Source organism: Terrabacter sp. Root85, from assembly GCF_001429185.1.
In the GTDB taxonomy this organism is placed as follows: Bacteria; Actinomycetota; Actinomycetes; order Actinomycetales; family Dermatophilaceae; genus Terrabacter.
Map to the genome: position 1 here is coordinate 56,448 of NZ_LMIW01000008.1, position 57,671 is coordinate 114,118.

Consider the following 57,671-nt stretch of genomic DNA (forward strand, 5'->3'; position numbering starts at 1 on the left):
CGCCGACCGCTGCTTCGTCGTCGACGCCGACGGCGAGCCCGTCTCGCCCAGCGCCGTCACCGGGCTCGTCGCGGTCCGCGAGATCCTCCGCGCCCGCGAGGGCGGCGACACCGAGGTGTCCATCGTGCACAACGTCATCTCGAGCGCCGCGGTGCGCGAGATCGTGCTCGAGCACGAGGCGACGCCGGTGCGCACCCGCGTCGGCCACTCGTTCATCAAGGCCGAGATGGCCCGCGCCGGAGCCGTCTTCGGCGGCGAGCACTCGGCTCACTACTACTTCCGCGACTTCTGGTACGCCGACACCGGCATGCTCGCCGCCATGCACGTGCTCGCCGCCCTCGGCGAGCAGGACGGCCCGCTGTCCGACCTCTGTGACGAGTACGAGCGCTACGTCGCATCCGGCGAGATCAACTCGACGGTGACCGACCAGGCCGCCGTCGTCGAGCAGGTGCGGGCCTGGGCCCAGGTGCGCGGCGCCGGCACCGACGAGCTCGACGGGCTCACCGTCACGAGCCCCGAGGGCGACGCCCCGATGTGGTGGTTCAACGTGCGCGCCTCCAACACCGAGCCCCTCCTGCGGCTCAACGTCGAGGCCGCCGACCGTGAGACGATGCAGGACGTGCGCGACGAGCTGCTCGCCCTCATCCGGTCGGGTGCCACCGTGAGCGACGAGACCGGGTCCACCCCCGCCCAGGACGCAGGAGACGCTTCGTGAGCCAGAGCCAGCAGACGATCGAGCCGTGGCTGCGCGGCATCCTCCGGTGCCCGCAGTGCAAGGGCGAGCTCATCGACGCCGTGCACACCGCGGGTGAGCACGCCGGCACGAGTGAGACAGCCGCGACCGGCGAGACCGCCGAGACCGCCGAGCTGCGCTGCGACACGTGCCACCTCGCCTACCCCGTCGAGGGCGGCGTCCCCGTCCTGCTCGTCGACCTCGCCCGCCGCACCGACGGCTGAGACCCGTGGGCGCCGTGTTCGACGAAGCCCGCCTCGACGACGAGGGCGCCCTGGCCGCTCTCGACTCCAGCGACACGTTGCGCGCCCTGGCGGGCGCGGGTGCCCAGGTGCGGCGCACGGTCGCGGCCTCGACCGAGGCCGGCCTCGACCGGCTCCGTGACGTCGAACCCCGTGGGGTCGTCGTCGCGGCCGCCGGCGGGTCCGTCGCCGTGGCCGACCTCTTCGAGGCCGTGTCCCGCGGCGCGTCGGCCCTGCCGGTCCAGAGCTGCTGTTCGGGATCGCTGCCCGGCTGGGTGGGGGCCCTCGACGTCGTCATCGCCGTGTCCCAGTCCGGTCGGGCGGCCGGCACGCTCGCCCTCGCCGCCGAGGCGGCGCGGCGTGGCGCCTTCCTCGTCACGGTCGGGGCGGCCGACTCGCCGCTGGCCGAGGTCTGTGCCCGGGCCCACGGCGTGCACGTCCCGATCGCGGTCAGCGGGGCATCCTCCCGCACGTCGGTGTGGGCCCAGGCCACTCCTGCGCTGCTGGCCGCCGACGCCATGGGCATCGCGTCCGTCAGCCACGAGACGCTCGCCGAGCTCGCCGACGTGCTCGACCGCACGGCCACCGACGCGCGCCCGTCGTCCGAGTCCTTCGTCAACCCCGCCAAGGTGCTGGCGACCGAGCTTGCCGAGTCGACGCCCATCGTCCTCGGCGAGGGCCGCTTCGGGGACGTCACGGCCCGCCGGGCGGCCGCGATGTTCGGTCGCACGGGCCGCGTGCCCGTCGCGCACGGCGCCCTGCCCGACGCCGCGAGCCAGATCGTCGCGTGCTTCGACGGACCCCTCGCGCCGGGCCAGTCCGGTGGCGGCGGGAGCGACGACATCTTCGCCGACCCGTTCCTCGACGGCCCGACGCGGCCACCGCTGCGGCTCATCATGCTGCGGGACACCTCGCCGGGTGAGCCGCACAGCCTTGCCGAGACCGTCGTGTCCGTGGCCGAGGACGCGGGCGTGCGCGTCTCGCTCGTCGACGCCCCGGCGGCCGACCCCCTGCTGCGCCTCGCGCACCACGTCGCCCTGACCGACTTCGCCGCGACCTACCTCGCCCTCGGCTTCGGCTTCGACCCCGCCACCTCGCCCCACGTGCGCCTGCTGCGGGGCGCCCGCGACACCTGACCCGCCCGGCACGCCGAGGGCGTATGCCGTGTGCCGACCGCGTGCGGAACGGATGCCGTCCGGGGTCGGTCGGGTCTCCCACGTAGGCTGCCACGGTGACGGAGCACTACGACCTGGCCATCATCGGCAGCGGTTCGGGCAACTCGCTCGTGACCCCCGACTTCGACGACAAGCGCGTCGCGATCATCGAGGGTGGGACGTTCGGCGGCACCTGCCTCAACGTCGGCTGCATCCCGACGAAGATGTTCGTCTACGCCGCGGACCTCGCGCGCGACGTGCGCGAGGCCGGCCGCTACGGCGTCGACGCCACGCTGGAAGGTGTGCGCTGGGCCGACGTCCGCGACCGCGTCTTCGGGCGCATCGACCCCATCTCGGACGGTGGCCGGCGCTATCGCGTCGAGGGACCCAACACGACGGCCTACCTCGGGCACGCGCGCTTCACCGGTGACCGGACGCTCACGGTCGACCTCGGCGACGGCCGCGAGGAGACGGTGACGGCCGACCAGGTCGTCGTGGCCGCCGGCGCCCACCCGGTCGTGCCCGACGTCGTCACCGAGTCGGGCGTGCCGTTCCACACCTCCGACACGATCATGCGCATCGACGCGCTGCCCGAGCGGCTCGCGATCATCGGCGGCGGTTTCATCGCGGCCGAGATGGCCCACGTCTTCGCCTCGTTCGGCGTGAAGGTGACGGTCGTCGTCCGGTCGTCGCTGCTGCTGCGCCACCTCGACACCGACATCGCACGGCGTTTCACCGACCTGGCCCGCGAGCAGTGGGACGTGCGCACCGAGACGGCGGTCACGGCCGTCGAGACCGGCGTCGGGGGGGCGGGCGTACGCCTGCGCCTCGACGACGACACGGCCGTCGACGCCGACCTGCTGCTCGTCGCCACCGGTCGCCGGCCCAACAGCGCCGACCTCGGCGTCGAAGCCGGGGGCCTGCGGCTGCTCGACGACGCGCGCATCGAGGTCGACGCCTACGGCCGCACGAGCGCCGCGGGTGTCTGGGCCCTCGGCGACATCAGCGCGCCGCACCAGCTCAAGCACCTGGCGAACGCCGAGGCCCGGACCATCGCGCACAACCTCGTGCACCCCGACGACCTGCGCGTCCTGCCGCACGAGAACGTGCCGTCCGGCGTCTTCAGCCACCCGCAGATCGCCACGGTCGGCCTGACCGAGCAGGAGTGCGTCGAGCAGGGCCGCGCGCACACGGCGTACGTCCAGGCCTACGGCGACACGGCATACGGCTGGGCCATGGAGGACACGACGGGCATCTGCAAGCTCGTGGCGGACCCCACGACGGGTCTCCTCCTCGGAGCCCACCTCATGGGTCCGCAGGCGACCTCCCTCATCCAGCCGCTGGTGCAGGGGATGGCGTTCGGCACGACCGTCCACGACCTCGCCCGCGGGCAGTACTGGATCCACCCGGCTCTCGCGGAGGTCGTCGAGAACGCGCTGCTCGGGCTGAAGCTCGACGACCCGGCCTGAGCGCGTTCCCAGCGGGCTCCCAGACCACCCTAGGATGACGCCATGGCAGGCGGACTCGTAGCGCTCCTCGACGACATCGCGGCACTCGTGAAGCTCGCGGCGGCATCCGTCGACGACGTGGGCGCTGCAGCCGCGAAGGCCAGCGTCAAGGCCACCGGCGTCGTCGTCGACGACACGGCCGTGACCCCGCGCTACGTGCAGGGTCTGGCACCCGAGCGCGAGCTGCCGATCATCAAGCGGATCGCCCTCGGCTCGCTGCGCAACAAGCTGCTCATCATCCTCCCGGTCATCATGGTGCTCAGCCAGTTCGTGCCGTGGCTGCTGACGCCGATCCTCATGGTCGGCGGCGCCTACCTCGCCTACGAGGGCGCCGAGAAGGTCTGGGAGATCGTCTCGGGCCACGAGGAAGAGGAGGCCGAGGTCGGCGAGGTCGACGAGAAGGCCGTCGTCTCCGGCGCGATCCGCACCGACTTCATCCTGTCGGCCGAGATCATGGTCATCGCCCTCAACGAGGTCGACACCGAGCCCTTCGTCTCGCGCCTCATCATCCTCGTCATCGTGGCGCTGCTCATCACGGCGCTCGTCTACGGCGTCGTCGGCCTCATCGTCAAGATGGACGACGTCGGCCTGCACCTCGCCGGGCGCGAGTCAGGGGCCTCGCAGCGCATCGGCCGGGGCCTCGTCAAGGGGATGCCGAAGCTGCTCTCGGTGCTGTCGACCGTCGGCATCGCGGCGATGCTCTGGGTCGGTGGGCACATCCTGCTCGTCGGCGTCGACGAGCTCGGCTGGCACGCGCCCTACGACCTCGTCCACCACCTCGAGGAGGGCGTGGCCGGGGTGGCCGGCATCGGTGGCTTCCTCGCCTGGGTCGTCAACACGCTCGCGTCGGCCCTCATCGGTCTCGTCGTCGGCGCCGTCGTCATCGCCGTCCTGCACGTCATCCCGCGCCGCACGAAGCACGACGAGGCCGCAAGCACGCACTGACCCGCACCGCTGGAGCCGGCCGCTCGGCGTATGCCGTGTGCTGGCCTCTCCCGAGTCGCTGGGGAGGCCGCGGGGTGGGACCCGTCGCCACGCCCGTCATACGTCCGTCCGGGCGGAGGAGGTGTGGCGGTTTCGGGTCTGGCGACAGCACCAACTCCGCCGGGGCGGGGGTAGGTGCCGCCGAGACAACATATGCGCTCAGACCGCGGGGAGCTGTGGGGCGTGGCAGCGCAGGCCTCGACAGGGGATTCGAGGCCGACGAGGCTCGCGGCTAGACTGGGCGACTGCCGGCGTGGGTGATGACCCGCCAGATGAGCCCAGAGGGGCGCGCCGGGTCTGCAGACCGACGATCAAAGGAAACGATCACTCATGTCCTTCGACTACAAGGTTGCCGACCTGAGCCTCGCCGAGGCCGGCCGACACCAGCTCCGACTCGCCGAGCACGAGATGCCCGGCCTCATGGCGATCCGCGAGGAGTACGCCGAGGCCCAGCCGCTCAAGGGCGCCCGCATCGCCGGCTCCCTTCACATGACGGTGCAAACGGCCGTGCTCATCGAGACGCTCACCGCGCTCGGTGCCGAGGTCCGCTGGGCCTCCTGCAACATCTACTCGACGCAGGACGAGGCCGCCGCGGCCGTCGTCGTCGGCCCCCAGGGCAGCGCCGACGACCTCCAGGGCGTCCCCGTCTTCGCCTGGAAGGGCGAGACGCTCCCCGAGTACTGGTGGTGCACCGACCAGATCCTCACCTGGCCCGGCGGTGAGGGCCCGAACATGATCCTCGACGACGGCGGCGACGCGACGATGCTCGTGCACAAGGGCCGCGAGTGGGAGCAGGCCGGCCAGGTGCCGCCGACCACCGAGGAGGACTCCGAGGAGTTCGGCGTCTTCAAGGAGCTCGTGCGCCAGACGCTGACCACCGACCCGCAGAAGTGGACGACGGTCGCGGCCGGCATCAAGGGTGTCACCGAGGAGACCACGACCGGTGTCCACCGCCTCTACCAGCTGGCCGAGGCCGGCGAGCTGCTCTTCCCGGCCATCAACGTCAACGACGCGGTGACGAAGAGCAAGTTCGACAACACCTACGGCTGCCGCCACTCGCTCATCGACGGCCTCAACCGCGCCACCGACGTCCTCATCGGTGGCAAGGTCGCCGTCGTCGCCGGCTTCGGCGACGTGGGCAAGGGCTGCGCCGAGTCCCTCCGTGGCCAGGGCGCTCGCGTCATCGTCACCGAGATCGACCCGATCTGCGCCCTGCAGGCCGCCATGGAGGGCTTCCAGGTCGCTCGCCTCGAGGACGTCGTCGAGTCCGCCGACATCTTCATCACGACGACCGGCTGCTACGACGTCGTCACGGCCGAGCACATGACGAAGATGAAGAACAAGGCGATCGTGGCCAACATCGGCCACTTCGACAACGAGATCGACATGGCCGGCCTCGCCCGCGTCCCCGGCATCCAGAAGACCGAGATCAAGCCGCAGGTCCACGAGTGGACGTTCACCTCGGGCAGCTCGATCATCGTGCTCTCCGAGGGTCGCCTGATGAACCTCGGCAACGCCACCGGCCACCCGAGCTTCGTCATGAGCAACTCGTTCTCCAACCAGACGATCGCCCAGATCGAGCTCTTCACGAAGACCGGCGACTACGCCAAGCAGGTCTACACCCTGCCGAAGCACCTCGACGAGAAGGTCGCGCGCCTGCACCTCGACGCCCTCGGCGTCCGGCTCACCGAGCTGACCAAGGGCCAGGCCGAGTACCTCGGCGTCGACGTCGCCGGGCCGTACAAGCCGGAGCACTACCGCTACTGAGCCCACCCCGGTGCCGCCCCGCACCGGAGCGGCACCCCACGGCGTACGGATGCCGCCCACCTCACGAGGTGGGCGGCATCCGTGTGTTCGGGGTGGGAAGTGCTGCCGTCAGCGCGGGGCGCGGAGCAGGACGTACTCCGAGCCGCGCTGCACGACCGTCCACTGCGCCTGCTCCGTCAGCGCCTCGATGACCGGCTGCCCCTTGGTGAGCAGGGCGTACGTGCAGCCGGTCCGGCGCACGTAGGCCTGCCAGGCCGGGGCTGCGCGCTCGAAGTCGAGGTGCTCCTTGACGTGTCCGGTCGCGTAGACCTCGACGCGCCCGTCGATGGTGGGACGCACGTTCGGGTGGCGCCAGATGAGCCAGCCCCCGACGCCGTAGTCGTTGCACACGACGGTGCCCTGCGGCAGGGCCGACAACGGCGTGTCGAGGTCGTTGGCCCCCCACGTCGGGACGGCCGCTCGGGTCGGCAGGATCAGGGCTGCGACGAGCAGCCCGAGCGCCGCGAGGCCGACGGTCAGGCCGACCTCGCGCCGAGTCACGGGTTCGCGGTCCGGCGGGAGCAGGCCCTGGATCGTCGCCGCGGCGACCGGGGCGATGACGGCGGCTCCGACGGCGACGGTCCGGCTGTAGAGCAGGGCCAGCCCGATGGCGAGCCCGACGAGGAGGATGTCGGTCCAGCGGGCGCGGTGCCGGGCGCGAGCCCAGACGAGGACGACGGCGCCTGCGAGGGCGAGGAAGGCGAGGAAGCCCGGCTGCCGGAGCGACGGCGGCATCCACTCCTCGATGTACTGGGTCGTCTCGTTGACGGCGAAGGGCGACAGGAGCAGCTCGGGTCCGGTCGGCGTCACGGCGGCGGCCGCGAGGGAGGCCAGTGGCACGAGCGCGAGGCGCAGCCACTGCCGGCGGGTCACCGCACGGTCGAGCGCGATCCCGAGCAGCGCGACGACCCCGATGACGACACCGAAGAACCACATGCCGTGCGTGCAGGCCCAGACCCACGTGACGGGCACGAGCCACCACCGCGGGCGAGCGTCCGCGGCCGAGCGCAGCCAGGCCGCCGTGAAGGCCACGGCGAAGGCGAACGAGAGCAGGTGCGGCCGCAGCGACAGGCTCTGGCTCATCGCCACGAGGGCGACGGACGTGACGGCGGCCGAGGCGAGGAGCGAGGCCCGCGGCCGGGTCGCGCGCCACAGGGTGAGTCCGATGGCGGCCCCGCCGAGGGGGAGCAGCCAGGCCACACCGGGCAGCCCGAGGAACTGCTGGACGACGCTCATGAGCAGCTCGGGCAGCCACTCGTGCAGCCGCCACGGCTGCGTCGACATCGTGCTCCACGGGTCGGGCCCGTTGAAGGTCCACGTCTCGCGGAGCCGGTCGCCGGCGGCGAGGTGCCAGAAGGTGTCCGGGTCACCGACCGGACGGGCGATCTGGACGACGGCGACGAGGATGACGAGGCCGGGCAGCGCCTGGCGCACGCCGAGCGGCAGCGGGCCGCGTCGGCCGTGCGGGGTCGGCTCCGGCCCTCCGACGACCGGGCCGTCGACGGGGCCGGTGTCCGGGTCGTTCTCCAGTCCGGTGTCCGGGGCCAGCTCGGCGGCCGGGGCGGTTCCCCGCGTGTCGCTCGTCACCGGGCGATCATCCCCGCTCACCGGACGGGACGGGGGCTTTTGGGCGGATTGGCACGCGGCGCGGCTGGTTGCGCGAACCGCTCCTGCCGTGCTCCTCGACGCTCCCGGGCGGCCCTCCCGTGGGAGGATCGGGGGACTCACCGACCACCCGTCTGGCAGGGACCCTCCATGAAGAAGCTCCTGACCGGTGCACTCGCACTGGCCCTCTCCGTCTCGCTCGCCGCCTGCTCGAAGTCCGTCGACCCGGCAGCGACACCGACCACTCCGGCCCTCTCGACCTCGAGCGCGACCACGCCGTCCGACACGATGTCGTCGGGCACGACCGACGACACCGGCGCCACCGACACGGGCACGACGAACGCGACGGCCGGTCCCGTCGACCAGGCGACGCCCGAGGCTGCGATGACCTCGTGGCTCGACGCCATGGTCGCCGGTGACGGCAACACGGTGTGCACGCTCATGGCCACGGGAGGCAAGGCCATCTCGAGCATCCCCGGGGCCGCTGCGGCCTGCGGCAAGACCATCACGCCGATGCTCGACCAGATCAAGGAGCTCGGGGCGGCCTTCCAGGGCCTGAAGATCAGCGGCGCCACCGTCAACGGCAACAACGCCACCTTCGAGAGCGTCACGACCGAGCCGGCGCTCGCCGCCGACGTCGTCTCGAGCTTCAAGGCCGTCAAGATCGGCGGCAAGTGGTACGTCACGCAGAGCTGACGGCCTGACGCCGCACCGCTCCACGGGGGGTCCCGACACCGTCGGGGCCCTTCGCCGCGTCGCGAGCCGTATGCCGTGGCCCGCTCCCGTCACGTGCTCGCGGAGGGTTTGCGAACGGCATACGGCGCCCGGTCACGACTCGCTTGGGTCAGCAGGTCGTCAGGCGTGTGTGATGATTTGGTCAGGACGTACGGGGCGCGTGGTCCGCGGTCCCGGGAAGGAGTGTGTCGTGAAGGGTCGGGTACTGGTCGTCGACGACGACCTCGCACTCGCCGAGATGCTCGGGATCGTGCTGCGCAACGAGGGGCTCGAGGTCACGCACGTGGCCGACGGCTCCGAGGCGGTCGGTGCCTTCCGTGAGTCGCGGCCCGACCTCGTGCTGCTCGACGTCATGCTCCCGGGGCTCGACGGCATGGAGGTCTGCCGTCGCATCCGTGCCGAGAGCGGGGTGCCCATCGTCATGCTCACCGCGCGCACCGACACCGTCGACGTCGTCGTGGGGCTCGAGTCCGGCGCCGACGACTACGTCGTCAAGCCCTTCAAGCCGCAGGAGCGCATCGCCCGCGTCCGAGCCCGGCTGCGCCGCGGCGACGAGCCCGCGCCCGAGAAGCTGTCGATCGGCGACCTCGAGATCGACGTGGCGGGCCACTCCGTCAAGCGCGACGGCGAGTCACTGTCCCTGACGCCGCTCGAGTTCGACCTGCTCGTCGCGCTGGCGCGCAAGCCCTGGCAGGTCTTCACCCGCGAGGTGCTCCTCGAGCAGGTGTGGGGCTACCGCCACGCGGGTGACACCCGCCTCGTCAACGTCCACGTCCAGCGACTGCGCTCCAAGATCGAGCACGACCCCGAGCGGCCCGAGATCGTCGTGACCGTCCGTGGCGTCGGTTACAAGGCCGGCCCGTCCTGACATGACGGAGCGCGCGGCCCGGAGCGGACCCGCGGGGCTGGCCTCGCGGGCCGGTGCGGCGTTGCGCCGGGCCTGGCGCCGGCTGCTCCACCTGTGGCGGGCCTCCCTCGGCTTCCGCGTCGTCGTCGTGACGATGCTCCTCGGCATCCTCGTGCTCACCGCGGTGGGCACCTACCTCTACGGCTCGATCGCCCAGGGGCTCGTCGACAGCCGCCAGCGCATCGCGTCGGAGGACAGCCTGCGCGACGCGACCGACGCCCAGGGACAGTTCGACTCGACCGACCAGACGGACACGCAGGAGAAGCTGACCCAGTTCGCGACGACGCTCATCAACACCTACCGGCGCGACGCGGGCAACGAGACGCGCTACGTCGTGCTGACGCGGTTCGACGACAACACGTCGCCGTTCATCGTCAGGACGGTCGAGAGCGGCAGCGTCGGCGTCCGGTTCATCCCCGACGAGCTGCGCCAGCAGGTCGCGGCCCAGCCCGACCGCCAGCACCTCCAGGTCGCGACGATCGAGGAGGGCAACGGCAGCATCTCCGCCGTCATCGTCGGCCAGAAGGTCGTGCTCCCCGTGGCGGGCAACTACGGCCTCTACTTCATCTACCCGATGGACCGTGAGCGCGAGATCATCAGCTTCATCGGGCAGACCTTCCTCTTCGGCGGTGCCGCCCTCATCCTGCTCATCGGTGCCATCGCCTTCGTCGTGACCCGGCTCGTCGCCGACCCGGTGCGTCGCGCCGCCTCCGTCGCCGAGCGCTTCGCCGAGGGCAACCTCAACGAGCGCATGCAGGCGAAGGGCGAGGACGACCTCGCACGCCTCGGCACGTCCTTCAACGGGATGGCCGCCTCGATCCAGCAGCAGATCGCCCAGCTCGAGAACCTCTCGCGCGTGCAGCAGCGGTTCGTCTCGGACGTCTCGCACGAGCTGCGCACGCCGCTCACGACGATCCGCATGGCCGGCGACCTCATCCACGACTCCCGGCACGACTTCGAGCCGACGGTCGCCCGCTCGGCCGAGCTGCTCCGCGGCGAGCTCGACCGCTTTGAGTCGCTGCTCAGCGACCTGCTCGAGATCTCGCGGTTCGACGCCGGTGCGGCCGTGCTCGAGGTCGAGGCGAGCGACCTGCGTGCCTGCGTCGAGCGGGCCGTCGACGCGCACCGCACCCTCGCCGCCCGCAAGGGCACCCAGCTCGTCGTCAACGCACCCTCGAGCGCCGTCGTCGCCGACATGGACTCGCGCCGGATCGAGCGCATCCTGCGCAACCTCGTGTCCAACGCCGTCGAGCACGGCGAGGGCAAGCCCGTCGAGGTGACGATCGGGTCCAACGACTCCGCCGTCGCCGTGACGGTGCGCGACCACGGCGTCGGGCTCCGGCCGGGCGAGGCGGCGCTCGTCTTCACCCGTTTCTGGCGTGCCGACCCGGCCCGGGCCCGCACGACGGGTGGCACCGGCCTGGGCCTCGCCATCGCGCTCGAGGACGCCCGGCTGCACGCCGGCCGCCTCGAGGCCTGGGGAGCACGGGGAGAGGGGTCGTGCTTCCGCCTCACCCTGCCGCGCCAGGCCGATGCGACGATCACGAGCTCGCCCCTGCCGCTCAGCCCGCTCGCGGCGGAGGCCGCCCGCGCCCGCGCTGCCGGAGGGGACGACTCGACCGGCCCTGCGGGCGGCGACGGGTCCTCGGACGCCGGCCGCCCGGCCGACGACGACACGCTGCGCCTGCGACGCATCGTCGTGGAGCGCGCCCCGTGAGAGCCCGCGGTCTCGCGGCGCTGCTGCTCGCCGCCTCCACCGCCCTCGCGGCGTGCGGTGGCCTGCCCGGCACCGGCCCGGTCGTCGAAGGGCGCGCGCTGGGGGAGGTGCTCAACGAGCCGGTCCGCGTCGTGGCCGTCGGCCCGTTCGACGGGGCGAGCCAGGAGGCTGTCGTCCGGGGGTTCCTCCGGGCGGGCGAGGACACCGACGAGACCCATGCCACCGGGCAGTTGTTCCTCACGCCGCAGTCGGTCGACCTCTGGCGATGGTCGAGCGAGGACGTCGTCGTCTACGACGGTGACCTCACGCTGCGCCGGCTCACCGACGACACCGTCGAGGTGAGCGCCGACGCCCTGGCCAGGCTGACCCCGGACGGCCGCTACGTCGAGCAGCCGCCGGGCACCCGGGAGAAGGTCACCCTCGGCCTGACGAAGGTGGGCGGCGAGTGGCGCGTGGAGCTGCCCAAGACCGGCTTCGGGCTGTGGCTCGACAACGACCAGTTCAACCGCGTCTACGTCAACCGGGTCGTCCACTACGTGACGCGCACCGGGCGCGACCTCGTGCCGGACTCGCGGTGGTTCCCGATCGGGTCCCGTCTGGCCACGACCCTGGCGCGGGCCCAGCTGAGCGCCGTGCCCGGCCACCTCGCCGGCGCCGTCGCCACGGGCGTGCCCACGGGCACCCGGCTGGCCGTCAACGCCGTCCCGGTGACGAACGGCAGGGCCCAGGTCAACCTCAGCAGCGAGGCGCTGTCGGCCGACCCGGCCGGTCGCGCCGCGATGTGGGCCCAGCTGACCAAGACGTTGAGCCAGATCTCGTCGGTGAGCTCGGTGTCCCTCGCCGTCGACAGCACCCAGCTCGAGCTGCCCGGCGGCGTGACCACGGTGTCGTCCGCGGCCGAGCTGGGCTACGACGTCGTCCCCAAGACCTTCCTCGACACGGCGCAGCTGCGCACGGGCGATGCCATGAGGCGCTTCGACCCGCGCTACGTCCCCGACACCCAGGACGCGAAGCGGCCCGACCTCAAGCCCAAGGACGGCGACATCGCGCGCATCCGCGACACGTGGCGCAGCCTCGCGCTCGCCGTCGACAGCAAGCAGGTGGCGGCGGTGTCGGCCAACGGGCGTGACCTGTCCATCTGGCGTGCGACCGAGCAGCCGAGGACGGTCGCCTCCTTCGCTACATCGCTCATCCGCCCGGTCTACGACGCCGACGGCTACCTGTGGATCGCCGGCAGCGACGAGCACGGCGACGACCGCGTCTACGTGCTCGACTCCGTCTCGAGCGACCCCGACTCCGCCCCGAAGCCGATCAGCACGCCGTGGCTGGGGGACCGCCGGGTCAAGGCCATCGCCGTGGCCGCGGACGCCACCCGCGTGCTCATCGTCACGACCGACCGGTCGGGAGGCGACGAGCAGCTCGGTCTCAGCGGCATCGTCCGCGCGACGAACGGCGAGCCGCAGGCGCTCGCGCAACCGCTGCGCCAGGCCCAGTCGCTGACCCGCATCCAGGACGTCACCTGGCTCGACCCGGTCGGGTACGCCGTCCTGGGCCAGGAGCGCCAGGGTGACCCGATGCGGGCGTGGCTGGCGACGATCGGTGCGGGCGTCGACGGCACACGGACCGGCGCAGCGCGGCTCGGCGCGGTCCCCGGAGCCGTGACCATCACGACCGTCGGCGGCCCGCGCGGCATCATCATCGTCACGAGCGACAACCGGGTGCTCGCCAGGGCAGGCTCGAACTGGCCCCTCATCGAGCGCGGCAGCGACGTCCTCGTCCCCGGCGGCTGAACGCCGCCGGTCCGGCCGTCCACACCCCCGCACGCCCGACGGCCGTCGTCCCCAGTGACGGCCTCAGGTCTCGACCCTCAGGCCGCCGTGAGGTGGGCTGGAGGCGTGCGAGGGCGTCGCGGGTCAGGGCTGGCAGGCCCGCCGCGGCGCGAGAGGCGCGTGGGGCGCGGGGTCGGGGACCTCGGGCGGGCAATCGGCGCCGCCCTCTCGGTCGGCGCGGCCCGGGTGCGCGACAGCGACCTCGTCGACCTCGTCCTCCCGCGCGAGTGCGGCGGATGCCTCCGTCCGGGTGCCGTCTGGTGTGCTCGGTGCACACGTGCCCTCGAGGGCCTGGCCTTCGGGGCACCCGCCTCGCGTGACCCCGGCGGTCACTCGACGCATACGCCCGCGGTGCAGGGCCACGCCCGCGTGCACGGCGGCGGACCCTGGGTCGTGCCGCATCCCGTCCCGGAGGGCATGCCGCCCGTGCACGCCTGGGGCGTCTACGCCGACCCGCTCCGCGCGGCCGTGTCCGCGTGGAAGGACGCCGGCCGGCGCGACCTCGAGGCCGTCCTCGTGCCCCTCCTCGCCGTGTCGCTCGACGCGGCGCTGGCCGGCGTCGGCTGGGACGCAGGGGGCGTGCTCGTCGTCCCGGCCCCCTCGTCGCGACGCGCCGTCCGCGAGCGCGGCGACACGCCGATGACAGGCCTGTGCGAGGCAGCGGTCGCACAGCTCGTCGGGCGACCCGGGCCGGCGCTCCGGGTCGCCCCGGCCCTGCGTCACGTGCGGCGCGTGGAGGACCAGTCGGGACTGGGGACGGTCGAGCGCCGCGGCAACCTCGCCGGGGCCCTGTCAGTGATCCCCCTGTGGCACAACGTGATCCGGGGCCGACGATGCCTGCTCGTCGACGACGTCGTGACCACGGGGGCCACCTTCGCCGAGGCCGCCCGGGCGCTGCGGGCTGCCGGTGCCGGGTCCGTCGTGGGCGCCTCGCTGGCCGCCACCCAGCGGACCCGCGGGTGACCCGTGGCCTCCGGGGAGGCCCTGGCGGGCACCGTGCGTGTGATGTTGCCGGGGGATGTCCGGCACGCCTTCCAGTGGGCGCGCGGCCCCAGTAGTGTCGAGTCATGGACCCCCGTCCCACGGGGAACGGCCTGCCGGCCGCCCTCGGGGACGTGATCGACAGGAAGGGGTGGTGCCGCGTCGACCGCGGGCCCGTCCTAGGTGACCAGAGGCCCGGAAACACTCTCACTGCCCGCACGAAGAAGACGTGCGCGATCAAGGAGGAACCGTGGAGATCGTCGTCACTGGACGCCACGTCCAGATCCCCGACCGATTCCGTGAGCAGCTCGACGAGCGACTGGCCAAGGTGCCCGCGCTCGCCCCCAAGGTGCACCGCATCGACGTCGTCGTCACCCACGAGCGGGTCGCCCGTGGGTCCGAGAAGGTCGAGATCACGTGCCACGCCAAGGGTCCCGTGATCCGGGCGGAGGCTTGTCTCGACGACAAGTACGCCGCTCTCGACGCGGCCGTGGACAAGCTCATGGACCGCCTGAGGCGGGTGCACGACAAGCGCAAGGTCAGTCGCGGACGACGCATCCCCGAGTCGGTCGCGCAGGCGACCGCCCGCATCGACGCCTCGGCGAACGGCGCGGCTGCCGACGACTCCGCAGCCGGCGACGCCGGTGACGGTCGGGTCGACGACCTCGAGCGCTTCGGTGCGCTCGGCAACTCACCCATCGAGGTCCGCGAGAAGATCCACACGGCCGCGCCCATGTCGCTCGAGGACGCGGTCAACCAGATGGAGCTCGTCGGACACGACTTCTTCCTCTTCCACGACGCAGACACCGATCGCCCGAGCGTGGTCTACCGGCGCCGCGGCTGGAGCTACGGGGTGCTGCACCTCGAGACCGACGCGGACGTCGCCGTCGCCGCCACGGGCTGATCCCCTGCTCCCCGGACGTCGACGGCGTCGGGGCGTCCCCGTCCAGGGGGCGCCCCGACGGGCGTCCGGACCGCGCCGCGCCGATGCGGGCCGTCCATCGGGCGGCGTGTCCGTGGTCTGGGCCAAGATGGAGGCGTGAACCCGCCCCCCGACGTCATCCGTGTCCTCATCGTCGACGACCACGCCCTCTACCGTCGGGGTCTGCAGACCGTCCTGTCGACGGAGGACGGCATCGAGGTCGTCGGTGAGGCGGCCGACGGGATCGAGGCGGTCGACCAGGCCGAGGAGATCCTCCCCGACGTCATCGTCATGGACGTCGGCATGCCCAAGCGCGGAGGCATCGACGCGTGCCGGGTCATCAAGCAGCGGGTGCCCTCGGCGCGCATCCTCATGCTGACGAGCTCCGACGACGAGGCCAACCTCTTCGAGGCCGTCCGGGCCGGGGCCAACGGCTACCTCCTCAAGGACGTGCCTCCCGAGGAGGTGGCGGCCGGCATCCGCAGCGTCTTCCAGGGCCAGTCGCTCCTCTCGCCCCTCATGGCGTCCAAGCTGCTCGAGGAGTTCAAGGCGATCAGCCAGAAAGACGTGCCGCCCGCGCCCACGCCGGGGCTGGAGCTGCCGCGGCTGACCCACCGCGAGCTCGAGATCCTCCGCAGCGTCGCCAAGGGCAAGCTCAACCGTGAGATCGGCGCCGAGCTGTTCATCTCCGAGAACACCGTGCGCAACCACATCCGCAACATCCTCGACAAGCTGCAGATGCACTCGCGCATGGAGGCGGCGATGTATGCCGTCCGCCAGCGGCTCATCGACCCCGACTGACCCCGACTGCCGCCGACCGACCGCGAGCACCACGACCCACCACGACCGACCGGGCCGAGACGCCCAGGAGCACCGTCCATGACCGTTGCCACGCGCCGGATGACGCGGGCGCAGGCGCGCCGCACCGCCATCGCCGCCCAGGGCTTCCTCGACCCCCGCCCCGAGCCCTTCACCGCGACGATGCGCCACGTCCAGCGCGTCGTCGACCGCGTCGGGGTCGTCCAGATCGACAGCGTCAACGTGCTCGCCCGCAGCCAGTACCTCCCGTTCTTCTCCCGGCTGGGGCCCTACGACCCGGCGCTGCTCGACCGGGCCCGCGACCGCGCCCCGAGACGCCTCGTCGAGTACTGGGCCCACGAGGCGAGCCTCGTCCCGCCGTCGACGTGGCCGCTGCTCGACTTCCGCATGCGCGCGGCCGCCGAGAAGGCGTGGGGCGGCATGCGGCGCATCCTCGAGGAGCGCCCCGACTACGTCGACCTCGTCCGGGCCGAGGTCGAGGCCCGCGGCCCGATGACCGCGCGCGAGGTCGAGGTCGCGCTCGCGCACGACCAGCCCCGGCGCACCGACCACTGGGGCTGGAACTGGTCCGACGTCAAGCAGGCCCTCGAGTACCTCTTCTGGGCCGGACGGATCAGCTCGGCAGGGCGCACGTCCCAGTTCGAGCGCCGGTATGCCGCACTCGCGGCCACCGCGCCGCCGCCGCTGCGCGAGGCCTGGACCGACCGTCCCGGACCGGAGGCCGACCCCGACCGCTACCTCGAGCTCGTCCGCATCGCCGCCCGGGCCCACGGCGTCGGCACCGAGCTGTGCCTCGCCGACTACTTCCGGATCAGGCGCGAGGACGCCCGCCCGGCCATCGCCCGACTCGTCGCCGACGGCGAGCTCATCCCGGTCACCGTGCCGGGCTGGAAGCCGGCCTGGCTGCACGCCGAGGCCCGGCTGCCGCGACGCATCCACGCCGAGGCCCTGCTCAGCCCCTTCGACTCGCTCGTCTGGCAGCGCGAGCGCATCCACGCCCTCTGGGACTTCCACTACCGCATCGAGATCTACACACCCGCCGAGAAGCGCGTCCACGGCTACTACGTCCTGCCCTTCCTCCACGGAGACGCCCTCGTGGCCCGGTGCGACCTCAAGGCCGACCGCGTCGCCGGCGTGCTGCGCTGCCACCGCGTCACGTGGGAACCCGGGGCGCCCGCCGAGGCGCGCCCGGCCCTGCTCGCCAACCTCGAGTCGATGGCCGCCTGGCTCGGGCTCGGTCGCGTCGACCTGCCCGTCGACCAGGCCCTCGACCAGGGGGTCGACCAGGCCGTCGACCCGACGGGCGCCGCCGCGGGCGGCTGAGCGCGTCCCGGGGCACCCGGCATACGCCCTCGGGCACCGGCGCGGACCGGGCTGCCCACGGTGTCGGAACCGGGCCGCGCGCCGATGCGTTGGTCGTTGTGTCCGGAAGGCGGCTAGCCTAGGCGGGTCCCGTGACCCATCACGGGCGATGGAGCCCGCCCACCGGGCGAGTCCACACGTTCAGTCGGGAGTGAGATCACCAGATGGCCGTCATCGAGAAGCTGCTTCGCGCCGGCGAAGGCCGGACCCTGAAGAAGCTCCAGGGCATCGCCAAGCAGGTCAACGCCCTCGAGGCCGACTTCGAGAAGCTCACCGACGAGGAGCTGCGCGACGAGACCAAGGGTTTCCGCGAGCGCCTCGACAAGGGCGAGACCCTCGACATGCTGCTGCCGGAGGCGTTCGCCGCCGTCCGCGAGGCGAGCAAGCGCACCCTCGGCAAGCGGCACTTCGACGTCCAGGTCATGGGCGGCGCGGCGCTGCACATGGGCAACGTCGCCGAGATGAAGACCGGTGAGGGCAAGACCCTCGTCGCGACGCTCCCGAGCTACCTCAACGCCCTGTCGGGCAAGGGCGTTCACGTCATCACGGTCAACGACTTCCTCGCCGAGTACCAGTCCGAGCTCATGGGCCGCGTCCACCGCGCCCTCGGCATGGAGACCGGCTGCATCCTCAGCCAGATGACGCCCGAGCAGCGGCGCGCCGAGTACGCCAAGGACATCACGTACGGCACGAACAACGAGTTCGGGTTCGACTACCTCCGCGACAACATGGCGTGGGACCCCGCCGAGCTCGTCCAGCGCGGCCACAACTTCTGCATCGTCGACGAGGTCGACTCGATCCTCATCGACGAGGCGCGCACGCCGCTCATCATCTCCGGCCCGGCCGACCTCGCGACGAAGTGGTACGTCGAGTTCGCCCGCATCGCGGCCCGACTCAACCGCGGCGAGGACGGACGCGGCGACTACGAGGTCGACGAGAAGAAGCGCACCGTCGGCGTCCTCGAGTCCGGCATCGCGCGCGTCGAGGACCTCCTCGGCATCGACAACCTCTACGACACGGTCAACACGCCGCTCATCGGCTACTTGAACAACTCCATCAAGGCCAAGGAGCTGTTCAAGAAGGACAAGGACTACGTCGTCATGAACGGCGAGATCCTCATCGTCGACGAGCACACCGGCCGCATGCTCCCGGGCCGCCGCTACAACGAGGGCATGCACCAGGCCATCGAGGCGAAGGAGGGCGTCGAGATCAAGAACGAGAACCAGACGCTCGCCACGATCACCCTGCAGAACTACTTCCGCATGTACGGCAAGCTCTCGGGCATGACGGGCACGGCCCAGACCGAGGCCGCCGAGCTCAACTCGATCTACAAGCTCGGCGTCATCCCGATCCCGACGAACCGCCCGATGGTCCGCAAGGACCAGGCCGACCTCGTCTACCGGACCGAGGTCGCCAAGTACGACGCCGTCGTCGACGACATCGCCGACAAGTACGCCGTCGGCCAGCCCGTCCTCGTCGGCACCGTGTCGGTCGAGAAGAGCGAGTACCTCTCGCAGCAGCTGAAGAAGCGCGGCATCAAGCACGAGGTCCTCAACGCCAAGCAGCACGAGCGCGAGGCCGCGATCGTCGCCGACGCGGGCCGCAAGGGTGCCGTCACCGTCGCGACCAACATGGCCGGTCGAGGCACCGACATCATGCTCGGCGGCAACTCCGAGTTCCGGGCCGTCGCCGAGCTGAAGCGTCGCGGGCTCGACCCGCACGAGACGCCGGAGGAGTACGAAGCCGCGTGGGACGAGGCGCTCGCCACGGCCGAGCGCGAGGTCGCGGCCGAGCACGAGGAGGTCACCGAGCTCGGCGGCCTCTACGTCCTCGGCACCGAGCGCCACGAGTCGCGCCGCATCGACAACCAGCTCCGCGGTCGTTCCGGCCGTCAGGGTGACCCGGGTGAGTCGCGCTTCTACCTCTCGCTCAACGACGACCTCATGCGCCTGTTCAACGCCGGGCTCGTCGACCGCTTCATGCAGACCGCCGGCATGGAGGACAACGTGCCGATCGAGTCCAAGATGGTCACGAACTCGATCCAGAAGGCCCAGGGCTCGGTCGAGGCGCAGAACTACGAGATCCGCAAGAACGTCCTCAAGTACGACGACGTCATGAACCGCCAGCGCCAGGTCATCTACGACGAGCGCCGCGCGGTGCTCGAGGGGGAGGACCTCCACGAGCAGCTGCGGCTGTTCGTCAACGACGTCGTCGGCTCCTACGTCGACGCGGCCACGGCCGAGGGCTTCGCGGCCGACTGGGACCTCGAGAAGCTCTGGGACGCGATGCGCCAGGTCTACCCCGTCTCGGTCACCATCGAGGAGGTCGAGGACATGGCGGGCGGTCGCCAGGCGATCACCGCGGACCTGCTCCGCGAGCAGCTGATGTCCGACGCGCACCACGCGTACGACCAGCGTGAGGAGACGCTCGGGGCGGAGACGATGCGCGAGGTCGAGCGCCGGGTCGTCCTGTCGGTCCTGGACCGCAAGTGGCGCGAGCACCTCTACGAGATGGACTACCTCCAGGAGGGCATCGGCCTGCGGGCCATGGCCCAGCGCGACCCGCTCATCGAGTACCAGCGCGAGGGCTTCCAGCTCTTCGAGGCGATGATGGAGGCCATCAAGGAGGAGTCGGTGAGCCACCTCTTCTCCGTCGAGGTGCAGTTGCCCGAGGCCGCCGCCGCTCCCGTCGGCGCCGCGCCGATGTCGGTCGGGGACCTCGTCGGCGGGCTCGCCGCCGCCGGTCACGTCGCTGACGACGCGACCGGTGCCGCCGCCCGCAACGGCGAGACGGACGAGGAGGCTGAGGCCGCGGCCGCTGGACGCCGCCCGTTCGGCTCCGGCGTGCGCGTCTCCGGCGTCGACCTCGACCCCGAGTCGCAGCGCCCGGCCGCCCTGCACTACACCGCCCCCGGCGAGGACGGCCGCGCCGTCGAGACCGGCGGCCAGCAGACGGTCGAGCGCAAGGCCGACCGTCGCGGCAAGAAGGTCAAGCGCAAGCGCCGCTGACGCAGCGACGCACGACGGCCCGGGCCCCTGAGGGAGCCCGGGCCGTCTGCACCCCCACCCGAGGTCGTACGCCGGGTGCGCGGCCGCGGATGACGCGCGCGGTCAGCCGATGGTGAGCGCCGTGACGAGCCACCGCCCGTCGAGGCCCTCGAGCCGCAGGGCCAGGGCCCGGACTCGCCCGTGCGACACGACGACGGCGCAGGCCTCGACGATGCCGTCGGCCGGCTCGCACACGCGCACGCGACGCACGACGGCCGAACGGCGTGGGCCGGGGGTGCGACGCCGGCCGGCGACCATGGCCTGCCTGGCGATGACCGAGTAGATCGTCGGCGCCGTGTGCCGGATGAGCTGGGGAGCGGGGCGCTGGCCGGAGACGACCTCGACGATGGCCTGCGCCAGGCGGCCCACGAGCGGGGCCGGCTCGGGGAGCAGGCTCGTGCGGGTCGGCTGCCGGCCGAAGTCCTCGTCGTCGCGCGCGCCGAAGAAGTCGAGGGCGAGGGCGTCCTGGGCGTAGGGCGGCTCCCCGTGCCAGGCCTCGTCTGCGCTGATGATCCGAGGCGCCGTCTGGGGGATGCGCCGGACGGTGAAGCCGTCGCGGGTGGAGGTGCCGGTCTGGCCGGGTGTGGTGGTCGCTCGCGTCATCACCGGGCTCCCTGCTCTGCGGGGACCCTGTCGCCGGCGCCGGCGCTGGACGGCCGTGGCACGGCTGCGTGGGACTCAGGGTTGTCCGGCCCTGACGGGGCGCTCGAGGGCGGACGCAGCTGCACCCCCGGCATGATCACGTCGGGGTCCTCACCCACGACGTCGCGGTTGGCGGCATACCACCTCGGCCACTCGCGGGAGATCTGTGCGTCGGAGGCGTCCGGACCGAGGTGTCGGGCGGCGATCGTCCAGAGCGAGTCGCCACGGCGCACCGTGACGAGGTCGTGGGCCGATGCGGCGGGACGCGGGGGCGGGGCCATGAGCTGCGACCGGTCCGCGTCGAGCACCGGCACGGGCTGCGTCGGGAGGTAGCCGGGCCCGTCCGGCGGCCTCGGGGACGCAGGTGCGGCGATGCCCTGCTGCGTGCCTGGGGTGGGGGAGTGGCCCGGATCGACGGGGAGCCCGGGAAGGTCGGCGGGCTGCGAGTGGGACGACGGGGTCGGGCTGGCAGACCCAGCCGACCCGGCGGACCCGGCGGACCCGGCGGACCCGGCGGACCCGGCGGACTCGGCGGACGGTGTGTAGCCCGGCGTCAGCTCGGTGGGTGTGTAGCCGGGCGTCAGGTCCGGTGCGGAGGCCCCTTCGGCGGACGACGCCTGAACACCGGCGCCGCGTGCCGTCGGAGCGGAGCCGGCACTCGAGACGGGCGCCGGGGGCAGGGCCACCGAGCCGACCGAGGCGCCGAGGACGAGGGTCAGCACCTTGCGCACCGCGGTCGGGGTGACATGGTCGGCGACCTCGCTGGCCACCCGTCCTGCTGCACCCGGAAGGAGGGAGGCGACGGCGAACAGGCACCCGAGCGCGAGCCACGCGGCGAGCAGGACGCCCATCCAGGCGAGAACGAGAAGGAGGACGTCGTCCGGCCGGGCGGTGTCAGCAGTGTGGCTGCACCGCCGTGCGACCGTCACGAGAGTCAGCAGGGTGATGACGGCGACGGCCAGCCCGACGGCGCCGGCCCCGACCTCGCGCAGGCGCGGGCCGTCCAGGCCCGTCCGCTGTCGCTGAGCGGGGAGAGGCCTGGCTGCGCGGCCGCTCTCGTCGTCTCGTCGGGCGGCCCTGCGTGCTCCCGCTCCGTGTCCCTGTGCTGGCTGCAGTCCCCTGTCCATGGCTTCATTCAATGCAGTTTGCTTGTGTTTGGTCAAGTATGCTGTTGGTCAAGAATCGCCGGGTGGCCCGCGACGTCGGGGCAGGGGAGGGTGTGCGCATGCGCTGGGACCGGCTCTTCGACGACCTCGAGGCGCAGCTGGCGCTGGACGACGTGCGGGAGCTCGAGGCCGAGGTCGCCGACCGCACCCGGCGCGAGCGCGCGCTGCTCGACCTGCACACGCGGCTGCTCGCGAACGTCGGTGCGACGCACGTGGGGCTGCGGGTGCGCGACCGCGTGCTCACGGGTCGGCTCGTCGACGTGGGGCCGGACTGGGCACTCGTCGAGACCGCGCCGGGACGGCCGGTCCTCGTGGCTCTGCCTGCGGTCCGCGCGGTGTCGGGACTGGCGCCGGGGGCTCGGACGCCCTCCGTCGTGGCCCGGAGGTTCGGCCTGGGGGCGGCCCTACGGGCGGTGAGCCGCGACCGCGCCGTCGTGGAGGTCGTGGATGTGGACGGGCACGCATCGACGGGGACCATCGACGTCGTGGCGTCCGACCACCTCGAGATCGCCGAGCACGCGGCCGACGAGGCCCGACGAGCGGCCAACGTCACCGGGCGGACGCTCGTGCCCTTCTGGTCACTGGGCTCGGTCCGCCGGCTCTGAGAGCCGGGACCGGGGTGGCCTCACTCCTCGGCGGAGCCGCCGAACGGGTGCGCCTGCACGAACGACTTCGTCTCGGCGTACATCCGCTGGATGTAGCCCTCGAGCTCCGTGGCCTCGACGCGCCACTGGCCCCGGCCACCGATCTTGATGGCCGGCAGCTCCCCGGAGCGCACGAGGGCGTACGCCTGGGCGGAGGAGATGTTGAGGATCTCCGACACCTCGGCGAGCTGCAGGAACCGCTGGGCCACGTTGACTCCTCCTCTGGGCACCGTCTGGCGACGGCCTCGACCACACCCGTACCCCCCCGCGGCGCGTCCGGACACGGCCGGTGCCACCCGACTCCGGCACGGGCTCGTGGGTCGAGGGCAGGGAACGGCTCCATCCTAGGGATCCGTGCCGTCGTCATCGTCCGTCGTCCCCAGCTGTGCACCTTGACGGGCGGTGTGCGCCGGGTTGATGCAAGATGTTGCCGCGTCCGTCCGGTGTCGTGCGACGGGCGTCCAGCCATCGCCGAGCGGACCACAGGGGGCCCACATGACCGAGCTGGCCAGTCCCAGCGCCAAGCGCCTGCAACGACCGTCCTGGCGTGACAGTCGCCTCGTCGTCGGTGTGCTGCTCGTCGTCGTCGCCGCGACGCTGGGGGCCAAGGCCGTCGCCAGCGCCGACGACCGTGTACCGGTGTGGGTCGCGGCGAGCAACCTCGTGGCCGGTGACGAGGTCGAGGAGGCCTCCTTCGTGCGCGCCGACGTGCGACTCGCCGATGGTATGAACGCCTACCTCGCCGCCGACGCCCCGGCTCCGACCGGCTCGTTCATGGTCCGTGACGTGCGCGCGGGTGAGCTGGTGCCCGTGTCCGCCGTCGGCGACGCCGCTGCCGTCGCCGTGCAGCGGGTCACGGTCCGCGCCGACGCGATGTCGACGACCGGCCTGGCACGGGGGAGCCGCGTCGACGTCTTCGTCACGCCCAAGGCCCCGACGACGAGCGACGCGGCCACCACCCCGACGAAGAAGGTCCTCGAGTCCGCCGCGGTGGCCGCGGTGATGACGAGCAGCGGTGGCTTCGGCGCGGGCTCGATGACGTCGGTGCAGATCTACGTGCCGGCCGACAAGGTCCAGCCGCTCGTCGAGGCCGTGGACGGCGAGGCGAAGCTGACCCTCGTCCCCTCCGTCGGGACGGTCACCGGCGGCGGCGCATGACCGAGGTCCTGACCGCTCTCAGCCACCAGTGGGAGTCGTCGGTCGCGACGACCCTCGAGGGTCTGCGTGACGTGACCGTGACGCGGCGGTGTGCCGACGTGTCCGAGCTGCTGTCGGTGGCCGACGCGGGTCTGGGCGACACTGCCGTTGTCTCCTCCGACCTGCGCGGCCTCGACCTCGCGGTCGTGAATCGCCTGCGCGCCAACCGGATCCGCGTGATCGGGGTGCACCCCGCCGACGACGAGCCCGCCGAGCGCCGCCTGCGACAGCTGACGATCACGGTGACGCTTCCCGTCGACGCGGGGACCGACCGGTGGGAGGTGTCGCTGCAGGAGGGATGGGGCGCATCCGACGACCTCGAGGCGGCCCTGAGCGGCGATGCCGGCGTCGGCGCCGGCCAGCAGTCCGCGCCCGACCACCCTGAGGAATCGACCGACGGTGACGCGGGGTGGCGTCCTGCTGGCTCCGGTGGCATCGCCGCAGGCCGTGAGCACGTCGGCTCGCGCGATGCCGACGACCCGTCCGGCGACGACGCGGCCGCGGGGCGAGTGACCGGTTCGCGGCCCGTCCCCGAGCGTGCGTCGGTCATCGCGGTCTGGGGACCCACCGGCGCGCCCGGTCGCACGACCGTCGCGACGACCCTGGCTGCGGAGGTCGCCGGCCGTGGCGTCGAGGTGCTGCTCGTCGACGCCGACACCTACGGGGGCTGCGTGGCGCAGACCCTCGGGCTGCTCGACGAGGCGCCGGGCGTGGCGGCGGCGTGCCGTGCGGCCGACCAGGGCCTGCTCGACCTGTCCGCGCTCGCGCGCCTCGCCCCGGTGGTCGTCCCGGGACTCCGCGTGCTGACGGGCCTGCCCAAGGCCGAGCGGTGGCCCGAGGTGCGCGCCGCGGCGCTCGAGCGGGTCCTCGAGCTGAGCCGGTCGCTCGTGCAGGTCGTCGTCGTCGACTGCGGCTTCTGCCTCGAGGACGACGAGGAGCTCAGCTACGACACCGTGGCCCCGCGACGCAACGAGGCCACGCTGACCTCCTTGGCCGCCTCCGACCTCGTCGTCGCGGTGGGCGGCGCCGACCCGGTCGCGCTCCAGCGTTTCGTCCGGGGTCTCCAGGAGCTCGGCACGGTGCCGTCCGGCGAGCCCGTGCCCGTCGTCAACCGGGTGCGCAGCGGCGCGGTCGGGTCCCGTCCCCAGTCCCGCATCGCCGACTCGCTCCTCCGGTTCGCCGGGCTCGCGTCCGTGCGGTTCGTGCCCGACGACGCCACCGCCGTCGACGCGGCCCTGCTCGCGGGGCGCTCGGTCGTCGAGCACGCGCCGGACTCGCCCGTCCGTCGTGCGGTGGCCGACCTCGCGACCGGTCTGCTGCCGTGGACGGTGGCGCCGCCCGAGCCGCGCGAGCGGAGACGGCGTGGCCGCCGCCGTGGTCGTGGGCGCCGGTCGTCGAGTGCCGTCGGCGCCTGAGCGCACGGCGTCCGGTCAGGGCGCGAAGAGGATCGTCAGGCCACCGAGCGTGTAGAAGACCATGACCACCATGAGCGGGACCTGACCGATGACCGCGGCGCGACGGTCGAGGACGGTGATCGCCCGCTCGTGGGCGGCGAGGACGCCGAGCAGGTGCCCGACGACGATGCTCACGGCCTGGATCGTCGCGACGAGCGTCGGCTGGATGAGCACGTCGTTCGGGGTGAGGTCGGCAGTCCCGAGCAGGTCGGCACCCGTTCCGAGCGGGTCGGTGAGCAGCCGCCACGCGTACTGCCCCTGGTAGACCCAGAGCGACCAGTAGTGCGCGATGACGTACCCGCCGGCGATGGGGATCAGCGACGGCGCGATGTCACTGACGAAGGAGAACGAGCGGGAGACGGGCTCACCGGCGAGCCTCACCGACACGACCGAGGCCAGCCAGAGCGTCACGGCCACGAAGCCGAAGAAGGCGACGAGGGTGGCCGTCCGGAGCAGTGCCGACGGCAGGGGAGAGGACTGCACGAACGTCGCCCACGAGAGGTTGGCCGAGAAGCCGTCGTATGCCGTCCCGCCGAGCATGACGGCGACCGTGGGCACGAGGCCCCGCTGGCCACGCAGGCCGTTGACGCCGTGCAGCGGGGTCCGCAGCACCCAGCGCCCGTCATGGCGCCGGCCGAGCGGTGAGAGCAGGCCGAGCAGCCGTGACCACGCCTCGAAGGGGTCGGCGTGGTCGAACCACGTGCGGCCGAAGACGGCCGCACCCAGCAGCGACACGGCGAAGAAGCCGGCGACGAGGACGCGGAGGAAGCCCAGCGACGTGTTGTCCTCGGCGACGAGCTCGACCCACGTGAAGGTCCCGAGCCCGAGGGCCGCGGGCCACAGGCCCCAGCGGTATGGCAGGGCCGCGAGGTCGGGCGAGACACGGGCAAGTCGGAGCAGGCCGGCGTGGAGCGCGCGGAGCGGGTTGATGACCCGCCAGACCGGGCCGAGGAGCATCGAGGAGAAGGCGAGGCCCACCCACAGCCACACGTAGACGACGTGGGGCACCGGGTTGCGGGCCGAGTCGGGGCCGAACACGAGCGCCGCCAGCGTCCACACCGTGACGATGCCGGCCAGGACGCGGGCCACGACGCGCAGCCAGCGCGAGTCCAGCACGGCGGCGACGGGCCCGGGCAACAGCACCCCGTCGGTGTCGCGCAGCCGCGGCTCGCGCCACAGCGTGCTGATGGCGACGAACGAGATGACGAGCGCCGCGACCGCCGCGATGACGAGGGCGGTGAACGGCAGGGGAAGGTCGCCGCGGCTACCGACGCCGTGGGCGGGGACGACAGCCGGGACGGAGCCCGGAGTGAGGGCTGATGGGAGGGCGGAAGCGAGGGCGGCCGGGAGGGACGCCACGGTCAGCGGACAGCGACCGTGAGCAGGGTCAGGGCCGGCTCGTGGGTCTCGACCTCGTAGAGGCCGGCCTCGGTGCCGGTGAGGCGCAGGGTCGTCGGGGTGCCGGCCTTGAGCGTCGCCTCGACGTCGAAGCCGTGGGCGTGCAGCTCGTCGTCGTGGTCGCTCGTCACGACGAGCTCGAGCGTCGAGCCGATCGGCAGGTCGACCTGCGCCGGGGCGGGCGTCACGGTCGTCCCGGTGACGGTCACCTCGAGGCGCTTGACGCTGCCCGTCGAGACGACGCCGGTGCTGCCGCCCGGTCCGGGATCGGGGGTGCCGGACGAGCAGGCGGCGGCACCGACGAGCGCGAGGACGCAGACGGCATACGGCAGGGCGCGAAACGTACGCATGGCCACGATCCTAAGCAAGGGCGTCTGGCAGAGTGTGAGCATGTCTGACCGCCTGACCTCGCTCGACGCGTCGTTCCTCTACCTCGAGGAGTCCACCACGTCGATGCACGTCGGGTCGGTCATGGTCTTCCAGCCTCCTCGCGACGGCTTCGACTACGACCAGCTCGTCCGCATCATCGAGAGCCGGATCGGGGCGATCCCGCGCTTCCGGCAGAAGGTGCGCGACGTCCCGGGCCGCATCGGCAACCCCGTCTGGGTCGACGACGAGGCCTTCGACATGGGCTACCACGTGCGTCGCGCCGGCCTGCCGCGTCCGGGCAGCGACCGGCAGCTGCAGGACTTCGTCGCCCGGGTCCAGCCGCGCAAGCTCGACCGCACCCGCCCGCTGTGGGAGGTCTACCTCGTCGAGGGCCTGCACGACGGTCGGTTCGCCATCGTCACGAAGACCCACCACGCGCTCATCGACGGCGTCAACGCCCTCGACATCGCGCACGTCATCGTCGACGCCGTCAAGGGTGAGGACCAGGACGACGTCGTGCCGCCGTGGGAGCCGAGCCGGTCGCCGTCGTCGGTCGAGCTCGTCACGGGTGCCGTCATCGACGCGGTGCGCCGCCCGACGCAGGTCGTCGACCTCGTCCGCGGCGGTCTCAATGACGCCCTCAACGTCGGCCTGCGTGCGGTCGAGTCTGCCGGCCAGGTGCTCTCGACGGTCGCGCGCACCGCCGCTCGTCCCGCGCCCGACTCGCCCCTCAACGCCGAGATCGGCTCGGCCCGCCGGTGGGTCATGATCGCGACCGACCTCGAGGACTACCGCCTCGTGCGCAAGCGGCTGGCCCGCGGCGCGTACGCCGAGGACGTGACGATCAACGACGTCGTGCTGGCGACGATCGCGGGCGGCTTCCGGGCGTGGCTGCTCGGGCGTGGCGAGGCCGTCAGCCCCCACACGTCGGTGCGCGCCATGGTGCCGGTCAGCATCTACGGCGACGACCCGGCGGGGATGTATGCCAACCAGGTCATGGCCTGCGTCGTCAACCTCCCGGTCGGCGAGCCCGGGGCCTCGATGCGCCTGCACCAGATCGCGTTCGCGATGCGCCAGCAGATGGAGGGTGGTCAGGCGGTCGGGGCGACGTCGCTCGCCAACCTCGCGGGGTTCGCGCCGCCGACCCTGCACGCCCTCGGTGCGCGTCTCGGCTCCGCGATGTCGCGCCGCCTCTACAACGTCATGATCACCAACGTGCCGGGCCCGCAGACGCCGCTCTACGCCGGAGACGCCGAGATGCTCTCGACCTACCCGGTGACGCCGCTCGCCAAGGGGCAGGCCCTCTCGATCGGCATCACGTCGTACAACGGCGGGGTCTACTTCGGCCTCAACGCCGACCGCGACGCCATGCCCGACGTCGACGTGCTCGGCCAGTCCATCGTCGAGTCGCTCGCCGAGCTGACGAGCGGGAGGGAGTCCTGATGCCGGTCGTGCGCGTCTACGTGCCGCTGGGGCGGGCGGGCCTCGAGGAGCTCGCCACCGCGGGCGCGCTCGCTGCCGGTCCGGGCACGCCCCGGACGGCGTATGCCGTCACGTCGGGTCTCGAGCAGGCCGCGCCGGGTCTCGACGTCGAGGACCTCGAGTACGCCGCTTTCAGCGATGCCGTCGAGGCTGCGGCCGGGCTGCGGTCGGTGCGCTCGGACCGTCGCGTCGTCGCATCCGCCGACGCGGACGCCACGTGGGTCTCACCGCGCGACGGTGCGCCCGTGTCGAAGGTCGTGCTCACGGCGCCGCTGCCCCTCTCGCGGGTCGCGTCGTTCCACGTCGACGACGAGGTGACCGGCGACGTCGACGAGGAGGCCGACGAGCTGCTGTGGTACGACGTCACCGAGCTCGACGACGTGCGTTCCTTCTTCGGCTGAGCCCCGACATGGCCGACGACGAGGTGGTCGCCCTCTACGACGAGGCCGGTCACGTGTCGGGATCGTCGCCGCGGTCGGTCATGCGCGCGCGCAACCTGCGTCACGCGGCCTCGTCGATCGTCGTGCGCGACCCGCTCGGTCGCATCTACCTCCACCGTCGCACGACGACGAAGGACGTCTACCCGGGTCTGCTCGACGTCGCGGCCGGTGGGGTCGTCCTGGCGGGGGAGGATCCGGCTGTGGGCGCGGTACGCGAGGTCGACGAGGAGCTCGGTGTCGCCGGGGTCCCGCTCGAGCCCCTCGGCGTGGCGGACTACGCCGACGAGCACACGCGCTACCGGGCCTTCCGCTTCGTCGTGACGTGGGACGGCCCGATCCGGTGGCAGCCCGAGGAGGTGTCATGGGGCGAGTGGGTGACGGTCGAGGAGCTCGTGCGCCGGTTCGACGACGAGGTCGACAGCATCGTGCCGGACAGCGTGGCCGTGTGGTCGTCCCTCGTGCGCGGATGGCATGCCGACCGGGTCCCGCTCCGCCAGGGCTGGGACAGCGTGGCGACGCTCGTGGAACAGCGCTGGGTCGACCGCACCGCGCGCCGGCCCGACGTCGAGACGGCGCTGCTCGCCGAGGCGGTCCTGCTCCCGGCGATCGCGGACGGGCTTCCGGTGGAGGTGCCCCGCCCGGTCGTGCTCGACCGTGCGCCGCTGCGGCTGCGGCACGCCCTCGTGGTGGGCGAGGCCGTCGATCCGGCACGCCTGAGCTCGGCGGACGGCGAGGTCTTCGCGGCCTTCCTCGAGGTGCTGCACGCCACCCCGCTTCCCCTCGCGGCCGATGCGGGGTGCCCGTCGGCAGCGGACGACCACGTCGAACGAACCGTCCGGGTGGAGCGGCTCGGGCACGTCGTGCTGCCCCTCCTGCCGCCCGAGCACCGCTCGACCGCGGAGGCGCTGCTCGAACGGGTGGCGACCGTCGGTGAGCAGGCCCTCTGCCACGGGGACCTCGTGAGCGAGCACGTCCTCGCGCGAGACGGGCGGCTGTCCGGGGTCATCGACTGGGGCGACGCCCGGGTCACCGACCCCGCTGTCGACCTCGCCTGGGCGCTCAACGCGACATCGGTCGCCTTCGCCGACGCTGTGGCGTCCGGCGTGGACGACGACACGAGGGCCAGGGCCCGGGCCTGGTGGGCGCTCGCGCCGTGGTTCGACGCCCACCGCGACGTCGCGTACCCCGAGACGGTGGACGTTGACCCGTCCGGTGCGCTCGCACACGACCTCGAGGTCGTGGTCTCCCGTCTGCTCCGGTGGCGCGGCGCCTGACGGGCGTGGTGCCATGACTTCATCTCTTGTCACGACCGAACGATCGTGCTTTTATTGATGTCATGGGCAAAGGTGAGAGCACGAGGACCGCGATCCTCGACGAGGCCACCGAGCTCGCGTCGCTCGTCGGGCTCGGTGGGCTGACCATCGGCACGCTGGCCGCGGCGACGAAGCTGAGCAAGAGCGGGCTCTACGCCCACTTCGCCTCCAAGGAGGCGTTGCAGGTCGAGGTGCTCCAGCACGCCCGCGAGCGGTTCACCGACGTCGTCATGCGTCCGACCGTGGCCACACCCCGTGGCGAGCCGCGCGTGCGCGAGTTCTTCGACCGCTGGATCACCTGGCAGTCCACCGCCTTCGACGGCGGCTGCATCTTCGTCGACGCAGCAAGCGAGTTCGACGACCAGGAGGGCCCGGTCCGCGACGAGCTGGTGCGCGCCGAGCGCGACAAGCTCGAGTCCCTCACCCTCATCGTCGGCACCGCGATGAGCGAGGGGCACTTCCGCGACGACGTCGACGCCGAGCAGTTCGCCTACGAGCTCGAGGGCATCGTTCTCGCGCACCACCATGCGCGTCGGTTGATGCGCGACGGTCGTGCCGAGGAGCGGGCGCGCCGGGCCTTCGACCGCCTCGTCGACGACTGCCGGCCCGTCGCCCGCTCGGCCTGACCACCACGCATCCGGTCCTGCACGGACCACCCGTCCCGATCACCATCCAGAAGGAGCAGTCATGGCCCTCCAGTCGCCACAGAAAAGCACGAACGATCGGTCTATTAAGTCCGCCACCACTCACATGGCGTTCCGGATCTTCGAAGCGCTCGCACCTCGCGTGGGAGCGCGGGTCGCCGAACGGCTCTGGTTCCGACTGCCCCCGGCCCGACCCTCGATCGCCACGCCCTTGGGTGCGACGCCGATCCGGGAGCTGCTCGGCTCGGCCTTCGAGGTCGAGCTCCGCGGCCGCTCCGTGCGGGGCTGGGTCTGGGGTGAGGGACCGGTCATCTACCTCGTGCACGGCTGGGGCGGGTCCCTCGAGCAGCTGACCCCGCTCGTCGCGCCCCTGCTCGACCGGGGCCTGCAGGTCGTCGCCTTCGACGGGCTCGGTCACGGCCGCTCGGACCCGGGGGTCCACGGCTCCGGCTCCTCCGATGCGGTCGAGCTCGGTCGCTCCCTCGACGCCGTCGCCGCGCGCTTCGGGCCTGCGCGGGCCGTCGTCGCACACTCGATGGGCGCCCTGTCCGCACTGCTGGCGATCCGCGACGGCTGGGTGGCAGTGGAGCGGCTCGTCCTCATCGCCCCGCCGAGCGGCATACCCGACCTGCTCGTCCGCCTTCGGAGCGAGCTGGGGCTGGGCGCGCGGACGACGCGCCGGCTCGTCGAGCGGGTCCGCCTCCGCACCGGCTACGCGCCCGACGAGCTCGACCTCGTGACGATCGCGACCTCGCTCGAGCGGCCCGAGCGGCCCGACCTGCTCGTCGTCCACGACCTGCTCGACCGAGAGGTGTCGCACGCGCCCTCGGCGCGCCTCGTGCAGTCCTGGCCGGGGGCCGAGCTGCTCTCGACCGCCGGGCTCGGGCATCGTCGGGTGCTCGCGGACGCCGCGGTCGGGGGAGCCGTCGCCCGCTTCGTCGACCGCCTCCCGGTGGAGGCCAGCCTGCACGGCGACGACCGTCCCCAGCCGTGGCCGGACGCGGTCGCCGACGGCCGATCGGCAACCGGCCGGCAGGCCCGCGCCGGAGCGGCCTGACCGTCCCACGTGCTGGTCCGGGGGAGTCGCGCTTGCGTCATCCCTTGTTACCTTGCGCGGATGGACTTCACCGCTGACGAGTACGCCCGCCGCGATGCCGACCGCCTCCGCGAGATCCTCGCCGGACCACCCGTGACGTGGGTCTTCCTCGGCGACAGCATCACGCAGGGGGTCGTGCACACGCACGGCCGCCGCGGCTACGTCGAGCACTTCGCCGAGCGCGTCCGCGGTGAGCTCGGTCGTCGTGGGGACGCCGTCATCAACTCCGGCGTGTCGGGGGCCACGACCGAAGACCTCCTTCCCGAGTTCCACTGGCGGGCAGGACGATTCGCGCCCGACGTCGTCTTCGTGATGTTCGGGACCAACGACATCCTGGCGGGGGAGGACGGCGTGCGCGGCTTCCGCTACCGCCTCGACCAGATCGTCCAGCGCTCCCGCGACGTCGGAGCCACGGTCGTGCTCCAGACGCCCCCGCCGGTGCTCGAGGACGGCGGCCGCGGGCCCCGCCTCATCGCGCTCTACGCCGAGGCGGTGCGCGAGGTCGCACGCGACCTCGGGGTGCTCGTCGTCGACCATGCCGCCGCGTGGGAGGCGGCCGCGGCCGACGCGGGCCGGGAGGTGGCGCCCGACGGCTGGCTCGACGACACGTTCCACCCCGGCGCGCGAGGGCACCACCAGCTCACCCTCACCCTCCTGTCGGCCATCGACGTCGCCGACCCCACGAGCGTGGTCTGCTCGCTCGTCGTCGACGACGCCGTGGGCGCCACCGCCTGAGGGCGCCTGCCCACCCCGCCTCCGACCCCACTCCGACCCCGACCGCACCGCGCCTCCACCCCGAGGGTGGGCGGCGTCGGTCAGGGGCGGCTCAGGGTCGGGTCAGGGCGCTCCCCGGCAGCGCCACGGCCCCGAGTGGCGCGACGATGGGGTCATGACACAACCGATCCCGAACCCGTCCGGCCAGTCCCTGACCCCGACGAGCGACGAGCGCACGTGGGCCGTCCTCGGCCACCTCGCCGCCATCGTCGCCGCCGTCATCTCCGTCGGCTGGCTCAGCTTCGTCGGCCCGCTGCTCATCTGGGCCGTCTACAAGGACCGCAGCGCCTTCGTCCGCAAGGCCGCTGCCGACTCCTTCAACTTCAACCTCGCCGTCTGGGCGGCGATCATCGCCGGCTGGGTCATGCTCTTCACCGTGATCCTCATCCCGGTCGCCATCATCGTGTGGATCGTCGCCGTCGTGGCCGCGCTGTGGTTCCACATCAGGGCGGCGATGGCCGCGAGCCGCGGAGAGAGCTTCCGCTACCCGTGGAGCATCCCCGTCCTGCACTGAGCGCCCCGGCAGGGCTGACGGGCACCGTGGCCGGCATGGAACGATGGGGTGGCTCCGCCCACGAGGCGGGCCACCCCACTCGCCTGCACCGGGCGAGACCCCGTGCCAACCGCAGGAGAACTTGATGGACGCCGTGACCCACGTGCCCGCACCGGCCAACGAGCCGGTGCTCGACTACGCGCCGGGCTCGCCCGAGCGAGCCGCGCTCGAGGTCGCCCTCGCCGAGCTGGGGTCGACCCAGACCGAGCTGCCCCACACGATCAACGGCGAGCGGGTCACCGGCACCGGTCGCAAGATCGCCGTCCGCCAGCCGCACGCCCACCGCAAGGTCCTCGGCACGCTGCGCAACGCCACCGTCAAGGAGGGCCAGGCCGCCGTCGACGCCGCCAAGGCCGCCGCCCCGATGTGGCGCGAGCTGTCCTTCGACGACCGCGCCGCCATCCTGCTCAAGGCCGCCGAGCTGCTCTCCGGCCCCTGGCGCGCCCGCCTCAACGCGGCGACGATGCTCGGACAGAGCAAGACGGCCTACCAGGCCGAGATCGACGCCGCGTGCGAGCTCATCGACTTCTGGCGCATCAACGTCCACTTCGCCCGCCAGATCCTCGAGCAGCAGCCGCCGCTCAACGCCAAGGGCATCTGGAACCGCTCCGACTACCGCTCGCTCGAGGGCTTCGTCTACGCGGTCACGCCGTTCAACTTCACCGCGATCGCGGGCAACCTGCCGACCGCCCCGGCCCTCATGGGCAACACCGTCGTGTGGAAGCCGAGCCCGACCCAGCAGCTCGCGGCGCAGCTGACGATGGAGCTGCTCGAGGAGGCCGGCATGCCTCCGGGCGTCATCAACATGGTGACGGGCGACGGCATCAACGTCAGCAAGGCAGCCCTGCGCGACGAGGACCTCGCCGGCATCCACTTCACCGGCTCGACCCCGACGTTCAAGCACCTGTGGCACGAGGTCGGGACCAACCTCGACCGCTACCGCACCTACCCGCGCCTCGTCGGCGAGACCGGCGGCAAGGACTTCATCCTCGCCCACCCGAGTGCCGACCCGGCCGTCCTGCGCACCGCCATGATCCGGGGCGCCTTCGAGTTCCAGGGCCAGAAGTGCTCGGCCGCCTCGCGCGCCTACGTCCCCGCCTCGGTGTGGAAGCAGATCAAGGGCGACCTCGTCGACATCACCAACGGCCTGACCCAGGGCGACGTCACCGACCTGTCCAACTTCATGGGTGCCGTCATCGACGACCGCGCGTTCGCCAAGCACCAGGACGCGATCGACCGGGCTCACGCGACCACGGGCATCGACGTCGTGGCCGGCGGCACCTACGACGACTCCGTCGGCTACTTCGTGCGCCCGACGGTGCTCGAGATCAAGGACGCCGCCGACGAGTCCTTCCGCACCGAGTACTTCGGCCCGATCCTGTCGGTGCACGTCTACCCCGACGCGCAGTACGACACCGTGCTCGACCAGATGGAGCGCTTCGCGCCGTTCGGGCTCACCGGCTCGATCATCGCCCAGGACCGTCGCGTCATCGCCGACGCCACGAAGCGCCTGCGCTTCGCCGCCGGCAACTTCTACGTCAACGACAAGCCGACCGGCGCCGTCGTCGGCCAGCAGCCGTTCGGCGGGGGCCGCGCGTCGGGCACCAACGACAAGGCGGGCGCCGCGCAGAACCTGCTGCGCTGGACGAGCGTGCGTTCGATCAAGGAGACGTTCGTCCCGCCGACGAACCACACCTACCCGCACATGGGCTGACCCGCCCCCGAGCACGTATGCCGCTGGGCCCGTCTCCGTCAGGAGGCGGGCCCAGCGTCGTGCAGGGGTGTCAGGCGCGCTCGGACAGCCAGGCGTTGCCGGTTCGCTGCTCGCTGCGGATCGCATCGATGACGGCAGGGGCGGCGGCCTTCTCGACCTTGCCCCCGAAGAGCGGGATCGAGGCCTTGAGGTCGCCGTCGATGCTGATCTGCGTGCCGCCACCGGCCGGGGCGAGCCGGACGCTCGACCGCATCGCGACGGGAGCCCCGGCCACCTCGACCGTGAGGGTGCCGGTGCGGGTGCCGTCACCGGCGGCCCCACCCCACTCGTAGGTCTCCGTCACCGAGAGGGTCGGTCCGACGATCGACTTCGCGAAGTCGGGGAGGTCGTCGGCGGGCAGGTCGCGCTTCGTCACGACGCGGGCGCCGTCACCCGCCGGGCTGACCGCGGCCTCGTGCCGTTGGGCGTGGGCCTCGACGCACTTGCGCTCCTGGAAGGCCACGTCGGTGACCATGGCGTAGACGGTCTCGGGCGGGGCGGCATACGTGATCGTCTCGGAGATCTTCATGGCCGACACGCTATTGCACCGTCCACCGCACCCCGAGGACGTATGCCGCGCGGCCGGGTCACGCGCCCGGCGCCGAGGTGACGCTCAGGCGCCCGACCGGGCGCGGTCGGACAGGGCCGCGAGTGTCGTGCCGGACGTCTCGAGCTCGCGGCGGAGCCGGGCCAGCTCGCGCGAACGGACCGCCGTCACGCGGTTGAGCAGCTCCTGGAGCCGATCGCGCTCGGCCAGGCGCTCGCCCGGCTCGACCCGGCTCGGGCCGGAGCGCTCGACGACGAGCCGGCCGTCGATGGTCAGGTCGCAGCGCGTCAGGGCCGGCTCGAGCGCGCGGACGCGGGCTGCCGACTCGACGGCGGTCGTGGTCCAGGACTGGAGGAGGCCGCCGACCCGGTCGAGCTCGGTGGCGGCGCGGGTCACGAGGTCGCGCTCGTGGCCCGTGGGGTCGGGCCTCCCGGTGCGCCCGACCCGCCGCGCGGCCGCGTCGAGGTCGACGACGAGGTCGGCGAGCTGGTGGGCCTGCGTGCGCAGGGCGCCGCCGAGCGCCGACGTCGAGCCGGGGTCGCCGGGGGAGAGGCTCATCGGGCGTCACCCGCCTGCGTGGCCGGACGGCTGTCTCGCGGCACCTGCTCGTCGACGCCGGCGGGTGCCCGCCCGGGGGCGGCGCCGAGGTCGAGCAGCCGCTCCTCGAGTGCCTCCGAGAGGGCCCGGAGGGTGTCGGCCGCCTGCTCGACCCAGGTGTCGAGCGCGCGCTGCGTCGGCAGGTCGCCGAGGTCGGGAAGGTGCGTCAGCAGGTCGTCGGAGAGCGTCCGCGTCGTCGACCGGCCGGCGGCGAGGGCTCGCAGCGTCGCAGGGTCCGCAGCGCCCGCCACCCGGCTCCCCTCGGTCATGGCACCACTCTAGGGACTGGGCGTCCGGCTGCCCCGGAGTTCTCCACCGCCTGTCCCGTCCATCACTCGTGTCACAGTCGCGGAGCGTCCGGCGGGGGTGGTTCGGGCGTGGACGCCGACGGGGATAGGCTCACATGGTGAGATGGGCGGCACAACGACGTGCCGCCGTACGGGCCACACGGTGAGGAATCCGACGACCGCATGTCAGCGTCACTCGAACAGACTCGAATCGACGTCATGAAGGCCGCTGCCGCGGCAGTGGCGCCTCCCCCTCGACGGGGTCGCGGCCGATCCGGCGGCACCGCGTCCCGCGAGCTCGAGGAGTTCCTCCTCGCCTACTACCGCCTCGTCGCGACCGAGGACCTGCTCGCGCGCCCGGCGCGCGAGCTCGCGACCATCGCCACCGAGCACCGCGCCTTCGCCCAGGATCGCCCGGTCGGCACGTTCAACGTGCGCGCCTTCAACCCGACCGCCGACGACGAGGGCTGGTCCACGGGCCACTCGGTGGTGCAGATCGTCGTCGACGACATGCCGTTCCTCGTCGACTCCGTCGTGGCCGCGCTCGGCGGCTTCGACCGCGGCGTCCACCTCATCGTGCACCCGCAGATGACCGTCTCGCGCACCATCACCGGTGAGCTCAAGTCGGTCATCACCGACGGCTCGACGACCGTGCAGTCCACCTCCCTCGGTCTCGTGCGCGAGTCGTGGATGCACCTCGAGATCGACCGCCTGCCGGCCGACGCCCTGCCCGACGTCGAGGCCCGGCTGCGGCACGTCCTCGAGAACGTCCGCGACTCCGTCGAGGACTGGCCCAAGATGCGCGCGCACGCGCTGACCATCGCGAGCGAGCTCCGCTCGGCGACGCCACCCGGCACCGACCCGCACCAGGCGCGCGAGACGAGCCGTTTCCTCGAGTGGCTCGCACACAACAACTTCACCTTCCTCGGCTACCGCGAGTACTCCCTCTCGCACGAGAACGGCAAGGACGTCTCGCGCCAGGTGCCCGGCACCGGTCTCGGGCTGCTCCGCTACGACCGGCCGTCTGCCGGAAAGGGACTCGTGCTCACGCCGGCTGCCAGCCGAGCCGCTCGCGACTCCACCATCCTCATCATCACCAAGGCCAACTCGCGCGCGACGGTCCACCGCGACGTCTACCTCGACTACATCTCGGTCAAGCGCTTCGACGCCCGCGGCGAGTGCGTCGGCGAGCAGCGCTTCCTCGGCCTCTACGCCTCGGCCGCCTACAACGACACGATCCACGACATCCCGCTCCTCGACGTACGGGCGCAGGAGGTGCTGCGCCTCACCGGGCTCAGCGCCGACAGCCACTCCGGCAAGGACATCCTCCAGATCCTCGAGACCTACCCGCGCGACGAGCTCTTCCAGACGAGCCCCGCACAGCTGGCCGAGATCGCGACGAGCGTCCTGCACCTGCAGGAGCGCCGCAAGACCAAGCTCTTCCTGCGTCGCGACGAGTTCGGCCGTTTCGTCTCGTGCCTCGTCTACCTCCCGCGCGACCGCTACAACACCACGGTCCGACTGCGCATCGAGGCGATCCTGCTCGAGGCCTTCGGCGGCGAGAACATCGACAACACGACGCGGGTCAGCGAGTCGACGCTCGCGCGCCTCCACTTCGTCGTGCGCATGCCGGCGGGCACCGACATCCCCGACATCGACGAGGCGGAGCTCGAGAAGCGCGTCATCGACGCGACCCGCACCTGGGACGAGGACCTCTCCGAGGCGCTCGGCCAGGCCCGCGGTCTCGAGGGCGCGGCCCGCACGATGGCGGCGTACGCCAAGGCCCTGCCCGAGGCGTACAAGGAGGACTTCGACGTCGAGACGGCGGTCGAGGACCTCGACCGCATCGACGCGCTCGGCGACGGTGACCGCACGACCGGCCTGCACCTCTACGACGACCCCGCGTCGGACGACCCCCGCGAGCGGCGCTTCAAGCTCTACCGCCGCGCCGACCTGTCGCTGACGCAGGTGCTGCCGCTCTTCACGCACCTCGGCGTCGAGGTGACCGACGAGCGCCCCTACGAGGTGCCCGGACCCGACGGCCGCACGCTGCACATCTTCGACTTCGGCCTGTGCGCCGACGCCCGCACGTGGGGGTCCGGCGACGCAGCCCTCTCGGCCGACGTCCGCGAGCGCTTCGAGGAGGCCTTCCGGGCCGTCTGGGACGGCCGTGCCGAGTCCGACGGCTTCAACGCCCTCGTGCTCGCCGCGGGTCTCACCTGGCGGCAGGTCGTCATCCTGCGCACCGTGGCGAAGTACCTCCGCCAAACGGGCTCGACCTTCTCGCAGGACTACGTCGAGTCGGCGCTCGCCGCCAACACCGGCATCGCCCGCAGCCTCGTCGAGCTCTTCGAGGCGCGCTTCGACCCCGACGCCTTCCCCGAGACCGAGGCCGGCCACGACAAGCGGGCGTCGCGGCAGAAGCAGGTCGTCACGCGCATCAAGGAGGCACTCGACGACGTCGCGAGCCTCGACCACGACCGCATCGTGCGTGCCCTGCTCGGAGTCATCCAGGCGAGCCTGCGCACGAACTTCTACCAGCCCGACGAGAACGGACGCGACAAGTCGTACGTCTCGCTCAAGCTCAACCCGAAGAAGGTCCCCGACCTCCCGGCCCCGCGGCCGATGTTCGAGATCTGGGTCTACAGCCCCCGGGTCGAGGGCGTGCACCTGCGCTTCGGCAAGGTCGCCCGCGGCGGTCTGCGCTGGTCCGACCGCCGCGAGGACTTCCGCACCGAGGTCCTCGGGCTCGTCAAGGCGCAGATGGTCAAGAACGCCGTCATCGTGCCGACCGGCAGCAAGGGTGGCTTCTACGCCAAGCAGCTGCCCGACCCCGCCGTCGACCGCGCCGCGTGGATGGACGAGGGCATCGCGTCCTACAAGCTCTTCATCTCCGGGCTGCTCGACCTCACCGACAACCTCGTCTCGGGTGCCGCCGTGCCGCCGCGCCGTGTCGTGCGCCACGACGAGGACGACACCTACCTCGTCGTCGCCGCCGACAAGGGCACCGCGAAGTTCTCCGACATCGCGAACGGCATCTCCGCCGACTACGGCTTCTGGCTCGACGACGCCTTCGCGTCCGGCGGCTCCGCCGGCTATGACCACAAGGGCATGGGCATCACGGCGCGCGGCGCATGGGAGTCGGTCAAGCGCCACTTCCGCGAGCTCGGCGTCGACACCCAGACCCAGGAGTTCACCGTCGTCGGCGTCGGCGACATGAGCGGCGACGTCTTCGGCAACGGGATGCTCCTCTCTGAGCACATCCGCCTGCTCGCGGCCTTCGACCACCGGCACATCTTCGTCGACCCCGACCCGGACGCCGCGACCTCGTATGCCGAGCGCCGGCGGATGTTCGACCTGCCCGGGTCGTCGTGGGCCGACTACGACGAGAAGCTCATCAGCAAGGGCGGCGGCATCTTCCCGCGATCGGCCAAGTCGGTGCCGGTGAGCGCGCAGATGGTCGCGGCCCTGGGGCTGCGCTCGGGCACGAAGTCGATGACGCCTGCTGACCTCATGAAGGCGATCCTCCTCGCGCCGGTCGACCTGCTGTGGAACGGCGGCATCGGCACCTACGTCAAGGCGGTGGCCGAGACGAACTCCGAGATCGGCGACCGGGCCAACGACGCCATCCGCGTCAACGGCAGCGACCTGCGCTGCAAGGTCGTCGGCGAGGGCGGCAACCTCGGGGCGAGCCAGCTCGGCCGCATCGAGGCCGCGCTGGCGGGTGTCCGGATCAACACGGACGCCATCGACAACAGTGCCGGCGTCGACACCTCCGACCACGAGGTCAACATCAAGATCCTTCTCACCGAGCTGACCCGCTCCGGCGAGCTGACGACGAAGCGTCGCAACACGCTCCTCGCCTCGATGACCGACGAGGTCGCCGAGCAGGTGCTGCGCGACAACTACGAGCAGAACGTCCTGCTCGGCAACGCCCGCGCGCAGCAGCACGCGATGCTCGGCGTGCACGAGCGCCTCATCCAGTTCCTCGAGGCGAACGGCGACCTCGACCGCTCGCTCGAGTTCCTCCCGAGCGACGCCGAGATCGCGCGCCGCCAGAAGGACGGACTGGGCCTCGCGTCGCCGGAGTTCTCGGTGCTCGTCGCCTATGCGAAGCTCTACCTCAAGAACCAGCTCATCACGACGGCCCTGCCCGACGACCCGTGGTTCGAGTCGACGCTCGCCGAGTACTTCCCGAAGCCGTTGCGCGGCAACTACGCCGACGAGATCGCCGCCCACCCGCTGCGCCGCGAGATCATCACCAACGCGGTGGCGAACTCGATGGTCAACCGCGGCGGCATCACCTTCGCCTACCGGGCGGGGGAGGAGACCGGCGCCACGCCCGAGCAGGTAGCGCGTGCCTACGTCGTCTGCCGCGAGGTGTTCGACCTCGCCGGGTTCGTCCGGGGCGTCGAGGCCACCGACAACGTCGTGAGCACGGGGGCGCAGACGGCGCTCTACCTCGAGTTCCGTCGCCTCATCGACCGCTCGGTGCGCTGGTTCCTCACCTCACGCCCGGCGACGCTCGACATCGCGGCCGAGGTGGCGCGCTTCCGCCCCGGCATCGAGGCCTTCTCCGGCCGCATCGCCGAGCTGCTCCAGGGCAGCGAGCGCACCCGCCTGCAGCGACGGGCCCGCGAGCTCGAGGGCAAGGGCGTGCCGGAGGATCTCGCGCTCGCCGCGGCGTCCCTGCTCGACCTCTACTCGCTGCTCGACTGCATCGAGATCGCCGAGGACACCGGCGAGAAGCTCGACGACGTCGTCGGGGTCTACTTCCTGACCTCCGAGACGTTCTCGATCGACGCGATGCTGACGCGGGTCACGATGCTGCCGCGCGACGACCGCTGGGACGCCATGGCCCGCGGCGCGCTGCGCGACGACCTCTACGCGGTCCTCGAGAGCCTGACCCGGTCGGTGCTCGAGGTGAGCAACCCGCGTCACGACGCCGCGGGCCGCCTCGCCGAGTGGTCCGAGCTCAATGCCGACGCGCTCGGTCGGGCCCGGGCGGCCCTCGGCGGGATCGAGCGGATGAGCCACGCCGGCATCGCCGCGCTCTCGGTCGCCCTGCGCACCCTGCGCACCGTGACCAAGCCGGCGTCGTCCGGCCAGCCCGCGCCCATCCAGGCCGAGGCGCCGTCGGGTCCCGCCCCGACGAAGAAGGCGTCTGTCAGGAAGGCGCCGGCGAAGAAGGCGTCCGCCGCGAAGAAGGCGGCTCCGAAGAAGGCGGCCAGCGCGGCCCCGAAGACCGAGGCCAAGCAGCCCGCCACCAAGACGGCGGCCGTGAAGAAGGCCCCGGCCACGAAGACCGCGACCAAGCAGGCGGCCCGTGCCGCTGCGGCCCGAGTGGCCGCCGAGTCCCGTAGCTGACCGACCACCTCGTCGAGTGAGCGCCTGACCACACACGAGTGAGCGCGCCGTCCCACCTGCCACGAGGCAGGAGGGACGGCGCGCTCACTCGAGTGGGACGGGGCGCTCACTCAAGTGGGGTGGGTGAGGCCACCGAACGCGTGGGCCCCGTGGCTCACTAGGCTCGGGACGTGGCAACCCTGAGCGAGCTCCTGCGCGGCCGGACGAACCTGCCCGACCACGACGTCGAGTGGCTGCAGGTCGGTGACTGGCAGCTCGTCGCCGACCTCTCGTTCGCCGATCTCGTGCTCTGGGTCCGGTCGACGAGCGAGTGGTGGGAGGCCGTGGCCCACGTGCGTCCCACCACGGGCCAGCTCGTCTTCGTCGACGACCAGGTGGGCCGCATCGCCGACCCCGGCCGCACCCGTGACCTGCTCGACGAGGCCGCGGCCGAGCAGCGCATCCTGCGCGTGCGCCAGGTCGTCGTCCCGCACGAGCACGGAGCCGACCAGTCGGTGCGCGAGGAGTACATCCCCGTCGTCCGTGGTGGCCACGTCGTCGCCGTCCTGACCCGCCACACGAACCTCTGGACGACGCGCACCCCGAGCCGCCTCGAGCTGACCTACCTCGCCACGGCCGACGCCCTGTGCCGGATGGTCACCGGGGGAGAGTTCCCGCACAGCGGCGCCCCGACGGGCCTGCGACGCGGCGCACCCCGGGTCGGTGACGGCGTCATCCGACTCGACGTCGACGGCATCGTCACCTACGCGAGCCCGAATGCCGTCTCCGCCCTGCACCGGCTCGGGCACCTCGGCGAGGTGGTCGGGGCGAGCCTCGCCCAGATCGTCACCGACAACGTCCGCGAGTCCTACCCCGTCGACGAGGGGCTGCCGCTCGTCGTCACTGGGCGTCAGCCCTGGCGCACCGAGGTCGTCGCAGGCGGCACGACCGTCTCGATGCGGGCGATCCCGCTCACCGAGGCCGGGCAGCGGTTCGGAGCCATCGTGCTCATGCGCGACGTCGGCGAGCTGCGCCGCCGCGAGCGCGAGCTCATGACCAAGGACGCGACGATCCGCGAGATCCACCACCGCGTCAAGAACAACCTCCAGTCCGTGGCCGCGCTGCTCCGCCTCCAGTCGCGCCGGCTCCCCGACGGCGAGGCCAAGATCGCGCTCGCCGAGGCCGAGCGCCGGGTCGGCACCATCGCCATGGTGCACGACCAGCTGAGCCAGGGCTTCGACGAGACGGTCGAGTTCGACACCATCGCCCAGCGCGGGCTCAACGCCGTCGTCGAGGTCTCGGCGAACGGTGCGCCGGTCCACACCGTCACGGAGGGCTCCTTCGGGCGCCTGCGCGCCGAGGACGCGACGTCGCTCGCGATGATCATGAGCGAGCTCGTCCAGAACGCCATCGAGCACGGCCTCGGCGACGCCGGGGGAGAGGTGCGCATCTTCATCGACCGTCAGGCCGACGAGCGTGGCCAGCAGATGGTCGTCGTCTCGGTCGAGGACGACGGCAAGGGCATCGACCCGGCCCGCCGGCCCGGCTCGGGTCTCGGGACCCAGATCGTCCAGTCGCTCGTCAGCGACCTCCAGGGCCGCATCTCATGGGAGGCCGTCGTGCCGCACGGCACCCGGGCCCGGTTCACCGCGACCCTGCGCCCCATCACCTGAGGGGCACGGGCGCCCCGGTCGGCACCGGACCGCATACGCGGGCAGCCAAAAGCCCGGCGACCGGGGAGGGTCACCGGGCTCGACGACGATGGTCGTGCGGGGCTCAGCCGGCGCGGCGAGCCCGCGCGTTGCGGCGCTTCAGGGCGCGGCGCTCGTCCTCGGAGAGGCCGCCCCAGACGCCGGCATCCTGGCCGGTCTCGAGGGCCCACTTGAGGCAGGTGTCCATGACCGGACAGGTCCGGCACACAGCCTTCGCCTCCTCGATCTGCAGGATGGCCGGGCCGGTGTTCCCGATGGGGAAGAACAGCTCCGGATCGGCCTCCAGGCAGGCAGCGCGGTCGCGCCAATCCATGTGGATCGTGCTCCTTCATGTATCTCGGTTCGCACCGACGCCGGGTGTCGGTCGCGGTGCATGTGCTCGGGGCGCCAGCGTCGTTGTCGGAGCCAAGTCATGGTGTCGTCGTGCGGGGGGATGACCCCCTGACCAACGGAAACGCGCACGAAGTTGTTCCGTACGCGTTGAGGGCCATGATCCAGTGTGACCAGCAACCATGTCCGTGTTCAACGCCTTGGGCGCGGATCACACCAAGGATTGAGTCTATCGGCAGACGGCTCCCAGTTCCAGACCTCCGGCCCGTCCGTGGGGATCGGGAGCCGCCCGGACGGTCCGGACCAGCCGGATCGCTAGGCTGGCGAGGTGACCGAATCGACCTCTCCGAGCCGCGAGGTGCGTGGATCCCACCGCGCCGCAGGGCTGCTCACGCTCCTGGAGGCCCTCGCCGTCCTCGGCTTCGCCGGCTTCTACGTCTACGAGATGGTGACGGGCGCCACAGACGACGTCACGCGGGCGGCGACCTCCGGGGCCCTCATCCTCGTCTTCGGGCTGGGGCTGCTCGCGCTGGCCCGGGGCTGGAACCGCGCCGCCGACTGGCCACGCACCCCCACCGTGCTCTGGAACGCCCTCCTGCTGCCGGTCGCGTGGTCGCTGCACGAGTCGGACCGCACCCCCGTGGCCCTGGCCGTCGGGCTCGTCGCGGCGGCGAGCATCGTGGCGGCCGTGTCGGCTCCGGGGCGCCGGGCCGACGGCAGCCCGGACGGCGAGCGCGACACGGACGTCGTCAGCTGAGCGAGAGCCAGTCGTTCCAGCCGTTGTGGAGCACGAGCCAGGCGATGAGGCCGTACCCGGCCTGTCCGGGGTGGGCGCGGTCGGGGCTGGCCGCGAGGTCGGCCATCCACTGGTCGTGCGTCGCGAGGGGGCGGTAGCAGTCGACGTAGGTGATGCCGCGGCGTGAGCACACGTCGGCCTGGGCCTCGGCGAGCGCCTCGATCTTGCGGTTCATCTCGTCGTCGAGCGTCGGCGTCAAGCCGACGACGAAGACACCGATCCCGGCGTTGGTCGCCTCGTCGAGGACGTTGGCGAGGTTGAGCCGCGAGCGGGCCATCGTCATGCCCGACAGGACGTCGTTGGCGCCCACGTTGAGCACGAGACGTCGCTCGGCGCGTCCCTTCCAGCGCGGGTGGCACTCGGCGCCCCAGCGGGTGACGACGTCGCCCGAGGTGTTGCCGCGGACCCCGAGGTTGTAGGCCGTCAGGTCGAGGTCCGGGTGCTGCGTGCGGGCCACGACGCGTCCGACCCAGCCCAGGCCCTTGGGGTCGCCGTAGCCGGCCGTCATCGAGGCGCCGACGAAGACCATGCCGACGTCGCGGATGCCCTCGGCGACGGTGAACTCGGCGCTCGGGGCGTAGTAGGGGTCCTCCGTCGGGGCCACGTCCGCCGGGGCCTGCGGGGACACCGCAGGTGCGGCAGGCGCGGTGGGGACGGCGGGCTCGGGGGTCGCCGCGGGAGCCGACGCGGCGGCATACCGCCCCGGGGCGTCGGTCGTGAACTGGGTGTGGGACGAGGGGTAGGCGGGGCCCACGCCGTAGGGCTCCCTCGGTGCCTCGCCGTGCGTCTGGGCCCTGTCGCTGCGGTCGCTCACTGCTCAGTCCTCGTCGTCGTCCAGCCGGGCGAGCCATGTCGCGAGTCGCTCGACCGGCACCTCGAACTCGGGGTTGAGGTCGACGAACGTGCGCAGCTGCTCGGCGAGCCACTCGATGGTGACCTCGTCCTCGCCGCGGCGCGCCGCCAGCTCCTCGATGCCCCTGTCGGTGAAGTACACGTGGGGAGGTTATCGCGTGCCGGGGTGGGGCAGGCGGAGGCGGGCCGAGGACCGGGCACATCGCCTGCGTGCCGACGGGAGACGACCGCCTGCGTATGCCGTCACGCCGGGGACGCAGCGAGGGACCCCGCCGTCGTGGCGGGGCCCCTCGGGTGCTCGGTGTGCCCGTGCGGGCGGGTGCGGGCTCAGCGCCCGAATGCGCGCTCCATGAGCTCGGCCTGCTCGGCCGCGTGCTTCTTCGACGAGCCGGTGGCCGGGGAGGCCGCGGCCTTGCGGGCCACGACGCGCCACGGACGGGTCTCGCCGAGGTCGCAGAGGTCCTCGTGCAGCCACTGGGCCATGAGCGGCCAGGCACCCTGGTTGCGCGGCTCGTCCTGCACCCACACGAGCTCGGCGCCGGGGTACTTCGAGGCGGCGTCGATCATCTCCTTCTCGGGGATGGGGTAGAGCTGCTCGACGCGGATGACGGCCGTCGAGGTGTCGCCGCGCTTCTCGCGCTCGGCATCGAGCTCGTGGACGATCTTGCCGCTGGCGAAGAGCACCCGCGTGACGTCCTGGGTGACGCCCTCGTGGTCGGCCAGGACCGGCTGGAAACCGCCTTGCGTGAAGGCCTCGACAGAGCTGGCCGCCGCCTTGCTGCGCAGCATCGACTTCGGGGTGAAGACGACGAGCGGCGTGCGCGGACGGGCGTAGGCCTGCCGGCGCAGCAGGTGGAAGTAGCTCGCCGCCGTCGACGGGTAGGCGACCGTCATGTTGTTCTCGGCGCAGAGCTGCAGGTAGCGCTCGATGCGCGCCGAGCTGTGGTCGGGACCCTGCCCCTCGTAGCCGTGCGGCAGGAGCAGCACGACCGAGCTGCGCTGGCCCCACTTCTGCTCGGAGCTGGAGATGAACTCGTCGACGATCGTCTGCGCGCCGTTGCCGAAGTCGCCGAACTGCGCCTCCCACAGCACGAGAGCGTCGGGACGCTCGACGGAGTAGCCGTACTCGAAGCCCATCGCGGCGTACTCGGACAGCAGCGAGTCGTAGACCCAGAAGCGGGCCTGCCCCTCGCCGAGGTAGAGCAGCGGCGTCCACTCCTCCGCGTTGTTCTTGTCGATGAGCACCGCATGGCGCTGCACGAACGTGCCGCGGCGGCTGTCCTGACCGGCGAGCCGGATCGGGGTGCCCTCCTTGAGGAGCGTGCCGAAGGCGAGCAGCTCGGCCATCGGCCAGTCGATGCCGCCCTCGTGGACCATCTGGGCACGCTTGTCCATGAGCTGCTTGAGCTTCGGGTGGATCGTGAAGCCCTCGGGCGGGCTCGCGAAGGTCTCTCCGATGTGGACGAGCTCGCTCGCCTCGACCCCGGTCTCGGTCGCGGAGCGCACCGGGGCCTCGTCGTCCTGGACCTGCGCCGTGGGGCGCTCGAGGCCGGCGTTGTCGGGGGCGTCGGAGTCGCGGTCGTTCGGCTGGGGCGGCGTGGCGGCCTGGGCCTTCTTCGCCTCACGGGTCTCGACGAAGACGCGCTCGAGCTGCTGCTGGTAGTCGCGCAGCGCGGCCTCGGCGTCCTCGACGCTGATGTCGCCGCGACCGATGAGCGACTCGGTGTAGAGCTTGCGGACCGAGCGCTTGGCCTCGATGAGGTTGTACATGAGCGGCTGGGTCATCGACGGGTCGTCGCCCTCGTTGTGACCGCGTCGGCGGTAGCACACCATGTCGATGACGACGTCCTTGTTGAACTCCTGGCGGAACTCGTAGGCCAGCTCCGCCACGCGCACGCAGGCCTCGGGGTCGTCGCCGTTCACGTGGAAGATCGGCGCCTGGATCATGCGGGCGACGTCGGTCGAGTAGACCGACGAGCGCGAGCTGCTCGGCGAGGTCGTGAACCCGACCTGGTTGTTGATGACGACGTGGATCGTGCCGCCCGTGCGGTAGCCGCGCAGCTGCGAGAGGTTGAGCGTCTCGGCCACGACGCCCTGCCCGGCGAACGCCGCGTCGCCGTGCATGAGCACGGGCAGGACGGTGAAGGACTCGCCCGCGAGGTTGAGCCGGTCCTGCTTGGCCCGGACGATGCCCTCGAGCACCGGGTTGACGGCCTCGAGGTGGCTCGGGTTGGCGGCGAGGTAGACCTTGGTCTTGCTGCCGTCCTCGGAGACGAACTCGCCCTCGGTGCCGAGGTGGTACTTCACGTCGCCCGAGCCCTGGACCGACTTGGGGTCCTGGGTGCCCTCGAACTCGCGGAAGATCTGGCCGTAGGACTTGCCGGCGATGTTGGCCAGCACGTTGAGGCGGCCACGGTGCGGCATGCCGATGCAGACCTCGTCGAGGTTCTCGCTCGCGGCGCGGCACAGGATGCGGTCGAGGAGCGCGATGACGGACTCGCCGCCCTCGAGCGAGAAGCGCTTCTGCCCGACGAACTTCGTCTGGAGGAAGGTCTCGAAGGCCTCGGCGGCGTTGAGCCGGCGCATGATCCGCATCTGCTCGTCGCGGTTGGCCTTCTCGTAGGGTCGCTCGACCTTGTTCTGGATCCACTTGCGCTGCTCGGGGTCCTGGATGTGCATGTACTCGATGCCGACGGTGCGGCAGTACGAGTCACGCAGGATGCCGAGGATCTTGCGCAGCTTGAGGAACGGGTAGCCGCCGAAGCCGCCCGTCGCGAAGGTGCGGTCGAGGTCCCACAGGCTCAGGCCGTGCGTCGTGACGTCGAGGTCGTGGTGGCGGCGCTGTTTGTACTCGAGCGGGTCGGTGTCGGCCATGAGGTGGCCGCGCACGCGGTAGGCGTGGATGAGCTCCTGGACGCGGGCGACCTTGTTGATGTCGTCGTCGTGCGAGGAGTCGACGTCCTGGATCCAGCGGATCGGCTCGTAGGGGATGCGCAGCGACTCGAAGATCTCGTCGTAGAAGCGGTTGTCGCCGAGGAGCAGCTGGTGCATGATCCGCAGGTAGTCGCCGGACTGGGCGCCCTGGATGATCCGGTGGTCGTACGTCGAGGTCAGCGTGAGGATCTTGCTCACGGCGTTGCGGTTGAGCGTCTCGGTGCTCGCGCCCTGCCACTCGGCGGGGTAGTCGAGGGCGCCGACGCCGATGATGGCGCCCTGGCCCTTCATGAGGCGCGGGACCGAGTGCACGGTGCCGATGCCGCCCGGGTTGGTGAGCGAGATCGTCGTGCCCTGGAAGTCCTCGACGGTCAGCTTGTTGGCGCGGGCCTTGCGGACGACGTCCTCGTAGGCGGTCCAGAAGTGGACGAAGTCCATCTCCTCGGCCGACTTGATCGAGGGCACGACGAGCGTGCGGCTGCCGTCGTCCTTCTGGAGGTCGATGGCCAGGCCGAAGTTGACGTGGGCCGGCACGACGAGGGCGGGCTTGCCGTCCTTCTCGGTGAAGCCGTTGTTCATCTCGGGCATGAGCGCCAGGGCCTTGACCATGGCGTAGCCGATCAGGTGCGTGAAGCTCACCTTGCCGCCGCGCGAGCGGGCCAGGTGGTTGTTGATGACGACCCGGTTGTCGATGAGCAGCTTGGCCGGGACGGCGCGCACGCTCGTCGCGGTCGGGACGGTGAGCGAGACCTCCATGTTGGCCACGACGCGGGAGGACGCGCCGCGCAGCGGGGTGACCCGGTCGTCGTTCACCGGGCCGGTGCCCTTGACCGCGGGGATGTCGCGCGGCTTGGGGGCCTCGGCGGCGGACTCGTCCTTGGGTGCCGCCTTGGGCTCGGTCTTGGGCTCGGTCTTGGGCTCGGTCTTCGACTCGGTCTTCGGCTCCGCCTTGGCCGCCGGTGCGGCGGGGGTCCTGGCCGGTGGCGCGGGCGCCACCTTCGGCCGGGTCGTCGCGGCCGGCGCCGGGGCGGGGCTCTGCGCCGGGGCCGTCGAGGTCTTCGCGGGGGCACCGTTGGACGACCCGTTGGTGGACCCGGTGGCCGAGCCGTTGGCCGGCGTGCTCGTCTGCGGCTTGGTCGCGGTCGCCGTGCGGCCCGGGGCCGCGCTCGCGTCGGCCTCACCCGGCCGGTAGTCCTCGAAGAACCCCCACCAGGCCTTGTCGACCGACGTCTTGTCGGTCAGGAACTGCTGGTAGAGCTCGTCGACGAGCCATTCGTTCGGCCCGAATGCTGCAATCGGGTCACCGGACGTGGACTGATCGGACACGGCGAATGCGCCTCTTTCGTTTGGCTCGGGTGCGTCGTTGCCTATACAGGGGTCAAGCCTAGACCCGAATGCTCTGATACCGGACGGGGGCTCGGATGTCGAGCCCGACCATCGACGAGGCGTTCCTCACGTCCACAGGGCTGGCCCTCGGGGACGCTCTCGAGTATCGCCCGTGCCCGATGGAAGCCCGCGTCAGCTGATGTCGGCGCGCAGCGTCCGCCACGTGCCGAGACCGGCCATCACGGCGGCATACGCCATGAGCACGAGCGCGCCCGCCCACCAGGAGAGCTGGGCGACCGGCTGACCGTCGAAGCCGCCGCTCGTCGACTCGAGCATCGCGCTCGTGGCGCGGCTCGGTAGGTAGGGGGAGATGCTCTTGCCCCAGTCGGTCAGGGCGAGCACGAGCCCGAGCACCGGCTCGACGATCCACGCCACGGCGACGGAGATGAGCAGCGCGGCGACCTGGTTGGGGATGAGGATGCCGGCGCCGAGGCCGATGAGGGCCCACAGGCCGAGGACGAGCAGGGAGAGCGCGAGGGTGCGCCAGATCGCCGGGTCGGCGAACGGGGCGACACCCTTGGACGTCAGCACGAGGGTGCCCGCGCCGACGGCGCCCGCGAGCGAGAGCAGGCCGTAGAGCACGCCGATCGCGAGCAGCGAGATGACCTTGGCCGCCATGACGCGACCGCGCCGGGGGATCGCCAGGAAGGTCGCGGTGATGGTCTGGTGGCGGTACTCCGAGCCGATCGTGAGCACGCCGATCGACAGCGTCAGGAGGTAGCCGACCTGCAGGCCGCCCGTGAAGACGGCCTTGGCGATGGCGACGTCGGTGGTGGGAGCCGCCGCGGCCTGAGGGCCGCGCAGGGCGTCGCTCGTGAACACGAACGCGAAGAGCACGGCGAAGGCGGCGCCGCTGACGAACACGGCGATGGCCATGCCCCACCAGAGGCGCGTCGTGAAGAGCTTGCGGAGCTCGGCCCGCACCGCCGCGGTCATCGCAGGTCTCCTTCGCGGTCGGCCTGACCTGCCACCGGCGTGGGCTCGGTGAGCAGGGCGGGGTCGATCGGGGGTCCGCTCGGCGGCGGGAGGTCGGCGGGCACGCTGCCCGCTCCGGGCGTGTCGAGCCCCAGGTTGCGGTTGCGGTGCGCGTCGTTCTCGGTGAGGTTGAAGAAGAGCTCCTCGAGGTGCGTCTGCTCGCTGCGCAGCTCGTGGATCGCGACGTCGCTGGCGTGCGCCACGTCACCGACCACGGCGAGGTCCTCGGTGGTGACGCGCAGGCCCCGCCCGCTCGGCGTGACCGTGAGGCCGCGACCGCGGAGCGCTTCGGACAGGCGGTCGGGGTCGGACGTGCGGACGTAGGCCGTGGGCTCGCCACGCAGCTCGGCGACGGTGCCCTGGGCGACGCGCTGGCCGTTGGCGATGATGACGACGTCGTCGACCGTCTGCTCGACCTCGGAGAGCATGTGGCTCGAGATGAGCAGCGTGCGACCCTCGTCGGCCAGGTGGCGCAGGAAGCCGCGCAGCCAGCGGATGCCCTCGGGGTCGAGGCCGTTGGCCGGCTCGTCGAGGATGATGACGCGCGGGTCGCCGAGCAGGGCGCCGGCGAGCCCGAGCCGCTGGCGCATGCCCATGGAGTAGCCGCCGGCCCGCTTGCGGGCGGCGGCGGGGATGCCCACGAGCTCGAGGAGCTCGTCGACGCGCGAGTCGGGGACACCGGCGACCGCAGCCTGCACGCGCAGGTGGTTGCGCCCCGTGCGGCCGGGGTGGAAGTTCGTCGCCTCGAGGGCGGAGCCGACGACGGTGAGCGGGTTGGGGATCTCGGCGTAGCGGTGGCCGTCGATCGTCGCCGTGCCGTCGGTGGCCCGGACGAGGCCGAGCAGCATGCGCAGGGTCGTCGTCTTGCCGCTGCCGTTGGGCCCGAGGAAGCCGGTCACGCGTCCCGGCTCGACGTCGAAGTCGAGGTGGTCGACGGCGGTGAAGGAGCCGAACCGCTTCGTCAGACCGCGCACCTCGATGTGCCCGGTGAACTCCGGTCGTCCGTGCACCACCGTGCTCCCTCCGTCGGCCCACGTGGGCGCCACGACCCCCGCCGTGATGCGCCCAACTCAACCACACCGCGTACCCGGTCCACACGGAGGTCGCAGCGAGCGGTCCGCGCCGCCGCGGGCCGGTGCGCCTCCCTATAGTTGGGCGCACCATGACCTCCCTCCGCGACCAGGGTCCGGCCACCCCCGCCACCAGCCAGGTCACCCCTCCCGTCACCGCGGGCGCCCCCGGACGGGTGGCCCGGCCGTGACCGAGTGGCTCCTCGTCCTCGGCGCCGTGCTGCTCACGGCCGGCACCGCGCTCTTCGTCGCGGCCGAGTTCTCCCTCGTGGCCCTCGACCGGCCCACGGTCCAGCGCGCCATCGACGAGGGTGACTCGCGGGCCCGTGTCGTGCTCCAGTCGCTCAAGCAGCTCTCGACGCAGCTGTCGGCGGCCCAGGTCGGCATCACCATCACGACCCTCGTCGTCGGCTACCTCGCGCAGCCCTCGATCGGGGTCCTCGTCGCCGGGCCCCTCGAGGCCGTCGGTCTCGGCGCCGGTGCGGTGGAGGCCGTCTCGAGCGCCCTCGCCCTCCTGCTGGCCACGATCTTCTCGATGGTCTTCGGCGAGCTGCTGCCGCAGTTCCTCGGCATCTCCGCGCCGCTCGCGACGGCCAAGGTCGTGGCCCTGCCCGTGCGCGTCTTCGCCGTCGTCGCCAAGCCGCTCATCATCGTGCTCAACGGCTCGGCCAACGCCTTCCTCCGCGCGCTCGGGATCGAGCCGCAGGAGGAGCTGTCGGGCGCACGCACGCCGCAGGAGCTCGCGAGCCTCGTCCAGCGCTCCGCCGAGGCCGGCACCCTCGACGTCACGACCGCACGCATGCTGACCCGCTCGCTCGGTTTCGGCGAGCGCACGGCCGACGACGTCATGACGCCGCGCGTGCGGTGCACCGGCATCCACCGTGAGGAGTCCGCCGACGACGTGCTGCGGCTCTCGCGGCGCACCGGGCACTCGCGCTTCCCGGTCCTCGGCGAGGACTGGGACGACATCGACGGGGTCGTCCACGTCAAGAAGGCGATGGCCGTGCCGCACGAGCGGCGCAAGGACGTGCCCGTCTCGGCGCTGATGTCCGACCGCCTCGTCGTCCCCGAGACGATCCGCCTCGACCCGCTCCTGCGCGAGCTGCGCGAGGGCGGCTTCCAGATGGCCGTCGTCGTCGACGAGTACGGCGGCACGTCGGGAATCGTCACGCTCGAGGACGTCGTCGAGGAGATCGTCGGTGAGGTCTCCGACGAGCACGACCGCAGCCGGCAGGGTGGCCGCGAGCTCATCGACGGGTCGTGGACCGTCCCCGGACTGTGGCGCCCCGACGAGGTGCGCGACGCCTTCGACGCCGACGTCCCTGACGGGTCGACCTACGAGACGATGGGCGGCTTCGTCATGACGAGCCTGGGCCGGGTGCCCGTCGTCGGTGACGTCGTCCGGCTGCCTGGCTGGCGCATCAACGTCGTCGGCATGGAGGGGCGCCGCGTCGACCGGCTGCGCTTCGTGCCCGACCCGGAGTCCCTGCCGCCCGGCGACGGCGAGGACGCACGTGACGCATCCGCCGCGTCCGGCCTGCCGGACCGGGCCGGTCGTGTGCCGTCTGCCCGGGAGACGGGGGAGCGGTCGTGAGCGGCGCCTGGGTCTACGTCGTGTCGGTGTTCCTCCTGCTCGGCAACGCCTTCTTCGTCGGCGCCGAGTTCGCCGCCATGGCGGTGCGACGCTCGACGCTCGAGCCGCTGGCCGATGCGGGCAGCAAGCGCGCCCAGTCGTGCCTGCTCGCGCTAGAGCGGCTCGGGTCGATGCTCGCGACCGCCCAGCTCGGCATCACCGTGTGCTCGGTCGGGCTCGGTGCGCTGGCCGAGGCGGCGCTGCACCACCTGCTCGAGCCGATCCTCCACGGCTGGGGGCTCTCCGACGCCTGGGCGAGCGGCGTGGCCCTGGCGCTCGCACTGCTCATCGTGTCCTACCTCCACGTCGTCGTCGGCGAGATGATCCCGAAGAACCTCGCGATCGCGGGGCCCGACCGGGCGGCGCTCGTCCTCGTGCCGGCGCTCTTCGTCATCGCGAGCGCGCTGCGCCCGATCATCCACGCCATGGAAGCGATCGCGAAGGCGCTCGTGCGCCTCTTCGGGGTCGAGCCCAAGGACGAGATCACGTCGGCGTTCACCGCCGAGGAGGTGGCGCACATCGTCGGGGAGTCCCGTCGCGAGGGCCTCATCGAGGAGGAACGTCACGGCCTCGTCGCCAAGACGCTCGAGTTCTCTGACAAGCGCGCCCGCGAGGTGGCGGTCGACGTGCGGTCGCTGACGACCGTCGAGCTGGGCGCGACGCCCGCCGACATCGAGCGCCTCGTCGCCAAGCAGGGCTTCTCCCGCTACCCGGTCCGGGACGCCGCGGGCGAGATCGCCGGCTACCTCCACCTCAAGGACATCCTCTACGCGGACGACGAGCGTCATGAGCAGCCGATCCCGCCCAAGCGGGTCCGCCGGCTCGCCACCGTGCGCGCGGACGACGACATCGAGGACGTGCTCGCCACGATGCAGCTGACGGGCGCGCACCTCGCACGCGTCATCGACGACGACGCCGCGGTGACCGGTGTCGTCTTCCTCGAGGATGTCCTCGAGGAGCTCGTCGGCGAGGTCACCGACACGACCCAGCGCTGACCGGCCGCCGGGGTCGAGCCCATCGTGCTCAGCCGGGCTGCCGCTCCAGCCACTCGAGGTATGCCGTCCCGCGCGGTGAGAGCTCATAGCCGACGTCGTGGCTGATCGTCAGCCCGAGGGCCTTGAGCTTGCGGATGTCGACCTTCATCGGGAGCAGCTCGACGCCGCGCAGGGCCGCCAGCTCCTTCGAGACGACGTGCGGGTTGTCGCGGATCCACTCGAGGATCTCGCGGGTCCACGGACCGGTCGGCCGCGCATCGAGCCGTCGGAGACGAGCCGCGATGTGGCCCAGCGACTCGTCGTCGGGCAGGCTCTCGCGCAAGGCGATCCGCGGGTCCTCACCGGCCCAGCTGAGCCGGATGCGATAGACGGTGTCACCGCCCTTGCCGCCTCGAGGTGAGGGCTTGCGCTCCCTCGGGGCGAGGAACCGCTGGAGGGTCGCGAGGTCCTTGACGCCGGACGTGCGCGCGTCGCGCTCGGTGAGCTTGTCCGGGTCGCGCACCCGGCTGACGGCGTCGAAGCGGACGAGGCCGGCCGGGGTGAGCTGCAGGCCGCCGACCTTGACCCGCGGGGCGTCCCACCGGCGGAAGGCCTGCGTCACCGTGCCGGCACGGATAGCCTCGGCGACGGGCTTGGAGATGAGCACGACCTCATCGTGGCACGTGCCGGCCGGCAGTGGCGCGCCCGCGCAGCCCCACGCATACGTCCTCGTGCGCCGTGCTGCGGGCGGTGGTCGGGGGCGGGCGGCCTTGCGGATGAACGCGATTCCGGGGTGCACGTGCAACTCCACCACGTCCGGCAGCACGAGCACGCCGGACGGGGGCGCTATCGACGGACGGCCGTCACGCACGCCATCGGCACGGTGAGCTCGAGAGCCCCCTGCTCGGCTGCGACGGCGTCGAGCCTGGCCGCGACGTCGGCGAGGACGCGGTCGGCCTCCCTATCGGGCACGACCGAGCGCCAGCCCGGCACGAAGCCGAGCCGGACGAACCAGTGGGCGAGCAGTGCCCGCCCGTCGGCGAAGCGCATCCGGAAGACGTCGGTCGCGACGTCGACGACGTCGAGGCCCGCCACGGTCAGCTGGTCGGAGACCGATGCGACGGTCGCGCGGTGCTGCTCCTGGGCGTCGAGGGCGTGGCGGTGGTCGTCGAGACCGAGGTCGGACAGCGCGCTGCGGTAGGCGGCGTACACCTGCTCCATGTGGCCGACGAGGTTCGTCGTCGTCACGAGTCGTCCCCCGGCGCGCAGCACGCGCGCACACTCACGGAGCACGGCCGGTGGGTCGTCGAGGTTGTTGATGCCGAGGTTGGAGACGACGAGGTCGACGGACGCATCCGGCAGCGGGAGGTGCTCGGCGGAGGCCACGACGACGTCGACGTTGGTCAGTCCGAGGAAGGCCACCTTGTCGGCGAGGCGCTCCATGGCCGCCGCCCACGGATCCACGGCCGTGACCCGGGACTCGGGCCCGCAGCGCTGCGCGAGCTCGACGGTGACGAACCCGGTGCCCGCGCCGACGTCGACGACGCTCTGCCCCCGGTGCAGCGGCACCCGGTCGAGCAGCATGAGCCCGAACGGCGCCGACCAGAGCGGCAGCTCGTCGTAGTGGGCGGCCACCTCGGGAGCGGACCAGTCGATGTCCTCGTGGCTCGTCACCCGGCCATCGTCGCAGCGGCAGGGCGTCCGGGTGGCCGACGCGGGGGTGCATTCCGCGTCCATGGCGGTCTGCTGCTAATCTCACCGGGCGCACGAAAGTGCGTGCCGCCCCCGTAGCTCAGGGGATAGAGCACCGCCCTCCGGAGGCGGGAGCGCAGGTTCGAATCCTGCCGGGGGCACCAACCGACACGAGGCCTTGAGAACGCGCGAAGCGCCGTCTCAAGGCCTCGTGTCGTCCGTGCCCACGGCAGCTTCGGGGAGGCGGCCTCCGAGGAACGAGGAGGACGTCGGAGTCCTGACGCGGGCCGCCCTCGGGCAACCAGGGGCATCCGGGGCATCGCGGGAGCCGCAGGACGGGCTCGTAGACTCGGCGGCATGACGCCGGAGCAGCTGCGCGCCCTTCTCGAGGAGGTCGCCGCGCAGGCGGCCCGCACCGGGGAGCTGCCCGACGAGGCGCAGGCCGGTCCACCCGCCGGGCCGCTCTTCCGTCCCACCGACACCCGCGTCGCCGGCGTCGTCGCCGACTGGGTCACGCCGGTCGCGCAGCGGTGGGCGCCGCAGATGGACCTCGAGCCGCGGGACCTGGCGCGCGTGCTCGCCCAGGGGCTGACCCGCCAGAAGCCGGTCGCGGCCGTCGAGGTGGCACCCAGCGGCCTCATCGCCCTCACCCTCGAGGACTCCGCGAGGTCGGCGATCGTCCCGCTCGTCATCGAGGACCAGGACCACTACGCCCTCGCCGCGGGCGAGCGTCGGCACGACCTCGTCGAGGCGCCCGGCTCACGGCTCGTCGACGATCCTGTCCGCTCTGCCCAGCTCGCGCACGCCCGGCTCTGCCGCATCATCCGCAACGCCGAGGCCGCGGGGGTCGACCGGCGTCCGTCGACCCGGCTCGGCGAGCTGACCCACGTGGCCGAACGCCACCTGCTCGTGGCCCTCGCGGACCTGCCGCAGCGCCTCGCGACCCACGTCGGCGACGAGGTCCAGCAGCGTCGAGCCGTGACCGACCTCGCGGCGCTCGCCGACGCCTGGGACCACCCGGTGCGACCGACGGTCGTCGGGGTGCACCCGCAGCCCGTCCACGGGGCTCGGCTGCTCCTCGCCGACGCCGTCCGCATCGTCTTGCGCAATGGACTCGCCCGCCTGGGCGCGGCAGCCCCCGAGAGGATGTAGTCATGCGCGCACACGAAGCAGGAGCGCTGCACGCGGAGGGCTATCGCGGCCCCGCGTGGCTCCAGACCCCCGTCGACGTCAACGCCCTCGTCCCGTCCCTCTGGGCGACCTC

General features: G+C 72.2%; 50 protein-coding genes and 1 tRNA gene (2 of these 51 cut by a window edge). 34 read left to right on the forward strand and 17 right to left on the reverse strand.

Annotation, left to right across the window (positions count from 1 at the left end):
• The 6 genes from ASE25_RS06835 to ahcY form a co-directional block, all read left to right on the forward strand.
• A protein-coding gene (locus ASE25_RS06835; protein ID WP_056824220.1) for a phosphomannomutase/phosphoglucomutase crosses the window boundary here: on the forward strand, positions 1-715 show its 3' end. It extends 776 nt beyond the left edge of the window; 715 of the gene's 1,491 nt are visible here — the last part of the coding sequence; the start codon falls outside the window, past its left edge; the stop codon is at positions 713-715.
• Complete coding sequence (locus tag ASE25_RS06840) at positions 712-957, forward strand: Trm112 family protein (RefSeq protein ID WP_056824223.1); 246 nt, start codon at positions 712-714, stop codon at positions 955-957. Before ASE25_RS06835 ends, ASE25_RS06840 begins: the two co-directional genes overlap by 4 nt.
• Before the next feature lie 5 nt (positions 958-962).
• A complete protein-coding gene (locus tag ASE25_RS06845) occupies positions 963-2,111 on the forward strand; it encodes an SIS domain-containing protein (RefSeq protein ID WP_082619342.1) in 1,149 nt (382 codons plus the stop codon).
• 95 nt (positions 2,112-2,206) lie between these two features.
• Entirely contained in the window at positions 2,207-3,598 is a 1,392-nt protein-coding gene (locus ASE25_RS06850) for a mycothione reductase (protein WP_056824226.1), read from the forward strand.
• A 42-nt stretch (positions 3,599-3,640) separates the two neighbouring features.
• Complete coding sequence (locus ASE25_RS06855; RefSeq protein WP_056824228.1) at positions 3,641-4,582, forward strand: DUF808 domain-containing protein; 942 nt, start codon at positions 3,641-3,643, stop codon at positions 4,580-4,582.
• Positions 4,583-4,951: 369 nt separating this feature from the next.
• Entirely contained in the window at positions 4,952-6,388 is a 1,437-nt protein-coding gene (gene ahcY, locus ASE25_RS06860) for an adenosylhomocysteinase (protein ID WP_056824231.1), read from the forward strand.
• Positions 6,389-6,496: 108 nt separating this feature from the next.
• Here ahcY and ASE25_RS06865 read toward each other — a convergent pair whose 3' ends face one another.
• Positions 6,497-8,014 (reverse strand): hypothetical protein, encoded by a 1,518-nt coding sequence (locus tag ASE25_RS06865; RefSeq protein ID WP_056824234.1) that lies wholly within the window; start codon positions 8,012-8,014, stop codon positions 6,497-6,499.
• A gap of 168 nt (positions 8,015-8,182) precedes the next feature.
• On the opposite strand from ASE25_RS06865, the gene ASE25_RS06870 reads away from it, so the two are divergent.
• From ASE25_RS06870 to secA, 9 genes are all read left to right on the forward strand, one after another.
• Positions 8,183-8,728, forward strand: a complete 546-nt coding sequence (locus ASE25_RS06870) for a hypothetical protein (protein ID WP_235508582.1) — start codon at positions 8,183-8,185, stop codon at positions 8,726-8,728.
• 229 nt (positions 8,729-8,957) lie between these two features.
• Positions 8,958-9,635 carry an MtrAB system response regulator MtrA gene (gene mtrA, locus ASE25_RS06875; RefSeq protein ID WP_056825614.1) on the forward strand — a complete coding sequence of 226 codons (678 nt, stop codon included), beginning with the start codon at positions 8,958-8,960 and terminating at the stop codon, positions 9,633-9,635.
• Position 9,636: 1 nt separating this feature from the next.
• Positions 9,637-11,391 (forward strand): MtrAB system histidine kinase MtrB, encoded by a 1,755-nt coding sequence (gene mtrB, locus ASE25_RS23440; RefSeq protein ID WP_304437913.1) that lies wholly within the window; start codon positions 9,637-9,639, stop codon positions 11,389-11,391.
• Positions 11,388-13,181 (forward strand): GerMN domain-containing protein, encoded by a 1,794-nt coding sequence (locus ASE25_RS06885; protein WP_056824236.1) that lies wholly within the window; start codon positions 11,388-11,390, stop codon positions 13,179-13,181. The genes mtrB and ASE25_RS06885 overlap by 4 nt, the downstream gene beginning before the upstream one ends.
• A gap of 159 nt (positions 13,182-13,340) precedes the next feature.
• On the forward strand, positions 13,341-14,183 hold the full coding sequence (locus ASE25_RS06890) for a ComF family protein (protein WP_056824239.1): 843 nt from the start codon (positions 13,341-13,343) through the stop codon (positions 14,181-14,183).
• Positions 14,184-14,451: 268 nt separating this feature from the next.
• Entirely contained in the window at positions 14,452-15,105 is a 654-nt protein-coding gene (hpf, locus tag ASE25_RS06895; RefSeq protein WP_056824242.1) for a ribosome hibernation-promoting factor, HPF/YfiA family, read from the forward strand.
• Between the two features lie 135 nt (positions 15,106-15,240).
• Complete coding sequence (locus ASE25_RS06900) at positions 15,241-15,924, forward strand: response regulator transcription factor (RefSeq protein WP_020142999.1); 684 nt, start codon at positions 15,241-15,243, stop codon at positions 15,922-15,924.
• 78 nt (positions 15,925-16,002) lie between these two features.
• Positions 16,003-17,265, forward strand: coding sequence for a winged helix-turn-helix domain-containing protein (locus ASE25_RS06905; protein ID WP_235508583.1), 1,263 nt, complete (start codon positions 16,003-16,005; stop codon positions 17,263-17,265).
• 203 nt (positions 17,266-17,468) lie between these two features.
• Entirely contained in the window at positions 17,469-20,312 is a 2,844-nt protein-coding gene (gene secA / locus ASE25_RS06910) for a preprotein translocase subunit SecA (RefSeq protein WP_056824250.1), read from the forward strand.
• A gap of 102 nt (positions 20,313-20,414) precedes the next feature.
• Here secA and ASE25_RS06915 read toward each other — a convergent pair whose 3' ends face one another.
• A complete protein-coding gene (locus ASE25_RS06915; protein ID WP_056770598.1) occupies positions 20,415-20,954 on the reverse strand; it encodes an Rv3235 family protein in 540 nt (179 codons plus the stop codon).
• A complete protein-coding gene (locus tag ASE25_RS22690) occupies positions 20,954-22,120 on the reverse strand; it encodes a LysM peptidoglycan-binding domain-containing protein (protein WP_056824252.1) in 1,167 nt (388 codons plus the stop codon). The genes ASE25_RS06915 and ASE25_RS22690 overlap by 1 nt, the downstream gene beginning before the upstream one ends.
• 98 nt (positions 22,121-22,218) lie before the next feature.
• Here ASE25_RS22690 and ASE25_RS06925 point away from each other — a divergent pair, with 98 nt between their 5' ends.
• A complete protein-coding gene (locus ASE25_RS06925; protein ID WP_056825617.1) occupies positions 22,219-22,764 on the forward strand; it encodes a hypothetical protein in 546 nt (181 codons plus the stop codon).
• 20 nt (positions 22,765-22,784) lie between these two features.
• On the opposite strand, the gene ASE25_RS06930 is transcribed toward ASE25_RS06925, so the two are convergent.
• On the reverse strand, positions 22,785-23,012 hold the full coding sequence (locus tag ASE25_RS06930) for a helix-turn-helix domain-containing protein (RefSeq protein WP_020142994.1): 228 nt from the start codon (positions 23,010-23,012) through the stop codon (positions 22,785-22,787).
• 286 nt (positions 23,013-23,298) lie between these two features.
• Here ASE25_RS06930 and ASE25_RS06935 point away from each other — a divergent pair, with 286 nt between their 5' ends.
• Both ASE25_RS06935 and ASE25_RS06940 read left to right on the forward strand, forming a co-directional pair.
• Positions 23,299-23,961 carry a hypothetical protein gene (locus ASE25_RS06935; protein ID WP_056770591.1) on the forward strand — a complete coding sequence of 221 codons (663 nt, stop codon included), beginning with the start codon at positions 23,299-23,301 and terminating at the stop codon, positions 23,959-23,961.
• Positions 23,958-25,415 (forward strand): hypothetical protein, encoded by a 1,458-nt coding sequence (locus ASE25_RS06940; protein ID WP_056824255.1) that lies wholly within the window; start codon positions 23,958-23,960, stop codon positions 25,413-25,415. Before ASE25_RS06935 ends, ASE25_RS06940 begins: the two co-directional genes overlap by 4 nt.
• A gap of 15 nt (positions 25,416-25,430) precedes the next feature.
• Here ASE25_RS06940 and ASE25_RS06945 read toward each other — a convergent pair whose 3' ends face one another.
• Together ASE25_RS06945 and ASE25_RS06950 are read right to left on the reverse strand one after the other, a co-directional pair.
• Positions 25,431-26,813 carry a hypothetical protein gene (locus ASE25_RS06945; RefSeq protein WP_235508584.1) on the reverse strand — a complete coding sequence of 461 codons (1,383 nt, stop codon included), beginning with the start codon at positions 26,811-26,813 and terminating at the stop codon, positions 25,431-25,433.
• A 2-nt stretch (positions 26,814-26,815) separates the two neighbouring features.
• Positions 26,816-27,202, reverse strand: a complete 387-nt coding sequence (locus ASE25_RS06950; RefSeq protein ID WP_056772524.1) for a hypothetical protein — start codon at positions 27,200-27,202, stop codon at positions 26,816-26,818.
• Positions 27,203-27,242: 40 nt separating this feature from the next.
• On the opposite strand from ASE25_RS06950, the gene ASE25_RS06955 reads away from it, so the two are divergent.
• From ASE25_RS06955 to pruA, 8 genes are all read left to right on the forward strand, one after another.
• Positions 27,243-28,664 (forward strand): wax ester/triacylglycerol synthase family O-acyltransferase, encoded by a 1,422-nt coding sequence (locus ASE25_RS06955; protein WP_056772522.1) that lies wholly within the window; start codon positions 27,243-27,245, stop codon positions 28,662-28,664.
• Positions 28,664-29,104, forward strand: coding sequence for a hypothetical protein (locus ASE25_RS06960; protein WP_056770585.1), 441 nt, complete (start codon positions 28,664-28,666; stop codon positions 29,102-29,104). Before ASE25_RS06955 ends, ASE25_RS06960 begins: the two co-directional genes overlap by 1 nt.
• A gap of 8 nt (positions 29,105-29,112) precedes the next feature.
• Entirely contained in the window at positions 29,113-30,417 is a 1,305-nt protein-coding gene (locus ASE25_RS23035; RefSeq protein WP_162260593.1) for a phosphotransferase, read from the forward strand.
• A gap of 62 nt (positions 30,418-30,479) precedes the next feature.
• The gene (locus ASE25_RS06975; protein WP_056770581.1) at positions 30,480-31,082 is read left to right on the forward strand and encodes a TetR/AcrR family transcriptional regulator; all 603 of its coding nucleotides are present in this window, start codon (positions 30,480-30,482) and stop codon (positions 31,080-31,082) included.
• A 124-nt stretch (positions 31,083-31,206) separates the two neighbouring features.
• On the forward strand, positions 31,207-32,157 hold the full coding sequence (locus ASE25_RS06980; RefSeq protein WP_056824258.1) for an alpha/beta hydrolase: 951 nt from the start codon (positions 31,207-31,209) through the stop codon (positions 32,155-32,157).
• Between the two features lie 60 nt (positions 32,158-32,217).
• The gene (locus ASE25_RS06985) at positions 32,218-32,931 is read left to right on the forward strand and encodes an SGNH/GDSL hydrolase family protein (RefSeq protein WP_056824260.1); all 714 of its coding nucleotides are present in this window, start codon (positions 32,218-32,220) and stop codon (positions 32,929-32,931) included.
• 154 nt (positions 32,932-33,085) lie between these two features.
• Complete coding sequence (locus ASE25_RS06990) at positions 33,086-33,484, forward strand: DUF4870 domain-containing protein (protein WP_056770575.1); 399 nt, start codon at positions 33,086-33,088, stop codon at positions 33,482-33,484.
• A 124-nt stretch (positions 33,485-33,608) separates the two neighbouring features.
• The gene (pruA, locus tag ASE25_RS06995) at positions 33,609-35,237 is read left to right on the forward strand and encodes an L-glutamate gamma-semialdehyde dehydrogenase (RefSeq protein ID WP_056770572.1); all 1,629 of its coding nucleotides are present in this window, start codon (positions 33,609-33,611) and stop codon (positions 35,235-35,237) included.
• 70 nt (positions 35,238-35,307) lie between these two features.
• Here the strand turns inward: pruA and ASE25_RS07000 are convergent, their stop codons facing one another.
• The 3 genes from ASE25_RS07000 to ASE25_RS07010 all read right to left on the reverse strand — a co-directional run bounded on the left by ASE25_RS07000 (position 35,308) and on the right by ASE25_RS07010 (position 36,689).
• A complete protein-coding gene (locus ASE25_RS07000; RefSeq protein ID WP_056770568.1) occupies positions 35,308-35,805 on the reverse strand; it encodes a DUF2505 domain-containing protein in 498 nt (165 codons plus the stop codon).
• Positions 35,806-35,889: 84 nt separating this feature from the next.
• Positions 35,890-36,381, reverse strand: coding sequence for a hypothetical protein (locus ASE25_RS07005; protein ID WP_056824263.1), 492 nt, complete (start codon positions 36,379-36,381; stop codon positions 35,890-35,892).
• Entirely contained in the window at positions 36,378-36,689 is a 312-nt protein-coding gene (locus ASE25_RS07010) for a hypothetical protein (RefSeq protein WP_056770564.1), read from the reverse strand. Before ASE25_RS07010 ends, ASE25_RS07005 begins: the two co-directional genes overlap by 4 nt.
• Before the next feature lie 237 nt (positions 36,690-36,926).
• Between ASE25_RS07010 and ASE25_RS07015 the strand changes: the two genes are divergently transcribed.
• Positions 36,927-42,074, forward strand: coding sequence for an NAD-glutamate dehydrogenase (locus tag ASE25_RS07015; protein WP_056824265.1), 5,148 nt, complete (start codon positions 36,927-36,929; stop codon positions 42,072-42,074).
• A 170-nt stretch (positions 42,075-42,244) separates the two neighbouring features.
• Positions 42,245-43,726 (forward strand): sensor histidine kinase, encoded by a 1,482-nt coding sequence (locus ASE25_RS07020; protein WP_056824268.1) that lies wholly within the window; start codon positions 42,245-42,247, stop codon positions 43,724-43,726.
• A gap of 103 nt (positions 43,727-43,829) precedes the next feature.
• On the opposite strand, the gene ASE25_RS07025 is transcribed toward ASE25_RS07020, so the two are convergent.
• Positions 43,830-44,078 carry a WhiB family transcriptional regulator gene (locus tag ASE25_RS07025; protein ID WP_020142976.1) on the reverse strand — a complete coding sequence of 83 codons (249 nt, stop codon included), beginning with the start codon at positions 44,076-44,078 and terminating at the stop codon, positions 43,830-43,832.
• Positions 44,079-44,423: 345 nt separating this feature from the next.
• On the opposite strand from ASE25_RS07025, the gene ASE25_RS07030 reads away from it, so the two are divergent.
• Positions 44,424-44,852: a hypothetical protein gene (locus ASE25_RS07030; protein WP_235508585.1), complete on the forward strand. Its 429-nt coding sequence runs from the start codon at positions 44,424-44,426 to the stop codon at positions 44,850-44,852.
• Here ASE25_RS07030 and ASE25_RS07035 read toward each other — a convergent pair.
• From ASE25_RS07035 to ASE25_RS07050, 5 genes are all read right to left on the reverse strand, one after another.
• Complete coding sequence (locus ASE25_RS07035; protein WP_082619338.1) at positions 44,845-45,705, reverse strand: GDSL-type esterase/lipase family protein; 861 nt, start codon at positions 45,703-45,705, stop codon at positions 44,845-44,847. The genes ASE25_RS07030 and ASE25_RS07035 overlap by 8 nt on opposite strands.
• A 3-nt stretch (positions 45,706-45,708) precedes the next feature.
• Positions 45,709-45,885, reverse strand: coding sequence for a DUF6104 family protein (locus tag ASE25_RS23165; RefSeq protein WP_020142973.1), 177 nt, complete (start codon positions 45,883-45,885; stop codon positions 45,709-45,711).
• A 185-nt stretch (positions 45,886-46,070) separates the two neighbouring features.
• The gene (locus ASE25_RS07040; RefSeq protein WP_056824271.1) at positions 46,071-50,003 is read right to left on the reverse strand and encodes a multifunctional oxoglutarate decarboxylase/oxoglutarate dehydrogenase thiamine pyrophosphate-binding subunit/dihydrolipoyllysine-residue succinyltransferase subunit; all 3,933 of its coding nucleotides are present in this window, start codon (positions 50,001-50,003) and stop codon (positions 46,071-46,073) included.
• A gap of 192 nt (positions 50,004-50,195) precedes the next feature.
• On the reverse strand, positions 50,196-50,999 hold the full coding sequence (locus tag ASE25_RS07045) for an ABC transporter permease subunit (protein WP_056770552.1): 804 nt from the start codon (positions 50,997-50,999) through the stop codon (positions 50,196-50,198).
• On the reverse strand, positions 50,996-52,048 hold the full coding sequence (locus ASE25_RS07050) for an ABC transporter ATP-binding protein (RefSeq protein WP_235508586.1): 1,053 nt from the start codon (positions 52,046-52,048) through the stop codon (positions 50,996-50,998). Before ASE25_RS07050 ends, ASE25_RS07045 begins: the two co-directional genes overlap by 4 nt.
• 247 nt (positions 52,049-52,295) lie before the next feature.
• On the opposite strand from ASE25_RS07050, the gene ASE25_RS07055 reads away from it, so the two are divergent.
• Positions 52,296-53,702 carry a hemolysin family protein gene (locus ASE25_RS07055; protein ID WP_056824276.1) on the forward strand — a complete coding sequence of 469 codons (1,407 nt, stop codon included), beginning with the start codon at positions 52,296-52,298 and terminating at the stop codon, positions 53,700-53,702.
• Complete coding sequence (locus tag ASE25_RS07060; protein ID WP_056824278.1) at positions 53,699-54,736, forward strand: hemolysin family protein; 1,038 nt, start codon at positions 53,699-53,701, stop codon at positions 54,734-54,736. Before ASE25_RS07055 ends, ASE25_RS07060 begins: the two co-directional genes overlap by 4 nt.
• Positions 54,737-54,764: 28 nt before the next feature.
• On the opposite strand, the gene ASE25_RS07065 is transcribed toward ASE25_RS07060, so the two are convergent.
• The gene (locus tag ASE25_RS07065; RefSeq protein ID WP_235508587.1) at positions 54,765-55,514 is read right to left on the reverse strand and encodes an ASCH domain-containing protein; all 750 of its coding nucleotides are present in this window, start codon (positions 55,512-55,514) and stop codon (positions 54,765-54,767) included.
• Positions 55,515-55,561: 47 nt separating this feature from the next.
• Positions 55,562-56,389: a class I SAM-dependent methyltransferase gene (locus tag ASE25_RS07070; RefSeq protein ID WP_056824281.1), complete on the reverse strand. Its 828-nt coding sequence runs from the start codon at positions 56,387-56,389 to the stop codon at positions 55,562-55,564.
• A 107-nt stretch (positions 56,390-56,496) separates the two neighbouring features.
• On the opposite strand from ASE25_RS07070, the gene ASE25_RS07075 reads away from it, so the two are divergent.
• From ASE25_RS07075 to lysA, 3 genes are all read left to right on the forward strand, one after another.
• Positions 56,497-56,571 (forward strand) — tRNA-Arg (locus tag ASE25_RS07075).
• A gap of 193 nt (positions 56,572-56,764) precedes the next feature.
• Positions 56,765-57,559, forward strand: coding sequence for a DALR anticodon-binding domain-containing protein (locus ASE25_RS07080; RefSeq protein ID WP_056824285.1), 795 nt, complete (start codon positions 56,765-56,767; stop codon positions 57,557-57,559).
• A 2-nt stretch (positions 57,560-57,561) separates the two neighbouring features.
• A protein-coding gene (gene lysA / locus ASE25_RS07085; RefSeq protein ID WP_056824287.1) for a diaminopimelate decarboxylase crosses the window boundary here: on the forward strand, positions 57,562-57,671 show its 5' portion. Its footprint extends 1,309 nt past the window's final position; only the first 110 of its 1,419 coding nucleotides appear in the window; it begins with the start codon at positions 57,562-57,564; its stop codon lies beyond the right edge, outside the window.

Coding starts and splice junctions, on each gene's coding strand:
- ASE25_RS06905 (WP_235508583.1), top strand. CDS start 16,003: ATGACCGTTGCCACGCGCCGGATGACGCGGGCGCAGGCGCGCCGCACC.
- ASE25_RS06950 (WP_056772524.1), bottom strand. CDS start 27,202: ATGCGTACGTTTCGCGCCCTGCCGTATGCCGTCTGCGTCCTCGCGCTC.
- ASE25_RS07045 (WP_056770552.1), bottom strand. CDS start 50,999: ATGACCGCGGCGGTGCGGGCCGAGCTCCGCAAGCTCTTCACGACGCGC.
- ASE25_RS07005 (WP_056824263.1), bottom strand. CDS start 36,381: ATGAGCCTCTCCCCCGGCGACCCCGGCTCGACGTCGGCGCTCGGCGGC.
- mtrB (WP_304437913.1), top strand. CDS start 9,637: ATGACGGAGCGCGCGGCCCGGAGCGGACCCGCGGGGCTGGCCTCGCGG.
- pruA (WP_056770572.1), top strand. CDS start 33,609: ATGGACGCCGTGACCCACGTGCCCGCACCGGCCAACGAGCCGGTGCTC.
- ASE25_RS06990 (WP_056770575.1), top strand. CDS start 33,086: ATGACACAACCGATCCCGAACCCGTCCGGCCAGTCCCTGACCCCGACG.
- ASE25_RS06975 (WP_056770581.1), top strand. CDS start 30,480: ATGGGCAAAGGTGAGAGCACGAGGACCGCGATCCTCGACGAGGCCACC.
- ASE25_RS06915 (WP_056770598.1), bottom strand. CDS start 20,954: ATGACGCGAGCGACCACCACACCCGGCCAGACCGGCACCTCCACCCGC.
- ASE25_RS23035 (WP_162260593.1), top strand. CDS start 29,113: ATGGCCGACGACGAGGTGGTCGCCCTCTACGACGAGGCCGGTCACGTG.
- ahcY (WP_056824231.1), top strand. CDS start 4,952: ATGTCCTTCGACTACAAGGTTGCCGACCTGAGCCTCGCCGAGGCCGGC.
- ASE25_RS22690 (WP_056824252.1), bottom strand. CDS start 22,120: ATGGACAGGGGACTGCAGCCAGCACAGGGACACGGAGCGGGAGCACGC.
- ASE25_RS06985 (WP_056824260.1), top strand. CDS start 32,218: ATGGACTTCACCGCTGACGAGTACGCCCGCCGCGATGCCGACCGCCTC.
- ASE25_RS06870 (WP_235508582.1), top strand. CDS start 8,183: ATGAAGAAGCTCCTGACCGGTGCACTCGCACTGGCCCTCTCCGTCTCG.
- secA (WP_056824250.1), top strand. CDS start 17,469: ATGGCCGTCATCGAGAAGCTGCTTCGCGCCGGCGAAGGCCGGACCCTG.
- ASE25_RS07080 (WP_056824285.1), top strand. CDS start 56,765: ATGACGCCGGAGCAGCTGCGCGCCCTTCTCGAGGAGGTCGCCGCGCAG.
- ASE25_RS06940 (WP_056824255.1), top strand. CDS start 23,958: ATGACCGAGGTCCTGACCGCTCTCAGCCACCAGTGGGAGTCGTCGGTC.
- ASE25_RS07025 (WP_020142976.1), bottom strand. CDS start 44,078: ATGGATTGGCGCGACCGCGCTGCCTGCCTGGAGGCCGATCCGGAGCTG.
- ASE25_RS06980 (WP_056824258.1), top strand. CDS start 31,207: ATGGCGTTCCGGATCTTCGAAGCGCTCGCACCTCGCGTGGGAGCGCGG.
- ASE25_RS07000 (WP_056770568.1), bottom strand. CDS start 35,805: ATGAAGATCTCCGAGACGATCACGTATGCCGCCCCGCCCGAGACCGTC.
- ASE25_RS06925 (WP_056825617.1), top strand. CDS start 22,219: ATGCGCTGGGACCGGCTCTTCGACGACCTCGAGGCGCAGCTGGCGCTG.
- ASE25_RS06960 (WP_056770585.1), top strand. CDS start 28,664: ATGCCGGTCGTGCGCGTCTACGTGCCGCTGGGGCGGGCGGGCCTCGAG.
- ASE25_RS06855 (WP_056824228.1), top strand. CDS start 3,641: ATGGCAGGCGGACTCGTAGCGCTCCTCGACGACATCGCGGCACTCGTG.
- ASE25_RS06935 (WP_056770591.1), top strand. CDS start 23,299: ATGACCGAGCTGGCCAGTCCCAGCGCCAAGCGCCTGCAACGACCGTCC.
- ASE25_RS06955 (WP_056772522.1), top strand. CDS start 27,243: ATGTCTGACCGCCTGACCTCGCTCGACGCGTCGTTCCTCTACCTCGAG.
- ASE25_RS07010 (WP_056770564.1), bottom strand. CDS start 36,689: ATGACCGAGGGGAGCCGGGTGGCGGGCGCTGCGGACCCTGCGACGCTG.
- ASE25_RS07015 (WP_056824265.1), top strand. CDS start 36,927: ATGAAGGCCGCTGCCGCGGCAGTGGCGCCTCCCCCTCGACGGGGTCGC.